Genomic DNA, 54,674 nt, shown 5'->3' with positions numbered 1-54,674 from the left:
CGGCGGTGCGCCGTTCTTGCCGCCGACCTCCCCCAACTCCGCCTCGATCCACAGCCCCCGGGCGTGCGCCCAGTCGGCGGCGGCCCGGGTCGCCGCGAGGTTCTCCGCGTACGGCAGCCGTGAGGCGTCGTACATCACGGAGCTGAATCCGGCGTCCTGGGCCTGGCGCAGCAGGCCGTCGCTCCGGACGTGGTCGAGGTGCAGGGCGACGGGCACGGCGGCTCCCTCGGCGGCGGCGACGGCCGCGCGGGCCAGCGGCAGCAGGCGGCCGTAGCGGTACTTGACGGCGTTCTCGCTGACCTGGAGGACGACGGGCGTGCGCACGGACTCGGCGCCCGCTATGACGGCCTCGACGTGCTCCAGGGTGATGACGTTGAAGGCGGCGACGGCGGAGCGCGCGGCTGCGGCGCGGGCCACCAGGTCGCCGGTCGTGGCGAGGGGCACGGTCTCTCTCTTTCCCGGGCGCCGGAGCGCGGGTGTCGGGGCGGGCGTCAGGGAGCGAGGATCACCGAGCGGGTGAGGTGACGGGGGCGGTCCGGGTCGAGGCCGCGGGCGGCGGCGACGGCGACGGCCAGGCGCTGGGCGCGGACCAGTTCGGCGAGCGGGTCGAGGTCGCCGGACACCCATGTCGCGCCGGTGTCCCGGACCTGGTCGGCGAGTCCGTCGGGGGCTTCGCCGAACATCCAGGTGGCCGTGCCCGCGGTGCTGATGCTGATGGGTCCGTGTCGGTACTCCATGGCCGGGTATGCCTCGGTCCAGGACAGGGAGGCCTCGCGCATCTTCAGGCCGGCCTCGTTGGCCAGTCCGACGGTCCAGCCCCGGCCGAGGAAGGTGAACTGGGTGCGCTCGACGAGCCCTTCGGGCAGGTCGGCCGCGAGCGCGGCGCGGGCGTCGGCGACGACCGCGTCGGTGTGCAGGCCCAGGTGGGCGCGGAGCAGGGTCAGGGCGGTGGTGGCGAACCGGGTCTGCACGACGGAGCGTTCGTCGGCGAAGTCCAGCACGACCACTTCGTCGGCGGCGGTCATGACGGGCGTCCCCGGGTCGGCCGTGAGCGCGACCGTGCGGGTGCGGCCCTTCAACCCGGCGAGCAGTTCCAGTACTTCGGTGGTGGTGCCGGAGCGGGTGAGGGCGACGACGCGGTCGTACGCGCGGCCCCGCGGGAACTCGGAGGCGGCGAACGCGTCGGTCTCGCCCCGGCCGGCCTCCTCGCGCAGCGCCGCGGCCGACTGGGCCATGAAGTACGAGGTTCCGCAGCCGACGATCGCCACCCGCTCCCCCGCCGTCGGGAGCACCGCCGCGTGCCGTGCCGCCTCGGCGGCGGCGCGTGTCCAGCACTCGGGCTGGCTGTTGAGCTCGTCCTCGACGTACGTCATGACGCACACTCCCCGATCACTGAGCGACCTGATTGTTCCTGCAAGGTATAGCCATCTTTCGAGCATAATCAAGCAACTCGAGGAAGAGTGCGGTGCGCTAGGGTCGGCGGGAGATCGAGGAACGGAGGCGCGGATGTCGCGCGACGCCCGCTGGAAGGCGCTGCTGGAGCTGCTCGTCGAGCGCGGCCGGCTGGACGTCGAGGAGGCGGCGGCGGAGCTGGAGGTCTCGGCCGCGACGATCCGCCGTGACTTCGACCGGCTCGCCGAGCAGCAGATGCTGGTGCGCACCCGCGGCGGCGCGGTCGTGCACGGGGTGTCGTACGAGCTGCCGCTGCGCTACAAGACGGCCCGTCACGCGTCACAGAAGCAGCGCGTCGCGCAGGCGGTCGCGGGCCTGGTGGCGCCGGGCGAGGCGGTGGGGCTGACCGGGGGCACGACCACGACCGAGGTGGCGCGCGCCTTGGCCGTGCGGGCCGACCTGGCTTCGGGGACGCCGGCGCTGACCGTGGTCACCAACGCGCTCAACATCGCCAACGAACTGGCCGTCCGGCCGCAGTTCAAGATCGTGGTCACGGGCGGGGTGGCCCGGGCGCAGTCGTACGAGCTGATCGGGCCGCTCGCGGACGGGGTGCTGGGGCAGGTGACGGTGGACGTGGCGGTGCTGGGCGTCGTCGCCTTCGACGTCGCGCACGGCGCCGCGGCCCACGACGAGGCGGAGGCCGCGATCAACCGGCTCCTGTGCGAGCGCGCCGAGCGCGTGGTCGTCGCCGCCGACTCCAGCAAACTGGGACGGCGGGCGTTCGCCCGGATCTGCGCGACCGAATCGGTGGACACGCTGGTCACGGACGGGGCGGCCGACCCGGACCTGGTGCGGCGTTTCGAGGAGGCCGGGGTACGGGTCGTCCTGGCCTGAGAGGCCGACGAGTTCCCGCGGGGATGTCGGCCGTCAGTGCCCGTGGCCGTCGGAGTGTTCCGTGGTGGCGTCCGGGGCCGGGTCCCGGTCCCCCGCGTCCGGTGCCGATCCGACCCGAACGGTGAACGCCGCGGTGTGGACCTCGCCCTGGTGCCGGAAGTCCAGGAAGAGGCGGTAGGTGCCGGCGCTGGGCGCGGTGGCCGTGAAGGAGATCTCCGGGCCGGGCCTGGTCGCGCCGTCGCCCGGTTCTCCGTTCGGGTGGACGTGGAGGTAGGCGAGGTCGCCGGAGCGCAGGGCGACCAGATGGCCGTAGGCACCGAGGTAGGGCTGGAGGTCGGTGACGGGTTCGCCGTCGCGGGAGACCTTCAGCTTGAGCTCTCCCGCCTTGCCCGGCCGCAGGGAGCCGGCGAGTTCGACCCGGTAGCCGTCGGTCGTGACCGCGCTGTCCGGGGCCGGGAGGCGCGCGGGCTCGTAGCGCCCGGAGGCGGCGAGGTCGGCGCCGAGGGTGAGGTTCTCCGCGCCCTTCGCCGCCGGGGTGAAGTCGGCGAAGACGCGGTAGCCGCCGGCGCTGGGCAGGTCGACGGGGGTGCTCCAGGTGCCGTCGGCGGCGCGGGTTGGGTGCAGGTGGCGGTAGGTGACCAGGTCGCGTGAGGCCACGATGAGGTGCAGTTCCTTGTCGTGTTCGCGCCGGTAGGACGTGACGGCGTCGCCGCTCGCGTCCCGGACGGTGAAGCGCAGCTCGGCCCGCTGACCGGCGGTGACGCGCGGGGTGGCGAGGTCCAGGGTGTAGCCCTTGTCGGAGATCTGCAGCCCGCCGGCCGGCGTGGCGCCGTGTCCTGCGTCGGGTTCGGGCGAGGGCCGGCGGTGCTCGTCGTGCGGCGCGGGCGCGCTCTCGGCGACGATCGGTTCGGCCATGCTGCCGACGCCGTACGCGGTGCCGAAGGCGGCGGCCAGCGCGGCGGCGAACGCGGTGATCCTCAGTCCGGTGTGCATGGTGGGTCGCTCCTCGAATCCCGGGGCCTCCGGATCGCGGGAGACCTCTTCATGCACTTCACAATACCCCTAGGGGGTACCTAGTCAAGAGATCGCGGCGCTTGCTTTCGGTACCCCCCAGGGGTATACATGACCTCGGCAGCGATACCCCCGGCAGGTATCGGCATCGGGATCCGCGTCAGGAGCAGCCATGACCACCAGTACGACCGGCGCACCGGCCGAGGTAGAACTCACCATCGGCGGCATGACCTGCGCCTCGTGTGCAGCCCGGATCGAGAAGAAGCTCAACCGGATGGACGGGGTCACCGCCACGGTCAACTACGCGACGGAGAAGGCCAAGGTCAGTTACGGCGATGGTGTGTCCGTACCGGCGCTGATCGCCACCGTCGAGGCGACCGGTTACACGGCCCGCGAGCCCGAGCCGGTGCGCGCCGATCCCACGCCCGGGCCGGAGAGCGAGGGGGCCGACGACGAGCTGCGGCCGCTGAGGGAACGGCTGGTCACCGCCGTGGTGCTGGCCGTCCCGGTCATCGCGATGGCGATGGTGCCGGCGTTGCAGTTCGAGTACTGGCAGTGGTTGTCGCTGACGCTGGCGGCGCCCGTCGTGACCTACGCCGCCTGGCCCTTCCACAAGGCCGCCGTCACCAACGCCCGGCACGGTGCGGCCACCATGGACACACTGATCTCGGTGGGCACGTCGGCGGCGTTCCTGTGGTCACTGTGGGCGCTCTTCTTCGGCACCGCCGGCACCCCCGGCATGACGCACCCCTTCGAACTGACCATCGCCCGCGCTGACGGTGCCGGGAACATCTACCTGGAGGCCGCCGCCGGCGTGACCGCCTTCATCCTGGCCGGCCGCTACTTCGAGGCCCGCTCCAAGCGCAGGGCGGGGGCCGCACTGAAGGCGCTGCTGGAGCTCGGCGCCAAGGACGTCACGGTGCTGCGGGACGGCCGCGAGGAGCTGACCCCGGTCGGTGAACTGAGGGTCGGGGACCGTTTCCTGGTCCGCCCGGGCGAGAAGATCGCGACCGACGGCACGGTGATCGAGGGCACTTCGGCGATCGACGCGTCGATGCTCACCGGTGAGTCGGTGCCGGCCGAGGTCGGCGTGGGCGACGTGGTCACCGGTGCGACCGTCAACGCGGGCGGGCGGCTGCTCGTCGAGGCCACCCGGGTCGGCGGTGACACGCAGCTCGCGCGGATGGCGAAGCTGGTGGAGGACGCGCAGAACGGCAAGGCCGCCGCGCAGCGTCTCGCCGACCGCGTCTCCGGTGTGTTCGTCCCCGTCGTCATCGCCCTCGCGCTGGCCACCCTCGGCTTCTGGATCGGCAACGGCGCCGGAATGACCGCCGCGTTCACAGCCGCCGTAGCGGTCCTGATCATCGCCTGCCCCTGCGCCCTGGGCCTGGCCACGCCGACCGCGCTGATGGTCGGCACCGGGCGCGGCGCCCAGCTCGGCATCCTCATCAAGGGCCCCGAGGTGCTGGAGTCCACCCGCGAGGTCGACACCATCGTCCTGGACAAGACCGGCACCGTCACCACCGGCCGCATGACGCTGCTCGCCGTGCACACCGCCGACGGCACCGAGGAGACCGAGGTACTTCGGCTGGCCGGCGCCCTGGAGCACGCGTCCGAGCACCCGATCGCCCGCGCGGTCGCCGACGGAGCGCTGCAGAAGCTGAGCGCGCTGCCCACTCCCGAGGACTTCGCCAACGTACCGGGGCTCGGTGTGCAGGGCGTCGTCGACGGCCACGCCGTCCTGGTGGGCCGCGAGAAGCTCCTCGCCGAGTGGGCCATGGAGCTGCCCGCCCCACTGGCGCGGGCCGAGGCCGGTGCCGAGGCCGCGGGCCGGACGGCGATCGCCGTCGCCTGGGACGGCGAGGCCAGAGCTGTCCTGGAGGTCGCCGACGCGGTCAAGGACACCAGCGCCGAAGCCATCGGCCGGCTGCGCGCCCTGGGCCTGACCCCGATGCTGCTCACCGGCGACAACAGGGCCGTCGCCGAGGCGGTGGCCGCCGAGGTCGGCATCGCTCCCGAGCACGTCGTCGCCGAGGTCATGCCCGAGGACAAGGTCGACGTCGTCAAGCGCCTCCAGGCCGAGGGCCGTTCGGTGGCGATGGTCGGCGACGGGGTCAACGACGCCGCCGCCCTGGCCCAGGCCGACCTGGGACTGGCCATGGGCACCGGCACCGACGCCGCCATCGAGGCCGGCGACCTGACCCTGGTCCGCGGTGACCTGCGCGCCGCCGCCGACGCGATCCGGCTGGCCCGCAAGACCCTGGGCACCATCAAGTCCAACCTCTTCTGGGCCTTCGCCTACAACGTCGCCGCCCTGCCGCTGGCCGCGGCCGGCCTCCTCAACCCGATGATCGCCGGAGCGGCCATGGCCTTCTCGTCGGTGTTCGTCGTGGGCAACTCACTGCGGCTGCGCGGTTTCGAGGCCGCGAGCTGACCGTCCCCACGCCCAGCCGTCGGTCGGCTCACCCGGGCCGGCCGACGGCCTGCGTGCCCCTCCTTCCTCACCTGGCGGGACACGGAGGACCGTGAGCGCCGCCGGACGACCGCCCGCAAGGGTCCGCGAGGTCCTGCGGCACGAAGGCCGCGCCGTCCCCCGTACGGGCGCCGCCGACGCGCCGTGCGCGCGGGGACGGAACAGGCTGGTACGCCGACGGACCCGGCGCCTTCGGCGCCGCCCGGCCCCCCCCATCGCCCCGCGGAGCAGGAGCCCATGACCGAACCGACCAACGCCGACGGGGACACCAGCGGCCCGCTCGCGCCGGCCCCGGCGCCGGGCCGTTCCCGCGGCCGGGCCCTCGACGCCGTACTCGGTGATCTGCGTGCCGTGGACGGGGCGCTGTACGCGGCGGTGGCCGCCACGTCCACGCCGACGCTGGACCGTGCGCTGCGCCGGCTGTCGCACGCGGCCGACCACTCGAAGATCTCACTCTCGATCGCCGCCGCGCTCGCGACGGCCGGCGCCCGGCCGCGACGGGCCGCCCTGGTCGGGCTCGGAGCGGTCGCCATGACGTCGGCCGCCTCCAACCTGCTGGGCAAGCGTCTCGTACGCAGGGCCCGGCCGGACCGTGAGGCGGCGCGGGTGACGGTCGACCGGTACGTGCCGATGCCGGCGTCGGCGTCGTTCCCGTCCGGGCACACCGCCTCCGCGGTCGCGTTCGCCACGGCGGTCGGCGTGGTCCTGCCCGGGGCGGCCGTGCCGCTCGGCGTGCTGGCGGGCGCGGTCGGCTACTCCCGGGTCCACACCGGTGTGCACTACCCCGGTGATGTCGCCGCGGGCGCCGTCCTGGGCATCGCGGGGGCGGCCGCCGCGCTGGCGGCAGCGGCGGCCTCCCCGGTGCCGGACCTGCGGTCGGTCTACTCCCCGCCGCGGGCACCGTACCGTGCGCGCATGTGGCGGCCTCGTCAGCCGAAGGCCTTCACGGCCTGGTAGTACGTCCACGCCGTGCTGTTGCAGGCGGTCTTCGTGGCGCCCGTGTACCGGGCGCAGACTCGCTTGAGGTCCTCGTGGAAGGCGCTGTCGAGACGGGACTTGTTGGCGCTGAACGTGCCGGCGTCCTTGTAGTTGCGGTAGCCGAAGTCGTGTCGCGCGCAGGAGTTGCTGAAGGGGAAGCCGAACGGGTTGTCCGGCGAGGAGGAGCAGTAGTCGGTGGTCCAGTCGAACCCGTAGGCGGCCCAGGCGGATTGGTTCGCCCGCGCGGCGGCCCAGGCGTTGTAGCTCGACGCGCTGGTCTGCGTCCAGCTCGCGAGTACCTGCGACTTGTCGGCGGGAGCGGCGTCGGCGGTCGCGGCGGTGGCGAAGACGGTGGTCACGGCCATGGCCGAGGCGGCGAGTCCGGTGGCGAGTCTGCGGTGCATTCCACACCTCCATGAGGCTGCGACCCGCCCCTCGGGCCGCAGGTTCATGCCAAGATGATGCGCATTCCGACCGCCCCTTCACACTTCCGCCGCCCCAATGATCCCTTAACTCTTCGGTCCGGCAAGGAATCGGTGGGTGAACACCCGCCGATGCCGTGCCGCCCGGCCCTCAACTCCCGTGTGTGCGACGCACGTCGACCGCCGTGAGCGCCAACGCCAGCGGCCCGGGGGCCAGGAACGCCAGCGGCACCAGCATCCAGGCGCACAGCGCCGCCGTCCCCACCGCGAGCAGCACCAGGGCGCTGCCGCCCGCGTCCCGTACGGAGTCACCGGCGGCGGCCCGCACGGCGGCCGGCCAGTCGAAGAGCGACTCGGGGCGGGCGCAGGCCCGCAGTCCCACCAGTGCGGCGCCCGCGCCGATCACGGCCGCCGTTCCCGCGAAGAGCCGCGCACCGGGCAGACCGGCCCCCGCGAGCGCCAGGTCGGCGGCGAACAGCAGCAGACCGGCCAGGAGGGCAGTCCCCGCCGCCAGGTCGCCGGCCCGCAACCGCCGCCGCAGCAGCGCGAAGTACGGCCCGGCACCGGCGGGCCGGTCCTCCCCCGCCCCCCGCAGCACCGCGCACGCCGTGGACAGCGCGGCGGGCGCGGTCAGCAGGGGGAGGCAGGACAGGGCGGTGGCGAGGCCGACGCCCAGCACGTCGGCGAACAGGGTCATCCGCGGGCCGAAGACCTCGCCGGGCTCCCGCGTACGCGTGCCGTTCACGCCGCTCACCCCTTGAGTCCGGAGCTGGCCATGCCCTCCACCAGGAACCGCTGGAAGGCGAGGAAGAACAGCACGATCGGCAGCAGCGCGATCACCGACATGGCGAACATCGGCCCGAATGCCGAGGTGCTGGAGGCGTCCACGAACGACCGCAGGGCGAGCGTCAGCGTGAACTTGTCCGGGTCGAAGAGGTAGATGAGCTGGGTGAAGAAGTCGTTCCAGGTCCAGATGAAGGTGAAGATGGCCGTGGTGATGAGGGCCGGCCGGGTCAGCGGCAGCACGACGCTGAAGAAGCTGCGGAAGGGGCCGCAGCCGTCGATGCGGGCCGCCTCCTCCAGCTCGCGCGGCAGTCCCCGCATGAACTGCACGATGAGGAAGACGAAGAACGCCTCCGTGGCGAGGAACTTGGGCAGGATCAGCGGCCAGTAGGTGTTCACCAGGCCGAGCTGGTTGAAGACGATGTACTGCGGGATCAGCACCGCGTGGTGCGGCAGCATGATCGTCGCGATCATGAACGCGAACAGCGGGCCGCGCAGCCGGAACCTGAGGCGTGCGAAGGCGTAGGCGGCGAGGGAACAGCTGAGGACGTTGCCGAGGACCGCGCCACCCGCGATCAGCAGCGAGTTGCCGAGCAGCCGCCACACCGACACGTCGTTGACGCCCTCCAGGGCGGTGGAGTAGTTGGACCACTCCAGACGGCTGGGCAGCAGGTTCAGGCTCGCGATGACCTCGTCGGCGGGCTTGAGCGAGGTGGCCAGCAGCCAGGCCAGCGGGTACAGCATGACCAGCAGGGCGGCCAGACAGCCTGCGTGCAGGGCGACCCGGCGCCACCGGACGGGCTTGCGAGCGACGGTGAGCGAGGTCATCGGTCCCCCTCGGAGGCGTAGAAGACCCAGGAGCGCGACGTGCGGAACAGCACCGCCGTGACGGCGCCGATGGCGAGCAGCAGCACCCAGGCCATGGCGGAGGCGTAGCCCATGTGGGAGGCGACGAAGCCGCGGTCGTAGAGGTAGAGGGTGTAGACGAGGGTGGAGTCGGCGGGGCCGCCCTTGCCCGCGCTGACGGCGAAGGCGGGGGTGAAGACCTGGAAGGCCTGGATGGTCTGGAGCACGAGGTTGAAGAAGAGCACCGGTGACAGCATCGGCAGCGTGACGGACACGAACTGCCGCCACTTGCCGGCGCCGTCCACGGCCGCCGCCTCGTACAGCTCGGGTGGGATCTGCTGGAGGCCGGCCAGGAAGATGACCATGGGCGCGCCGAACTGCCAGACCGTCAGCAGCGCGACGGCCAGCAGGGACCAGCCGGGACGGTTCACCCAGCCGCCGGTGCCGAGCAGGTTGTCCACCGTGCCGCCGTCGTTGAAGACCGCCCGCCAGACCAGGGCGATGGACATCGACGCGCCCAGCAGCGAGGGAGCGTAGAAGGCGGAGCGGTAGAAGCCCTTGCCGCGCTTGACGGACTTCAGCGCGAGGGCGACGAGGAGGGCGAGCGCGAGTTGCAGCGGCACGGCGAGGGCTACGTAGAGCAGGGTCGTGCGGACCGAGCGCCAGTAGCGCGGGTCCTCGGTGAACATCTGGGTGTAGTTGCGCAGGCCCACCCAGCGCGGCGGGTCGAAGAGGTTGTAGTCGGTGAAGGACAGGTACAGGGAGACCGCCATGGGCAGCAACGTGAGGACGGTCGCGCCGAGCACCCAGGGCGACAGGAACACCCAGGCGGCGCCCTCGCGCCGTCGGCGGGGACGGCGCTCGGTGGCGCCGCCCGGTGTGCGGGCCCGGCGGTCGGGGGCCGCGGGGACGTCGGTGGTGGTCATGACCTCAGCTCCGCCTTCGCCTCGGTGACGTAGTCCTCCGCCGCCTCGCGCGGCGACATGCGCTCGTAGGAGACCTGGTCGTAGTCCCGTGCGAACGTGGTCTGCAGGGCGTTGTCCCCCGAGGGCGGTGCCTGCGGCGGGTCCTCGAGCGCGCCTTCCAGGGAGTCCTGGAAGTCGGCGATCGTGCGGTCGAAGCCGGTCAGGAGGGGCTCGGTCCGCTTGCGGACGGTCTCGTTGACGGGGATGCCCCGGGTGGCGCCGAGGATGTCGCCCGCCAGGGCATCGTTGATCATGAAGTCCACCAGCCTGGCCGCCGCGTCGGCGTGCGGGGAGTCGGCGGAGACTCCGAGGAACATCGACGGCTTGAAGTACTGGCCGGGTGTACCGTCCGCGCCGGACGGCATCGGGCCGAGCGCGACGCCGCCCTCGATCAGCGCGGCGTAACCACTGGCCGGGGCGTCCCAGTTGAAGTCGGAGACGGCCGTGCCGCGCCCGAGCGGGGTGTTCTCGACGGAGCCGTCGAGCTGGGTGGTCTGCTCGGCGGGCGACACGGCGCCCTCGCGGCGCAGGACGTCGGTGAAGGTCCACCAGCGGGTCAGGTCGTCGACCGTGAAGCCCAGCCCGCCGTCCCCGGTGTAGAGGGACTTGCCCTGTCCGCGCAGCCACACCTCGAAGGCGTCCTCGCTCTGGCCCGGGTCGACGGAGCCGGGCCGGCCGGTCTTCCGGGCCAGTGCGCGCATGGCGTCGGCCCACTCGTCCCAGCTCCAGCCCTCGCGCGGCAGCGGCACCCCGGAGGCCTTCCACGCGGCGACGTCGTAGACGACCGTCTCGGTGCCACGGCCCTGCGGGACGGCGTACTGGGTACCGTCCACCCGGCCGGTGGCGAGCAGCCCCGGGTCGATGGCCGAGGTGCGCAGGGCGTCCCGCTGCTGAGCGAGGTCGAGCAGGACGCCGCCGGAGGCGTACTGGTCGATCTGGCGGTAGTCGAGCTGCATCACGTCGGGGGCGTCGCCGCCCGCGGCCTGGGTGGCGAGCTTCTGCTTGTAGGCGTCGTAGCCGGAGAACGAGGTGCGCACCTCAATGTCCGGGTGGCGTTCCTCGAACAGGGCGACGGCCCGCTCCGTGCGTTCGGCGCGGTCGGGGTTGCCCCACCACGTGTAGCGCAGCACGACCTTGCCGCCGTCGGCCGACTCGGCCGAGCCTGAGCAGCCGGCCAGCAGCGCGCACAGGGCGAGCGCCGCGGCCGACGTCCGGAATGTTTTCGTCCGGTGTCCGGGCATGCCGAGGTCACCTCTTCCTCTCCTCGGTCGGTTGCTTGCCTCCCCTGCCTTCCGGTGTGTGCTACTCCCCCCGGTACGGCAGCGTCGTCCCCGGCAGCGCGTACTCGTCCCGGCGACCGCACATGCCGTAGCCGCCGAGCCTGGTGGGTGCCGTCTCGTACGCGGTGGCGCCGGCGAGGTACGCCGGGTCGCCGTCGGCGAGCGCGTCGAGCTGGGCGCCGGTGCGCTCGGCGGCGGCCAACGCGCCGGTCCGCCACAGCTCGCGCCAGCCGGGCACCTTGTTTCGCACCAGGCGGGCGGCGGCACGCTGGAACTCCCGGTAGGGCCCGGCGTCCCCGGCGGCCAGCGCCTCGCGCAGCACCAGGTAGCCCTCGACGGCGAGGTCCCTGCGGCGCCGCGCCGCCGCCTCCGTCTCCGGTCCGGCGCCCGGCGGGAGCGTGGCCGCCGCGGCGTACGCCTCCGGGTCGGCCAGTACCTCGGGCGGGAAGGTGAAGACGGCGTCCCCGGCTTCGGGAAGGCCGCTGTTCTGCATCAGCACGGTGATGCGCAGGCCGCCGCCCTGCACCATGCGGTGCACGGTCCCCGGCGTGAACCAGGCGACCGAGCCGGGCTCCAACGGGATGTCCCGGTAGCCGTCGGGGCTCAGCGTCTGCACCGCGCCGCGTCCGCCGGTGACGACGTACGCCTCGGTGCAGACCAGGTGCAGGTGCGGGCTGCCGCCGCATACGCCGTCGGCCGCCTCCCAGTCGTAGGCGCTCAGGTGGGAGAGGCCGACGGCGCCGGGCAGGGGGTGGGGCAGCCCGGCCTCGAAACCGCTCACCACGGCAGTCCTTCCAGGTACGTTCCGACCCGGTCCCGGTCCCAGGCGCCGTCGGCGACCACGATGCGGTAGCGGTAGGCGAAGGACTCGCCCGGGGGCAGTTCGAACTCCTCGAAGAACGCCCAGGAGAACGCCACGGTCGGGATGGGCTCGGCGCGCACGAACCAGTGCGAGGGGTGGATCGCCCGCGTCTCGTCGAGGTTCTCGGGCGCGTGGGCGAAGACGAGCGTGGAGTGGGCGTCGACGTCGTCGTGCTCGGTGGTGAAGGCGAGCCAGGGGCCCTGGGCGCCCATCAGCTTCCCGGCGTCCGCGTCGGTGTCCGGGGCGAAGGCGGTGCCGCCGGTGGAGTCGCGGGGGCCGCGCCACTGGAGGCCCGTGTACCCGGCCAACTCCCGGCCCGCGGTGGTCGGGGAACCGAACGCCAGCGGTTCGGCGCGGGTGTTGGTGAGGCGGATCGACCAGTCAAGGGTCCAGGCGCCGGCCTCCTCGTCGACCGAGTGGAGGGTCAGGCCGCGCTCCTCGCGGGCCCACTCGGCGCCGCCGTTCTCGACCCAGGTGAGGTGCTCGGTGAGCGCGAGCCGGTCGTCCTCGACCGTGAAGTGGGGGAAGCCGTCGTGCCGCATCGAGCCGACGCGTTCGGGCAGCGGCAGGTAACCCTCGCCGTGCACGTAGGAGTTGCCGCCCCAGAAGTTCTGGCCGGAGAGGTGACTGGCCGTCATCTGCAGGCCCTTGTGCCAGCGGTGGTCGCTGGGACGGTAGCCGGTCACCGTGCGTCCGGCGAGGGTCCGCACCGGGTGGGCGTAGGGCTTGCGGGACTCGAAGGCGTCCGGGTCGGGACGGTAGACGTAGCGGAGGATCTCGGTGCCGCCGGCGGCGGTGACGGCGATGTGGTCGCCGTGGGTGTGGGTGACCGTCAGGTTGCTCATGCGCGCTCCTCGGGGGCCCAGTCGGGGTGGCCGCCGTGCATGGCGGTGTGGAAGGGGTCGCCGGACGCGATCTCGCCCGCGAGGACCGGCCGTCCGGTGAACGCCGCCTTGTAGAGGGCGGCGGCGAACTCCAGTGTGGCGCGGGCGTCCGGACCGCTGCCGGGTGGCCTCGCGCCCGCGTCCCAGGCGTCCAGCACGGCGCCGAGCTGGGCGGTGTGCGAGCTGGGCACGTCCGCCGCCGGGGTGCGCCAGGCGGCGGCGCGCTCGGGGGCGACGTGGCGGGCCGGGGTGTAGGTCCAGTCGTCGTTGCGGTGCCCGTACATGTGGGTCAGCTCGACCGTGGCGTCGGCGCAGTCGACGCGGACGCGGCTGACCTCGTCCGGGGACAGGACGCTGTTGACGACGGTGGCGAGAGCGCCGTTCTCGAACCGCACCAGGGCGGTGGAGACGTCCTCGCTCTCGGTGTCGTGGACCAGGCGCGAGGCCATGGCCCGCACTTCGGACCAGGGGCCGAGCAGGTGCAGCAGCAGGTCGTACTGGTGGATGCCGTGGCCCATGGTCGGGCCGCCGCCCTCGGTGGACCAGCGTCCGCGCCAGGGGACGGCGTAGTAGGCGGCGTCGCGGTGCCAGGTGGTCTGGCAGTGGGCGACCAGCGGGGCGCCCAGCTCGCCGCTCGCGAGCAGGTGACGGGCGTGCGCGGCACCCGAGCCGTACCGGTGCTGGAAGACGACGGACGCGTACGCCCCCGACGCCTCCTCGGCCGCCGCGATGTCGTCGTACTCGGCGAGGGAGAGGCACAGCGGCTTCTCGCACAGCACCCAGGCGCCCGCCTTGAGCGCGGCCACCGTCTGCTCCCGGTGCAGGGACGGCGGCGTGCCGATCAGGACGAGGTCTGGGCGTACGGCGTCCAGCATGTCACCCGTCGACGTGTATCCGGCGACGTCCGCGCCGGCCTCCGCGCGGAAGGCGTCGAGCCGTGCCGGGTCCACGTCCACGGCGGCGACCAGTTCCGTGCGGTCGGCGTGGGCTCTGAGGGCGGGCAGGTGGCTGCCGGTGACGATGGCACCGGTACCGACCACGGCGACGCGGCGGCGGGCGGGACGTGGGGACATGCGGTCCTCCTCGGACGCCGGCGCACGACGGGCACGCGCGCCGCTAGAAAGCGCTTGCACTGCTGGCCCTGCGGCAGACCCTAAGCGGAAGGCGAATGTCCGGACAACCCCCCGGCGTCGGCGGGCCCGCCGGACGGTGTCGAGGAGTACCGGCGACGCTGTCACGGCTGCTGGAGGCGCACGAGCTGATCCTGGCCGACTGCCACGACGCGGCCGCCCGCACCCAAGAGATGGGCGACGACGGCACCAACGACATCCTCGTCTCCGATGTCGTGCGCACCGACGAACTCCGGGCGTGGTTCGTGGCCGAGCACCTGGTGGACAGCCTCCGGTGCACGCCTGAGCCCGTTCCGCGCGACGCCGGCGGCCCCGTCGGGGACCGCCGTCACCCTCCGTACACCCCCGGGCGAGGGCCCTTCTGATGCCCTTTCGCCCCTTCTGTGGAAACGTCCGGCCCATGGCCCACATGTCCCACGGCGCCCATGCCCAGCCTCCGACGCGCGGGCAGCGGTGGTCCACGTTCCGGCAGTCGCCGTTCTGGCCGGCCACCGTGCTGGTGCTGATCCTCGCGGCCGCCGCGGGCCTCTTCGCGGGTTCGTACACCTACTCGATGGCGGACCCGACACCGCACTCGATCCCCACGGCGGTGGTGGGCTCGTACGAGGAGGCGCGCGGCCGGGACTTCCTGGACGGTCTGGAGACGGCACTGAACGCCTCGGTGAGGATGCGCCCCTACGACAGCGGCGCCGAGGCGCACGAGGCGATCGAGGACCAGGAGGTCTTCGGGCTCTTCGAGATCCGTGACGACGGACGGACGGCCGTGCTCAGCCTGTCCAGCGCGTCGGGCGCCTCGGTCGCCCAAGTGCTGGCCGACACGGCGCCGGCTGTGGGAAGGGAGACCGGCGTCCAGGTCACCGTGCGGGACATCAATCCCCTGCAGGAAGGTGACCCGCGCGGCCTGGCGATCTTCTACGTCTCACTGGCCGCCGTCATCATCGGCTTCGTCGGGGCGATGCAGCTGAGCGTGCACGCGCGGTCCCTGACCCCGTTCGAACGCATCCTCTTCACCGCCGCCTACGCGCTGCTCGGCGGGTTCGCCATCGCCGCGACGGTGGACTGGCTGCTGGACGCGCTCGACCTGCCCTTCGTCGAGTCGTGGATGATCCTGGCTCTCACCATGTTCGCGTCCGGCATGGTCTTCACCATGTTCAACACCCTGTTCGGACGCTGGGCGATGCTGCCGACCTGGGGCCTGATGGTGCTCCTGGGCAATCCCTCGTCCGGAGGCGCGGTGTCCTGGCCCCTGCTGCCCTCCCCGCTGGGGGCGATCGGCCAGTGGCTGCCGCCCGGCGCCTCGGTCAACGCCCAGCACACGGCGGTGTACTTCCAGGGGCATCAGCACCTCTTCCCGTTCCTGGTGCTGGGCGGATGGGCGCTGTTGTCCTGCGCGGTGTTCTGGATCTGGCGGCACCGTCATCCCGGTGGGCGCGAGAAGCAGCCGGCGCACGCCGCGGACTCCTGACCACTTGCCCTGTGCCGTCTTTCCCGATCTGCTCCCTGCTGCGATCATGAACCGGGACCACCCCGCCTTCGGTTGGAGTACACATGGCCCTGGACGTCGACGCCATCCGCGCGCGGATACCCGCCCTGAAGTCCGGCACCGCCCGCTTCGACGCCCCCGGCGGCACGCAGACCCCGCAGCCCGTCATCGACGCCGTCGCCGAGGCGCTGGCCAACCCGCTGGCCAACCGGGGCCGCACGACCGAGGGCGAGCGCAACGCGGACGACATCGTCGCGCAGGCCCGGTGCGCGCTGGCCGACCTACTGGGCGCCGACCCGCGCGGCATCGTGTTCGGCCGCAGCGCCACCCAGCTCGTCTACGATCTGTCCCGGACGCTCGCCAGAACGTGGGGGCCGGACGACGAGGTGGTCGTCACCCGTCTCGACCACGACTCCAACATCCGGCCCTGGGTGCAGGCGGCCGAGGCGGTCGGCGCGAGCGTGCGGTGGGCCGACTTCGACCCGGCCACCGGAGAGCTGCTCGCCGAGCACATCGAGGCGGTGCTCTCCCCGCGCACCCGGCTGGTCGCGGTGACCGCCGCGTCCAACCTGATCGGCACCGTGCCCGACCTGCCTGCCGTCGCCCGGCTCGCGCACGGTGTCGGCGCGCTGCTGCACGTCGACGCGGTGCACTACGCCTCGCACGCCGCGGTGGACCTCGCGGCGCTGGGCGCGGACACGCTGGTGTGCTCGCCGTACAAGTTCCTCGGTCCGCACCTGGGGGTACTGGCGGCGCGGCCCGAGTTCCTGGAAGGCCTGCGGCCGGACAAGCTGCTGCCCTCCAGTGACGCCGTCCCGGAGCGCTTCGAGCTGGGCACACTGCCGTACGAGTTGCTCGCCGGGGCCCGCGCCGCGGTCGACTTCCTGGCGGCTCTGGAACCGGATGCGCGCGGCAGCCGCCGGGACCGGCTGGTGGCCTCCTTCGCGGCGCTCGAAGCCCACGAGGAACCGCTGCGCGAGCGGATCGAGCGGGGTCTGGCGGACCTCGGCGGGATCACCGTCCACTCGAGGGCCTCCCGGCGCACGCCGACCCTGCTGTTCACCGTGGCGGGCCTGCGCCCCGCCGAGGTGTACCGGCAGCTCGCCGAGCGAGGGATCGACGCGCCCGCCGGTTCCTTCTACGCCCTGGAGGCCTCGCGCCGGCTGGGCCTGGGCGACGAGGGCGCCGTGCGCGTGGGACTCGCGCCGTACACCGACGCGGGCGACGTGGACCGCCTCCTCACCGCGCTGGGCGCCCTCACTCGCTGACCCGACGGCTCACCGCAGGGGAACCGTCACCTCACCGGTGCCCTCCGCACTCGCCCCGCCCGCGACCCGCGCGGTGAAGGGACGGTCGGTTCCGCTCGCGGTGACCCGCAGGACGTCTCCCTCCCGCCGCACCCGGAAGGTCGCCGCCGGTGTGCCCAGCAGGTCGGGCACGGTGACCTCAGCCGTGTAGTCGGGCCCGGCGGGCGGGTGGACCAGCAGGGTCGGGGCGTCCAGCCAGTCGCCGTCGGGGCGGCTGTCGTCGGCGGCCAGCGGAAGCACGGCGCCCTCACGGACGTACAGCGGCAGGCTGTCGTATCCGTGCCGTTCGGTGCGCCAGGCGGGGCCGGTGACGCGCTCGCCGGTCAGGAGGTGGGTCCAGGTGCCCTCGGGGAGGTAGACCTCGACCTCGCCGTCCTCGGCGAAGACCGGGGCGACCAGGAGGTCGCGGCCGAGCATGTACTGGCGGTCCAGCGTCCGGCAGCCCGGATCGTTCGGGTACTCCAGGACCATCGGCCGCATCATGGGCACGCCGGTACGATGGGCCTCGGCGGCGACGCCGTACAGGTAGGGCATCAGGCGGTGCTTGAGGAGGGTGAAGCGGCGGGCGACGTCGACCGCCTCCTCGCCGAACTCCCACGGCACCCGGTACGACGAGGAGCCGTGCAGCCGGCTGTGCGAGGAGAGCAGGCCGAAGGCCAGCCAGCGCTTGAAGACCGTCTCGTCGGGGGTGCCCTCGAAGCCGCCGATGTCGTGGCTCCAGAAGCCGAAACCGCTCAGGGACAGGGACAGGCCGCCCCGGAGCGACTCGGCCATCGCCTCGAAGGACGACCAGCAGTCGCCGCCCCAGTGGACGGGGTACTGCTGGCCGCCCGCGGTCGCGGAGCGGGCGAAGAGGACGGCCTCGCCCTGCCCGCGCTCCTTCTCGAGGAGTTCGAAGACGGTGCGGTTGAACAGGTGGGTGTAGTAGTTGTGCATCCGCTCCGGGTCGGAGCCGTCGTGCCAGGCGACGTCGGTGGGGACGCGTTCGCCGAAGTCGGTCTTGAAGCAGTCCACGCCCTGGTCGAGCAGCGGCTTGAGCTTCCCGGCGTACCAGTCGCGGGCCGCTGGGCTGGTGAAGTCGACGAGGCCCATGCCGGCCTGCCACAGGTCCCACTGCCAGACGTCGCCGTTCGGGCGCCGCACCAGGTGGCCGAGGGCGGCGGCCTCGTCGAAGAGGGGGGACTTCTGGGCGATGTAGGGGTTGATCCAGACGCTGATCCTCAGGCCTTTGGCCTTGAGCCGGGCCAGCATGCCGTCCGGGTCGGGGAAGACGTCCGGGTCCCACCGGAAGTCGCACCACTGGTACTCCCGCATCCAGAAGCAGTCGAAGTGGAAGACGGTCAGCGGGATGCCCCGCTCGGCCATGCCGTCGACGAACGACGTCACCGTGTGCTCGTCGTACGAGGTGGTGAAGGACGTGGTGAGCCAGAGGCCGAAGGACCAGGCGGGCGGCAGGGCGGGGCGGCCCGTGAGGGCCGTGTAGCGGGTGAGGACGTCCTTGGGGGTCGGGCCGGCGACGACGTAGTACTCCAGCGTCTGGTCCTCGACGCTGAACTGCACCTGCCCGACGGACTCGGAGCCGACCTCGTAGGAGACGGCGCCGGGGTGGTTGACGAAGACGCCGTAGCCCCGTGAGGAGAGGTAGAACGGGATGTTCTTGTAGGCCTGTTCGCTGCTGGTGCCGCCGTCGGCCTGCCACATGTCGACGACCTGGCCGTTCTTGATGAACGGGGTGAAGCGCTCCCCGAGGCCGTAGATCTGCTCGCCCACGCCGAGGGAGAGCCGGCTCAGCATGTGGTGGGCGCCGTCGCCTGTGGTGGCGAAGGCCGTGCTCTTGGCATCGGCACGGGTCAGTTCGCGTCCGTCGGCGTCGTGGAAGGTGAGGCCCCAGGGGCCCTCGCGGTCCAGGCGGAGGGTCAGCGGGCCGCTGGTCAGCTCGGTGACGGTGCCGTCCTGGCGCACCGTACCGACGCCGTCCGCCGCGGCGGTGAGGGCGAAGTCGGGGCCCGGCCGGCGCTTGCCGGCGTGGTGGGTGACGCGGACGCCGATGATGCCCTCGGTGGGTGAGAAGCATTCGACCGTGAGGAGCGGCGCGTTGAGCGTGTCCCCTCTCCGTGTCACCTTCTTCACGGCGGCATGGGTGGTGAAGCGCTTCGATTCAGTACGCACGTCGCGCACTTCGGTGGCGTACGAGATCTGTACGCCCTCGCGGATGAGCCAGAAGCCGTCGGTGAACTTCATGATCTTCCTCGGGTGGGACGGGAGCTGTCGGATGGGAGCACGGGGGCCGTCCCGCAGCGTTTTGATCGTACACAAAACAAATCCCGCCGCCGAGGACCCCGGACCGGCTTTACCGCTCTGATCAGGCACGATTACCGACAAGAACAGACTCTTCACGCCACGAAGTGGAGAGACCGGGGCCACTTTCCTCTAGCGCGACAGCGCGTCCTTGACGTATTAGTCATCACATCAAACAAAACGGTCCGGCGAGGAAGCCGGACGGTACGACAGCAAGGGCCGCACCATGTCGAAGCGCTTCACCTCGCTCGCCTTGACAGCTCACCCTCCTGCCGCCGGGCGACACGGGCGGGGACGCTCACGCAGAGTCGTCGCCCCGGTCGCCGCCGTCTGTGTCCTGGTAGCCGGGGCCGCGCTCACCGGCTGCGGACAGCAGCGGGACACCGACGTGTACACCGTGTTGAACTCCTCGACCGACGAGTCCTACCATCGCTGGGACGCGGAGGCGATGGCCCGGTGCGGCAAGCGGTTGGGCATCACCATCGAGCAGCAGAGCGTCCCGGCCGCGCAGGTGATGACGAAGGCGCTGCGCATGGCGTCGTCCAAGTCGCTGCCCGACATCGTGCAGTTCGACGCGTCCGAGATGCCGACCTTCGCCGACGCCGGCGGCCTGACCGACCTGAGGTCCCTCGGCCTGAGCACCGACGACATCCCCGACGGCATCGTCGACTTCGGCTCGTACCGAGGGACCTACTACGGCGCCGCCCGGTCGGTGAACACGCTCGCGCTCTTCTACAACAAGGACGTGCTCGACGAGGCCGGCGTCGAGGTGCCCACCACCTGGGCCGAGCTGAGGGAGACCGCGAAGGAGCTCACCCAGGGCAAGCGGTACGGCGTGGCGCTGAGCGCGGGCGGCGCGGAGGACGGCGTCTTCCAGTTCCTGCCGTTCATGTGGTCCAACGGCGGTGACGAGACCGACCTGGACAGTCCGCGAGTCGTGGAGGCGCTGGACTACTGGAAGGACCTGCTCGGGGACGGCTCGCTGTCGAAGTCGACGGTCAACTGGACGCAGGCGGATGTCAACGACCAGTTCATGGCCGGCAACGCGGCGATGATGATCAACGGTCCGTGGCAGGTGGAGACCCTCAACACCGACGAGTCGCTGCACTGGGGCATCGCGCCGATCCCGGTGCCCGAGGCCGGCGCGGACTCGGTGGGTCCGCTGGGCGGCGCGGTGCTCACCGTGCCCAACACCGGTGACGAGGCTCGGGAGCGGACGGCCGGGAAGATCGTCGCCTGTCTCTCGAGCGAGCGGGAGCAGCTGACCTACGCGCTCAACAGCTGGATGGTCCCGGCCAACGCCGAGGCCGCCGCCGTCTGGCGCGAGCGGGTGCCGGAGCTGGACTCCCTGGCCGACCAGGTGGCCGTCGCCCGGTCCCGGACGGGGAAGCTCGGCGCCGGCTGGTCGAGCGTGTCGCTCGCCCTGCAGAGCGCCTTCCAGTCCGCCCTGACCGGCCAGTCCAGCGATACCGCCCTGAAGCGCGCCCAGCAGCGGGCCACGAGCGGGAACTGAGGTACGCGCCCATGACCACGTCCACCGTCACCCCCCGGACGCCCGAGAAGGCGTCCACGCCGGCCGCGGCTCCCGACCCCGCCCGGATCGCGCGCCGGCGTCGGCTCGCCCAGTGGGGGTTCGTCGCCCCCGCCGTCGTCTTCATGCTGCTCTTCTTCGGCTACCCGCTGGTCCGCAACGTCGTGATGAGCTTCCAGCACTACACTCCGAAGACCTTCTTCACCGGTGAGGCGCCCTTCAGCGGCACCGACAACTGGTCGAACGTCTTCCAGGACGCCCTGTTCGGCAAAGCTCTGTGGCACACCCTCGTGTTCACCGCGGGATCACTGCTCGGGCAGTTCTGCATCGGCATGGCGCTCGCGGTCTTCTTCAGCCGCCGGTTCCCGCTGAACGGGGTGCTGCGCTCGCTGATCCTGCTGCCCTGGCTGGTGCCCATGGTGGTGTCCGGCATCGTCTGGCGGCGCATCCTCGACCAGGACACGGGTGTGCTGAACTCGTTCCTGGACACCATCGGCGTCGGCGGCCACACCCCCTGGCTGACCAGCCCCGAAATGGCCCTGCTGTCGGTGATCCTGGTGAACGTCTGGATCGGCATCCCGTTCAACATGGTCATCCTCTACGGCGGTCTCCAGGAAATCCCGAAGGAGCTGCACGAGGCCGCCGCGCTGGACGGCGCCTCGGCGTGGCGCACCTTCCGCTCGGTCACCCTGCCGGTGCTCAAGCCGGTCATCACGGTCGTGCTCGTGCTCGGCTTCATGTCGACGGTCAAGATCCTCGACCTGATCCTGGCCCTCACCGACGGCGGCCCGGCCGACGCCACCCAGACGCTGGGCACGCTCACCTACCAGAACTCCTTCGTCCAACTGGACTTCGGCGCGGGTGCCGTGGTCGGCAACGTGCTCATCCTGATCTCCGCCGTGTTCGCGGTGTTCTACCTGCGGGCCAACCGCACCGAGGGGAAGTGACCGACGATGGCCACCCACACGCCCACCGCGTCCCGGCGCCGCTGGGGCTCCACCGTCGCCGGTGTGCTCGTCCTCGCCGTGATGCTGTTCCCGCTGTACTGGATGCTCAACACCGCGCTCCAGCCCGAGTCGGGGCTGCTCCAGGTCGACCCGTTGCCGGGCAGCCTGGACCTGTCCGGTTTCTCCAAGGCCATCAGCGACCAGGGCGGGAACCTGCTGACCTCGTTGGCGGTGTCGCTCGGCGCGGTCGCGATCTGCCTGCTCGTCTCGGCGCCGGCGGCGTACGGGCTGGCGCGCTTCGGGCTGCGCGGCTCGCGCACCATCGTGTTCGGCACGCTGATCACCCAGATGGTGCCGGGCATCGTCATCGCCAACGCGCTCTACAACTCCTACGTCGACCTGGGCCTGGTCAACTCCTACTTCGGCCTGATGCTGGCGGACGCCTCCCTGGGCATCCCGTTCTCGATCGTGCTGATGCGCTCCTTCATGGTGTCGATCCCGGGCGAGGTGATCGAGGCCGCGCAGATCGACGGGGCCGGGCCGGTGCGGACGTTCGTGCGGGTGGTGCTGCCGATGAGCCGCAACTCGCTGATCACGTCGGGGCTGTTCGCGTTCCTGTTCTCGTGGAGCGACTTCATGTTCGCGCTCACCCTGAACACGACCGACGACGTGAAGCCCATCACGCTGGGTATCTACCAGTACATCGGCGCGCACGTCGGCGACTGGGGCTCGGTGATGGCCGCCTCCGTGCTCTCCGCGGTGCCGGCGGCGATCCTGCTCGTCCTCGCCCAGAGGTACATCGCCGCCGGGATCACCGGCGGTTCCGTCAAATAACCACCCTCGCACAGGAGTTGAACAGCACAGCATGAGTGAGTACCCCGGTTTCCCGCCCGGTTTCGTCTTCGGTGCCGCGACCGCCTCGTACCAGATCGAGGGCGCGGCCCGGGAGGACGGCCGCGGTCCGTCGATCTGGGACACCTACAGCCACACGCCCGGCCTGGTCGTGAACGGCGACACCGGTGACGTGGCCTGTGACCACTACCACCGCTACCGCCAGGACGTGGCGCTGCTGCGCGACCTGGGCGTGGACTCCTACCGCTTCTCGATCGCCTGGCCGCGCATCGTGCCGGACGGCTCGGGCGCGGTGAATCCGAAGGGCCTGGACTTCTACTCCCGTCTGGTCGACGAACTGCTCGCGGTGGGCATCGAGCCGGCCGCCACCCTCTACCACTGGGACCTGCCGCAGGCCCTGGAGGACCGGGGCGGCTGGCGGGTGCGGGAGACGGCGGAGCGGTTCGCCGAGTACACGGCCCAGGTCGCCGAGCACCTGGGCGACCGGGTGCCGCGCTGGATCACCCTCAACGAGCCGTGGTGCAGCGCCTTCCTCGGCTACTCGGTGGGCCGGCACGCGCCGGGCGCCAAGGAGGGCCGGCCCGCGCTGGCCGCCGCCCACCACCTGCTGGTCGGACACGGTCTGGCGGTGAAGGCGCTGCGTGCGGCCGGGGTGCGCGAGGTCGGCATCACGCTCAACCTCGACCGCAACCTCCCGGCCACCGACTCCCCCGCCGACCTGGCGGCGGTGGTCCGCGCGGACACCCAGCACAACCTGGTGTGGACCGAGCCGATCCTCGCGGGCCGTTACCCGGCCACCGAGGAGGAGACCTGGGGCGAGCTGATCACCGGGGCGGACTTCCGGCACGACGGCGACCTGGAGCTGATCTCCCAGCCGCTGGACTTCCTCGGCGTCAACTACTACCGGCCGATCGTGGTCGCCGACGCCCCGCACCGCGAGAGCGACCCGGCACGGCGGGTGGCGACCGACAACCGCTACGAGGAGGTCCGGCTGCCCGGCGTCCGTGAGACGGCGATGGGCTGGCCGGTCGTCCCGGACAGCTTCACGGAGCTGCTGGTGCGGCTGAAGAAGCAGTACGGCGACGCGCTGCCGCCCGTCCACATCACGGAGAACGGCTCGGCGGAGGACGACACCCCCGCCGCCGACGGCGCGGTCCACGACGCCGACCGCGTCGCCTACCTGCGCGACCACCTCACGGCGCTGCGGGCGGCGATCGACGCGGGCGTGGACGTGCGCGGGTACTACGTGTGGTCGCTGCTGGACAACTTCGAGTGGGCGTACGGCTACGACAAGCGCTTCGGCATCGTCCGCGTCGACTACGACACGCAGGAGCGCACACCGAAGGACAGCTACCGCTGGTACCGGGAGATGATCGCCGCGAACCGCGGGTGACGGTGGGCGCGGGGGGGCGCCGGCCCCCCCGCGTCAGCCCGCGTCCCGCTCGGCGTGTGCGGCCGGGTCGGCCAGCACCTCCCGGACGATCACGCCGGCCGCGCCCCGGGCCGCGTCGCCGAGTGACGAGGAGGCCCGCAGCCGCTTCCCGTCCTCGCTCCACAGCCCGGAGACGACACGGCGGGCGAGTTCGCGGTCGACGGCGGGGGCCAGCCAGTCCATCAGCTCGCGGTAGACGCCGCCGAGCATCACGGCGTCGGGGTCGAAGAGGTTCACGGCTCCCGACACGACGACGCCCAGGTGCCGCCCGGCCCGCTCGATCGCCGACCGGGCGGCCGACTCGCCCCGCCGGGCGCGGCGTTCGAGTTCGGCGACGCCCTGCATGCCCGTGCCCGCGTCGATACCGGCCGCCTCGAGGAGCGCGGACTGTCCGGCATACTGCTCCAGGCAGCCGCGGGCCCCGCACCGGCACAGGGGCCCGTCCGGGTCGACGACCATGTGGCCGATCTCCCCGGCGAAGCCGTGCGCACCCCGCAGCAACTCCCCCCTGAGCACCAGGGCACCGCCGATGCCGATCTCTCCGGTCAGGTAGAGGAAGCTGCGCACGCCCTCGGTGCCGGCGCCGTACCAGAGCTCGGCCAGGGCGGCGGCGTTGGCCTCGTTGTCGGAACTGACCGGCAGCGGGCGGTGGAGCGGGCGCAGGGCGAGCAGCGCCTGGGCGAACAAGCCCTCGACCGCGACGCGTTGCCACCCCAGGTTGGGCGCCTGGCGGACCGTGCCGCCGGTCACCAGGCCGGGCAGGGCGACGTGGACGCCGACCGGCACGAGGTCCTGCTCGGCCGCCGAGCCGACGGCGCGCGCCGCCAGCCGGGCCGCGCGCGCCAGCACCTCGGAGGGCTGGACCCCGCGGTTGTCGACGTGCTCGACGAGCCGGACCCGGTCGGTGCCGGCTAGGTCGACGACGCACACGGTGACGTAGTCGATGTTGATCTCGACACCGAGCCCCGCCGGGCCCGATCTGGACACCCTGAGGACCGTGCCGGGCCGTCCCGCCTGACCGCTGCTCGTCTTTCCGCCCTCGGAGACGAAGCCGTACTCCAGCAACTGCTCGACCAGGGACGACACCGCCGCGCGGGTCAGTCCGACGTGCGTGGCGACACCGGCCCGGGTCGCCTCCCCCGCGTCGTGCACGGCCCTCAGGACGAGGCTGAGGTTGTGCCGTCTGACCGTGGCCTTGTCGGCCTTCGGCTCCAGGGGGGTGAGGTTGTTCTTCATGGTGGTGACGAGCGTATGCGACGTCGAGCGCTCCGACCTGCGCCGCTGTCTCCGCGAACGGTCTCTTGCCCGCCTCCGGCCCCGCCTCTAGCCTGACTTTGTGCCGCAAATAAACAAATCCCGTTCGCACAGCGCCGTGCCGGGCTCCCGCAGCGACCTCGCCCGTCTACGTGCCGCCCTGACCGCCTTCTTCGCCCTCGACGGCTTCGTCTTCGCCGGCTGGGTGGTACGCATCCCCGCCATCAAGGAACAGACCGGCGCCTCGGCCGGCGCCCTGGGCATGGCGCTGCTCGGCGTCTCCGCCGGTGCCGTCGTCACCATGACGCTCACCGGACGGCTGTGCCGCCGTTACGGCAACCACCCCGTCACCGTCGCCTGCGCGGTCCTGCTCTGCCTCAGTGTCGCTCTGCCCCCGCTCACCCACTCCGCGCTCGCGCTCGGCCTGGTGCTGCTGGTCTTCGGCAGCGCCTACGGAGGGATCAACGTCGCCTTCAACAGCGCCGCCGTCGACCTGGTGGCCGCACTGCGGCGCCCCGTCATGCCCAGTTTCCACGCGGCGTTCAGTCTCGGCGGCATGGTCGGCGCGGGGCTCGGCGGGCTGGTCGCCGGGCCCCTGTCGCCGACGCGGCACCTGCTCTCCCTCACCGTGGTCGGCCTGCTGGTCACCCTGTTCGCGGGCCGTGCCCTGCTGCGCTGCGCACCCGCCGTGCCACCGGACGGCGCCGCCCGGGACAGGGGTGCCCCGCGCCGGCTCGACCGCCGGACCCGCCGTCCGGTCATCACCTTGGGTGTGATCGCCCTGTGCACGGCGTACGGCGAGGGCGCCATGGCCGACTGGGGCGCGCTGCACCTGGAACAGGACCTCGACGCCTCACCGGGCCTCGCGGCGGCCGGTTACTCCTGCTTCGCGCTCGCCATGACCGTCGGCAGGCTGAGCGGCACCACCCTGCTGGAGCGCCTGGGCCGGACCACCACGGTGGTGGCCGGCGGCACGACCGCCGTGGCCGGCATGCTCCTGGGCTCGCTCGCCCCCTCGGTGTGGGCGGCGCTGTTCGGCTTCGCGATCACCGGCCTCGGGCTCGCCAACATCTTCCCGGTCGCGGTCGAACGGGCCGGCGCGCTGGGCGGACCCGCCGGCGTCGCCACCGCCTCGACCCTGGGCTACGGCGGCATGCTGCTCGGACCGCCCGCGATCGGCTTCATGGCCGAATGGTTCTCCCTGCCGGCCGCGCTCACGAGCGTGGCGGCGCTCGCGGCGGTGGCGGTCCTCGTCGCGGTCGCCACCCGGCGCGCGGCGGCACCGGACTGAGCCGAACGCCTCCTGGCGCGAGATGCCACACACAGCCGTGAAACGGGCGCAATCCCCCTTGATGGAAATCGAGTAACCCGGGGTGACCGCCGCGCAGTACGACGCAGTCCGGCGCACCGCCGGCCCTCGTTCCGAACACACGGCGGAAATCCTGCTCGGCCACGTGGCCCTCGTCACGGACGAGGGCTTGCGCGTGGTGGACGTGCACACCTCCAGGCACGCCCTGGAGGCGTACTTGCCGGTCATCGTCCCGGCCACGAAGGCGGCCGGGTTCCCCGCGCCGCGCCCAGGCTGACCGACGTCCACAACGTACTCATCGCGGGCTGACTGCGGGACCGTTCGGGCGCCGCCCCGCCCGGGCCGGTGCGCACGCCGGCATGTGAACACGGGCGGCATCGAGTCCACTCCATCCGGCACACTCACCGCCATGGAGACTTCCGCGTACGTCGATGTCCTGGCCCGCGAGGGCGCGTTGCTCGCCACGTCCGCCGAGTCGGCGGGCACCGACGCCGAGGTGCCGACCTGCCCCGGCTGGCAGGTGCGGGACCTGCTGCGGCACACGGGCACGGTGCACCGCTGGGCCGAGACGATCGTCGCCGAGAGGCATGCCGGCCCCCTGCCCGACGGCGGCCTGCCCGACCTCGACGGCGGCGACCTGCTGGCCTGGTTCCGGGAGGGACACATGCGGTTGGTCGACACTCTCACCGGTGCCGCACCCGACGTGCGCTGCTGGCACTTCCTGCCCGCGCCGTCCCCGCTGGCGTTCTGGGCGCGACGGCAAGCGCACGAGACGACCGTGCACCGCATCGACGCGGAGTCGGCCCGGGGCGGCGGGCCCACCGCCGTCGGAGCGGACTTCGCGGTGGACGGCATAGACGAGTTGCTGTGCGCCTTCCACGCCCGCCCGAAGAGCGCGGTCCGCAGCGCGGAGCCCCGCACGCTGCGGGTGCGGGCGACGGACGTGCCCGGCGCGGTGTGGACCGTACGGCTGTCGGCCGAGCCGCCCGTGACCGAGCGGACGGGCGACGGTGACGCCGACTGCGAGCTCGCGGGACCCGCCGCGCTGCTCTACCCGGCTCTGTGGAACCGCCGGCCGTTCCCCGAGGTGTCCGGCGACGCCTCGCTCGCCGCCCTGTGGCGCGAGAAGTCGGGCATCACCTGGAAGTGAACCGGTCGCGCCGCGGAGCAGGGGCGGGCCGGCCGATCTGGGAGACTCGCCCCTATGACGACCTACGGGGGACGGCGTGCGCAGGGCGAGCGGGACGCGATCACGGTGGAGATCGGCTACGCACTGTGCAGCGGGGTGTTCGCGGCGGCCGTACTGTTCGGGGCCGTGGCCGGCCCCGCCTACCTCTTCGGGCTGTCCGGCGGCGTGCTCGTCCGAGCGGGTGCGGTGCTGGCCGTCGTCGTGTTCTTCGTGCGGGTGGGAAGCGTACTGCTCCGCTTCGGGCGCGGCGGTCAGCCCAGCCAGCCCGGCCGCACCAGTCCTGACTCGTAGGCCAGTACGACCAGTTGGGCCCGATCGCGGGCGCCCAGCTTCACCATGGTGCGGCTGACGTGGGTCTTGGCGGTGAGCGGGCTGACGACCAGGCGCCGGGCGATCTCCTCGTTGGACAGACCGATGCCGACCAGGGCCATCACCTCCCGCTCCCTCTCGGTGAGCCCGGCCAGCTGCCCGGCCGCCGCGGGTTCCTTGGAGCGGGCCGCGAACTCGGCGATCAGGCGGCGCGTCACCCCCGGCGAGAGCAGTGCGTCACCGGCGACCACCGCCCGCACGGCGCGCAGCAGTTCCTCGGGCTCGGTGTCCTTGACCAGGAAACCCGAGAACCGGAGCGGATCGCCTCGAAGACGTACTCGTCGAGTTCGAAGGTGGTGAGCATGACCACCTTCACGTCCCGCAGGGCGTCGTCACCGGTGATCCTGCGGGTCGCGGACAGGCCGTCCAGCAGGGGCATGCGGATGTCCATCAGGACGACGTCGGGGCGCAGTTCGCTGATCACGCGCACCGCCTCCTCGCCGTCCGCGGCCTCCGCGGCCACCTCGATGTCCGGCTGCGCGTCCAGCAGCGCCCGGAAGCCGGCCCGTACCAGTGACTGGTCGTCGGCGAGCAGTACGCGGATCACCGGTCCTCCTGCGTGTCGCGGGCGTTCTCGACGTCCTTGGCATGCGTGACGCGCTCGGCGCCGATGGGCAGGGTCGCGCGTACCCGGAAACCGCCGTCGGGGCGCGGACCCGCCTCGATGGTGCCACCGAGCGCCGCCGCCCGCTCCCGCATTCCGGCCAGCCCGTTGCCGCTGCCCCCGGCCTCGGCGCCGGTCGCGGGTCCGTCGTCGTCGATGCGCAGCCGCAGCGCGCCGCCCTCCCGGGCGAGGCACACGCGTGCGTGCCGCGAACCGGAGTGGCGTACGACGTTGGTGAGTGCCTCCTGCACGATGCGGAACGCGGCGAGGTCGGTACCGGGCGTCAGCGCCGGCGGCTTGCCCTCGACCTCGACGGTGAGGCCCGCGCTCGCCGCCTGCTCCACCAGTTCGGACAGCCTGTCGAGCCCGGGGGCGGGAGTGCGAGGCGCGTCGCCGGGGGCGCGCAGGGTGTCGAGGACCTGGCGCACCTCGCCGAGCGCCTCCTTGCTCTTGGCCTTGATGGTGGTGAGCGCGGTGCGCGCCTGCTCCGGATCGGTGTCGAGGAGCGCGAGTCCGACGCCCGCCTGGACGTTGATGACGGAGATGCTGTGCGCGAGGACGTCGTGCAGCTCGCGGGCGATCCGCAGCCGTTCCTCGTCCGCGCGCCGCCGGGCCGCCTGCGCCCGCTCGGCCCGCTCCTTCGCCCACTGCTCGCGCCGGGTCCGGGCAAGCTCCGACACCGCCACGATCGCCACCACTCAGAGGGCGATGACGATCTCCCCGCCCCAGGAGGCGGCGGAGTCCGACGACGGCGGCAGCCAGCGGTACAGCCAGTGCACCAGCAGGACGTGTCCCGCCCACAGCGCCGCCAGGGCCGACCACGCGGCCCTGCGGTGCCCGGAGACGACGGCGCTGAAGCAAGCCAGCGCCACGGCCAGGAGGACCGGACCGTACGGGTATCCGGCAGCCAGGTAGACCAGGGTGGTGGCCGACGTGCCGAACACGACCGCCACCGGGTACCGCTGCCGCCACAGGAGCGCCGCGCCCGTCAGGAACAGGAGCACGCGCGCGAAGGGGTCCAGCGCGGCGCGCTCGCCCTCCTGGGAATGGGCGGCGAAGTTGGAACCGGCCAGCACGAACGCCGTGAGCAGTGCCGTGGAGCGCCAGGGCCACCGGTGGCGGTGCTCCTCGTCGACCCGCCGATGCCACCACGGGGGCCCGTGCCGCCACCACTGCGGCGGCCCGCCCGCGTGTCCACGCTGTCCGTCCATGACCGCCACGCTAGACGCCGCACGGCGGGAGTGACGTCACTCGCGCGTGGTGATCGCGCGTACTCCCGGGGAAGTACGCCCCGGCCGCTCCCAGGCCTGCGCGGCCTGCGTGAGCGGTGCCCGTCAGGACGAGGCGGCGCTCAGGTCCCGGCCTCGTCATCCGCGGGGCGCGCACCTCCCGCGTCCGGTGTGCCCGCACCCGTCTGCGCTCCCGCAGCGCCCGTCGGCTCCGCCGTGCCCGCGGGCCGGCGGTCCATCGCCGCCAGCGCGCGCTGGGCCAGCGGGTGGGCACGGACCAGCTCGCCCAGCGAGGTCGAGCCCTGCGTGATGTCCTTGAACGCCTTCCAGGCCGGGCGGAACCCGGTCAGGGCCGCGTGGAAGATTCCCGGACGACGCTCGAAGATCGCCAGCATCCGCTTGCCGACGCTCATCTCGACGCCGAGCCCCGCCTTGATGGCGAAGGCGTAGTTCAGGGCCTGCTTGCGCGCGTCCACGGCGTCGTGCGCCTCCGCGATCCGCACCGCCCACTCCCCCGCGAGCCGTCCTGAGCGCAACGCGAAGGAGATGCCCTCGCGAGTCCACGGCTCCAGGAGCCCCGCCGCGTCCCCGCAGACCAGGACCCGCCCGCGGGAGAGCGGCGAGTCGTCGGTGCGGCAGCGCGTCAGATGGCCCGAGGAGATGCTCGGTTCGAAGCCGGCGAGGCCAAGCCGGCCGACGAAGTCCTCCAGGTACCGCTTGGTCGCCGCGCCCTCGCCGCGCGCCGAGATCACACCGACAGTCAGCGTGTCGCCCTTGGGGAAGACCCAGCCGTAACTGCCCGGCATCGGCCCCCAGTCGATGAGGACCCGTCCCTTCCAGTCCTCGGCGACCGTGTCCGGCACCGGGATCTCCGCCTCCAGGCCGAGGTCGACCTGGTCTAGCTTCACCCCGACGTGCGCGCCTATCCGGCTGGCGCTGCCGTCCGCGCCGACGACCGCCCGGGCCAGCAGCGTCTCGCCGCCCTGGAGGACGACGGCGACCGTGCGCCGGTCCGGCACCGCCGACCCGTGCTGCTCCACCCGCGTCACGGTGGCCCCGGTGCGCAGCTCGGCACCCGCCTTCTGGGCGTGCTCGACGATCTGCTGGTCGAACTCGGGCCGGTTGATCAGCCCGAACAGCATCTGACGGGAGCGCCGGGTCCGGGTGAAGCGCCCGTTGTTCGAGAACGTCACCGCGTGCACGCGGTCCCGGAAGGGCAGCTCGAAGCCGGGCGGGAGGGTGTCGCGCGAGGGACCGATGATGCCGCCGCCGCACGTCTTGTAGCGGGGCAGCTCCGCCTTCTCCAGCAACAGCACGCGCCGCCCCGCGACCGCCGCCGCGTAGGCGGCCGAGGCTCCCGCCGGTCCCGCGCCCACCACGACCACGTCCCAGACCTGACGCGTGTCGTCCGCCGAAGAGTTCTCGCTGCTCACGATGGTCTACTGCTCCCAACAAACCGCATGCCGCACCTGACCCCCGCATCCTACGGCGGGCATCGCCGCAGGCCACTGTGGGAGGATCGGCCCACCAATCCCAGTACTCATCGGTACAACGTCGCACCTACAAGGAGCGTGCCCATGTCGTCGAATCCGGTCGCCGAGACCGTCTCCTCGCTGATGCCCAGGGCGAAGGAGGAGCTCACCGCGCTGGTGGCCTTCAAATCGGTGGCGGACTTCGACCAGTTCCCGCGCAGCGAGAGCGTGGGCGCCGCCAACTGGATCGCCGCCGCGCTGCGCGCCGAGGGCTTCCAGGACGTGGACCTGCTGGACACCCCGGACGGCACGCAGTCCGTGTACGGGTACCTTCCCGGGCCCGAGGGCGCCAGGACCGTCCTGCTCTACGCACACTACGACGTGCAGCCGCCGCTCGACGAGGCCGGTTGGGCGACCCCGCCGTTCGAGCTGACCGAGCGCGACGGCCGCTGGTACGGGCGCGGCGCCGCCGACTGCAAGGGCGGTGTGCTGATGCACCTGCTCGCGCTGCGCGCGCTGAAAGCGAACGGCGGCGTGCCGGTGCACGTCAAGTTCATCGCCGAGGGCTCGGAGGAGCAGGGCACGGGCGGTCTCGAGCGGTACGCCGAACAGCACCCCGAGTTGCTGGCCGCGGACACCGTCGTCATCGGCGACGCGGGCAACTTCCGGGCCGGGCTGCCGACGGTCACCTCGACGCTGCGCGGCATGACCCTGGTCCGCGTGAAGGTCGACACGCTCGAAGGGAACCTCCACTCCGGCCAGTTCGGCGGCGCGGCGCCCGACGCGCTGGCGGCCCTGATCCGCGTACTGGACTCGCTGCGCGCCGAGGACGGTTCGACGACCGTCGACGGCCTGGCGGCGGACAGCGCCTGGGAGGGCCTGGTTTACGACGAAGAACAGTTCCGCCGGGACGCGCGGGTGCTGGACGGCGTGGAACTGATCGGTTCGGGTGCGGTCGCCGACCGGATCTGGGCGCGTCCGGCCGTCACGGTGCTCGGCATCGACTGCCCGCCGGTCGTCGGCGCCACCCCGTCCGTGCAGGCGAGCGCCCGCGCGCTGATCAGCCTGCGGGTGCCGCCGGGTGTGGACGCCGCCGAGGCCACCAAGCTGCTCCAGGCCCACCTGGAGTCGCGCACACCGTGGGGTGCGCGGGTCGCCGTCGAGCAGATCGGCCAGGGCCAGGCCTTCCGCGCCGACACCGGCAGCCCGGCCTACCGGGCCATGGCTGACGCGATGGCGGTGGCGTACCCGGGCCAGGAGATGCAGTACGCCGGTCAGGGCGGCTCCATCCCGCTGTGCAACACCCTGGCGGCGCTGTACCCGCGGGCGGAGATCCTGCTGATCGGCCTGAGCGAGCCGGAGGCGCAGATCCACGCCGTCAACGAGAGCGTGTCCCCCGAGGAGCTGGAGCGGCTGTCGGTCGCGGAAGCGCTGTTCCTGCGCAACTACGCGGCGAGTTGAGCCGTCCGGCCCCGTTCGCGCTCTGCCGTCGGCGAAGGGGCCTCGCCACCGCGCGGGGCCCTGCCTACGGTCGTGCCATGGACGTCATCGAACTGCTCCCCCGCCTGCACCTGCTGCGCTTCCCGGTTGGGCCAGGCCTATCTGTGGCGCGACGGCGACGACCTGACGCTGATCGACGCCGGACCGGCCGGGTCCGGCGCGCGCATCGCCGCGTCGGCCGGTGCCGTCGGACGTGTACGGCGTGTCGTCCTCACCCACTTCCACGAGGACCACGTGGGCGGGGCGCGCGAGGTCGCCGCGCTCACCGGGGCGGCGGTGGTGGCGCACGCCGTGGAGGCGCCGGTCGTGCGGGGTGAGGTCGCGGGCCCGCAGCCCGTGTTCGAGCACTGGGAGCGGCCCCTGCACGAGAACGCCGTGCGGCTGCTTCCACAGGGCGGCTTCGACCGGCCGGAGCGGGTGACCGAGGTGTCGGACGGCGACGTCCTGGACTTCGGCGGCGGGGCGCGTGTGGTCCATGCACCGGGGCACACCGACGGAAGTATCGCGGTGCACCTCCCGCGACACGGGGTGCTGTTCACTGGGGACGCGGTCGCCGCGTCACCGGTCGACGGCGGTGTGATGCTCGGCGTGTTCAACGTCGACCGGGACCGGGCCGTCGATTCCTTCCGGCGCTTGGCGGACATCGACGCGGAGGTCGCCTGTTTCGGGCACGGGGACCCGGTGACCGGCGGGGCGGCACGCGCGCTGCGGGCCTCGGCGCGCACGTACGGGACGGTCGGCTGAGGTCAGCCGACCGGGGTGCCGGCCTCCAGATAGAGGGCCGCCCCGCGTTCCCGGGCCCGCAGCGCCCAGCGCAGCCGCTCGTACCGGACGGGGGGCAGCAGCCCGGCCGCCTCGTCCTCGGTGACGAAGCGCCAGCCGCGCAGTTCCGGGCCGGGCAGCAGGACCCGGTCGGCGACGCCGGAGTCGAGCCGGCCGCCGTCGAAGAGCAGCCGCAGGCCGCCGTAGCCGGGTGGCGCGGGCCGTTCCCAGTCGACGACGAGCAGCGCGGGTACGTCGTCGAGACTGATGCCGGTCTCCTCGGCGACCTCGCGCATCCCGGCACGGGCGGGTGCCTCGCCGGGTTCGACGACACCGCCGGGAAACTCCCAGCCGGGCTTGTAGGTGGGATCGACGAGCAGGACGCGGTCCTGCTCGTCGAAGAGCAGCACGCCGGCCGCGAGGGTCTCGGCGGTGGGTTCCGGCGTCTGCACGATGTCGCAGGCCGGAACGGAGCCGGTGCCGACGGCCTCGGCGATCCGGGCGGCGGCCTCGTACGGGGTGAGGGCGCCCGTGTCGACCGGGTGGGCGTCGGCGGTCAGCCAGGAGGCGAGGGCGGCCCGGTACGGCTCGATGTGGTCGTACGACCACTGCCGTACGCGCATCTCGCCGTCGGGCAGGCCCTCGGGTATGTCGCGGCCCGCTATCCGCTCGCGCAGGATCGTTTCCGCCGGGGCGAGCAGGATGTGCCGGACCGTGATCCGGCGGGCGGCGAGACCGCCGAAGATCTCGTCCCGGTACTCCTGACGCAACAGCGTCATGGGAACCACGAGGGTCCCGCCGAGCTCGGCGAGCATCGCGGCCGCCGTGTCGATGACCAGGCGGCGCCAGATCGGCAGGTCCTGGAAGTCGCCGACCTCGGCGAGACGTTTGGGCGGCAGCAGGTGTGCGAGTGCCCCGCCGACGACCTCGGGGTCGAAGAGTGTGCTGTTCGGGATCAGGTCGATCAGTTCCCGTGCGGTGGCGGTCTTTCCCGCACCGAACGCGCCGTTGATCCAGACGACGGTCACAGGTCCCCCTCTTCTTTGGCCCCCTGTGGCTTGCCCGCTCCACCCTGCCACGGAAACCAGGCCCAGTTGAGGGCGTACGACAGCGGCGCCGGCGCCCCCGGAGGGGCACCGGCGCCGTGTGTTCCGGGTGAGGCGTCTCAGCGGCCCGGCTGCCCGAGCGTGTCCTCGGCCACGGGCAGGTTGTCGACGGCGACGGTGTCCTCGACTGTGCTGACGGTGTCCTCCACGTCGAGTCCGAGGGGGAGTTCGGCCGGGGCGCCGTGGGACGGGCTGACGGCCGCCACGACGAATCCGGTGGCCAGGGATGCGATGGCGAGCATGCTGCGCTTCTTCATGCCTGCTTCAACTGCGCCGGGGCTCGGGGGTCACGGGTATGGAGCGGCGAACCGGCCGTGCCCGGACCGACCGGCCCCGGGGCACCGGAACTCAGGACCGGGACCGTACGGGCCAGGACCCGACCTCGCGCCTCGCCGGCGCCTGCGCCCAGGGGGCCGACGCGTGCTGCTCGGGACCGGATCGGCGGCAACGACCGGGCCGGGGCAGTCCACGCAGCACCGGCGTACGGTACGACCGGCCCGGGGCCGCGCACGGCTCAAACCCGTGCCGGGCTCGCGTCCGCGGTCCTGAAGAGGGCCGCCGCGGCCGCGCCCACCAGGCCCGCGTCCGTCCCCATCTGGGCGGGCACGACCGCCAGGCGCCGCACGAAGGACAGGGTCGCGTAGTCGGTCAGCGCCTTGCGCAGCGGGGCGAAGAGCACGTCACCCGCCTTGCCCACTCCCCCGCCGACCACGGCGATGTCGATCTCGACGAGGGTCGCGGTGGCGGCGATCCCGGCGGCCAGCGCCTGCGCGGCCCGTTCGAAGGAGGCCGCGGCGACGGGGTCACCCCGGCGCGCCGCGGCGGCCACCGAGGCGGCGGAGGTGTCGCCGTCCGGGCCCGGCCGCCAGCCCGCGTCGAGGGCGCGCCGCGCGATGTTGGGACCGCTCGCTATGCGTTCCACGCAGCCGCGCGCACCGCACGGGCAGGGATCGCCGTCCAGATCCACGCTGATGTGCCCGATGTGACCGGCGTTGCCGGTCGGGCCGGGGTGCGGCCGTCCGTTCAGGACGAGACCGCCGCCCACACCGGTGGAGACCACCATGCACAGCGCGTTGTCGTGCCCCCGCGCGGCGCCCTGCCAGTGCTCCGCCGCCGTGATCGCCACCCCGTCGCCGATCAGCTCGACGGGCAGGTCACCGACGGCCTCGCGGACCCGCCGGACGAGCGGGTACTCGCGCCAGCCCGGCACGTTCACCGGACTGACCGTGCCGGCGGAGGCGTCCACCGGGCCCGCGCTCCCGATGCCGACGGCTGTGGCCCGCCCCCACAGCGGCGACGCCGTCAACTCCCCGAGCACGGCCTCCACGGCCCCCATCACGGTGTCGCCGTCCTCCCGGGCGGGCGTGGCACGCTGCGCACGTGCCTGGATGCGGCCGTGGCCGTCCACCAACGCTCCGGCGATCTTGGTGCCGCCGATGTCCAGCGCTGCCACGAGGTTGGTGTGCATCAGAGTCGGATCTCCCCGTTGGACCGAAAAAGAATGAAAGAGCACGAACACGAGAGCGCACAGCAGACCGGTCCCCCGGTGGGGACGAGGACCGAAGAGTGCGTTGGACAGTGTCTCCCGCTTCTGACAACGTTGTCCAGGCTCTATGCTCGACGCCACATCCTCATACAAACGCACGACCGGTACATCCCCCGTGACACCGTGAGCACCGTGGCCACGGGTGGCGGACCGGGATCCCCGTGGACGACAGGAGCCGACGCTTTCCCGTGGACGACAGGACAGGACACCGCATCGTGCCCGACACGCCCCGCCGCGCAGACCGCATCCCCGGGAACCGCTACGGCAATCGCCCGACCATGAAGGACGTCGCCGCGCGGGCCGGGGTCGGCCTCAAGACCGTCTCCCGGGTGGTCAACGGGGAGGCGGGCGTCACCCCGGAGACCGAGCGGCGTGTCCAGGAGGCCATCGACGCGCTCGGCTTCCGGCGCAACGACAGCGCGCGGGTGCTCCGCAAGGGGCGTACCGCCAGCATCGGTCTGGTTCTGGAGGACCTGGCCGACCCCTTCTACGGGCCGCTCAGCCGTGCCGTGGAGGAGGTGGCCCGCGCCCACGGCGCCCTGCTGATCAACGGGTCCAGCGCCGAGGACCCGGACCGCGAGCAGGAACTGGTGCTGGCCCTGTGCGCACGGCGCGTCGACGGGCTGGTGGTGATCCCCGCCGGGGACGACCACCGCTACCTGGAGCCCGAACTCAAGGCCGGCGTCGCCACGGTGTTCGTGGACCGTCCGCCGGGGCGGATCGACGCGGACGTGGTGCTGTCCGACAACTACGGCGGCGCCCGCGACGGAGTGGCCCACCTCATCGCGCACGGTCACCGCAGGATCGGCTTCATCGGCGACATGCCCCGCATCCACACGGCCGCCGAGCGGCTGCGCGGCTACCAGGCGGCGATGGAGGACGCCGGGATACCGGTCAAGGACTCGTGGATGTCGCTGGGCGTCACCGACCCCGAGCGGGTGCGCCGGGCGGCCGAGGAGATGCTCGCCGACCCGCATCCGGTCACCGCGATCTTCACGGGCAACAACCGGGTGACGGTCACCGTGATCCGTGTCCTCGCCCAGCACGACCGCGGTGTTGCCCTCGTGGGCTTCGACGACATCGAGCTGGCCGACCTGCTCCAGCCGGGCGTCACCGTGGTCGCCCAGGACGCCGCGGCCCTCGGCCGTACCGCCGCCGAAAGGCTGTTCCGGCAGCTGGACGGCACCCTCCTCGCGCCCGAGCGCATCGAACTGCCGACCAGGCTGGTCACCCGGGGCTCGGGCGAGGTGCCGCCGGCGGACTGAGCGGCCGTGGCGGACGACCGTACGGACGCCGCGGACACGGACGCGTCGGCGTCCGGCGTGCCCGCGGGGACGGGCACCGGCGGCGAGGACCTGACGCTGCGGGTGCTCGGGCTGGACGGGGTGCCGCGCGAGCCGCTGACGTATCCGGGCGCGTGGCCACAGGAGTCCGAGGTGGAGGGGGACCGGCTGTCGTTACGAGGATCGGGTGCCCGTTTCGGCGATCGGAGCCTAACGGCAGTCCGGCCGGCTGCGGCACAAGGTGGCGGAGTTCGGCGTCGACTCCCCGATCCCGATGGTCAGGGCCCACGTCACCGGCCGGGACATCGGCGTCTCCGCCCATGTCAGCCGCATGGGCTGCCTGTCCGCCTCGCCGGTGCGCGTCCCGGGCGTCGTGCGGGAGCTGTTCGTGCTCTGGCTCGGCGCCGAGCGGCTCGCCGCGTTCGACGCGAGCGAGGGCGTGTCGATGGCATCCGGCAACCTCGACCGCGCTGGTTGCCCTCGCCCGACGTGCGCGTCGAGCCGGGCGACGGTGCTGCGCGGCGCGTACGCCTACGTCGACCACCACGGGGTCCTGCACGACGGCACCGGGACCCCGCGACGGCACCCGGGGCGAGCAGCGGCCGCCGAGCACCGACCTGCTGCGCGGATCGGCCCGGCTGCGGGAGCTGTTCGGGGTGACGCCCGAGGAGTTCTGCGCGCGGGCGCGGGCCGACCGGCGGTTGTGCGAGCGGGGGACGCGGCTGTTCGCCGAGGAGGAGCGGGTGACGGCGTCCGGCCTGGAACGCTACGTGGGCTCCGACCGGACGCCGGACGATGCGCTTTGGCCGCCTACTGCGCCGATGCCGTCAGGTCACCGCGCCGCGGGGCCGAGAAGACCTCCAGATCGGCGCGGGTCAGGCCGGTCAGCCGGGCGACCTCGCCGATGTCGAGGGCGCCGCAGTCCAGCCCGCGCAGCAGGTAGCCGCTGAGGGCCTTGGCGGTGGCGGGCTCGTCCATCACGTCGCCGCCGGTGCGGTTGGCGTACCGGGCCAGACGCGCGGCGGCCTGCTCGAAGCCCTCGCGGTAGAAGGCGAAGACGGCCGCGTACCGGGTCGGGATGTGACCGGGGTGCATGTCCCAGCCCTGGTAGTAGGCGCGGGCGAGGGCGCGGCGGGTGAGGCCGAAGTGCAGGCGCCAGGCGTCGTGGACCTTCTCGGTCGGGCCGACCGGCAGGACGTTGGTGGAGCCGTCGGAGACACGTACGCCGGTGCCGGCGGCGGCGACCTGCATGACGGCCTTGGCGTGGTCGGCGGCCGGGTGGTCGCTGGCCTGGTACGCCGCGGAGACGCCGAGGCAGGCGCTGTAGTCGAAGGTGCCGTAGTGCAGGCCGGTGGCGCGGCTCTCGGCGGCCTGGATCATGCGGGCGACGGCGGCCGTGCCGTCGGCGGCCAGGATGGACTGGCTGGTCTCGATCTGGATCTCGAAGCCGATCCGGCCGGGCTCCAGGCCGCGCGCCTTTTCGAAGGCCTCCAGGAGCCGGACCATGGCTGTGACCTGCTCGGGATACGTCACCTTGGGAAGGGTGAGGACCAGTCCGTCGGGCAGGCCGCCGGCCTCCATCAGGCCGCTGAGGAAGACGTCGAGGGTGCGGATGCCCCGGGCGCGCACGGGGGCCTCCATGCACTTCATGCGGATGCCCATGTACGGGGCGGCGGTGCCTTGTCGGTACGCCTCGGCGATCAGCCGGGCCGCGCGGGCCGCCGCCTCGTCCTCCTCGGCGTCGGAGCGGTTGCCGTAGCCGTCCTCGAAGTCGACGCGGAGGTCTTCGATCGGCTCGCGCTCCAGCTTGGCGCGCACGCGGCTGTACACCGGCTCGGCGAGGTCGTCGGTGAGCCCGAGGACGGCGGCGAAGGACGCGGCGTCGGGGGCGTGTTCGTCGAGGGCGGCGAGCGCGCGGTCGCCCCAGGAGCGGACGGTGTCGGCGGCGAAGACGTCGCCGGGGACGTAGACGGTGTGCACGGGCTGGCGGGTGCCCGGGTCTCCGGGGTAGCGGCGCTCCAGCTCCGCGTCGACCGGCGCGAGGGAGGCGCTGATCTCCTCGCCGACGGCGCCCGCGAGGCTCGTTGCCACCTTCTCCTGCTGACCCATCCCACACCCTCCTGAGTTCCATTTTTCCGCTGAACGGAATCGATAATCCGCACAGCGAAGTTATCTGTCGGCCTCCCACCGGTCAACACCATCCTGCGCAGACGCCGAGGCCCCCGCGACCACGGAGGGTCGCGGGGGCCTCGGCCGGGATTCCGACGGGGAAGCTCAGCCCTTGCGGGACTTGACTTCCTCGGTGAGCTGCGGGACGACGTCGAAGAGGTCGCCGACGACGCCGTAGTCGACCAGCTCGAAGATCGGGGCCTCGGCGTCCTTGTTGATCGCCACGATCGTCTTCGAGGTCTGCATGCCCGCGCGGTGCTGGATCGCGCCCGAGATGCCGGAGGCGATGTACAGCTGCGGCGAGACGGACTTGCCGGTCTGGCCGACCTGGTTGGTGTGCGGGTACCAGCCGGCGTCCACCGCGGCACGCGAGGCACCGACGGCCGCGCCGAGCGAGTCGGCGAGGGCCTCGATGATCGCGAAGTTCTCCGCGCCGTTGACGCCACGGCCGCCGGAGACCACGATCGCGGCCTCGGTCAGCTCCGGACGCCCGGTCGACTCGCGCGGCGTGCGCGCGGTGACCTTGGTGCCGGTCGCGGCGGCGGAGAAGGACACCGACAGGGCCTCGACCGCACCGGCGGCCGGGGCCGGCTCGACGGCCGCGCTGTTCGGCTTGACCGTGATGACCGGGGTGCCCTTGGCAACGCGGGACTTGGTGGTGAAGGCGGCGGCGAACACCGACTGCGTGGCCACCGGGCCTTCGTCACCGGCCTCCAGGTCGACGGCGTCGGTGATGATGCCCGAGCCCAGGCGCAGCGCCAGGCGGGCGGCGATCTCCTTGCCCTCGGCGGAGGACGGGACCAGCACGGCGGCCGGGGAGACGGCCTCGACGGCGGCCTGGAGGGCGTCCACCTTCGGCACGACCAGGTAGTCGGCGTACTCGGCGGCCTCGTGGGTCAGGACCTTCACCGCGCCGTGCTCGGCGAGGGCGGCGGCGGTGTCGGCGGCACCGGCACCCAGGGCGACGGCGACGGGCTCGCCGACTCGGCGGGCGAGGGTCAGCAGCTCCAGGGTGGGCTTGCGGACGGCACCGTCCACGTGGTCGACGTAGACGAGAACTTCAGCCATGGGACTTCTTCTCTCCTGCTTGCGAGATGTGAGGGGCGGTCGGCGAATCCGGAGCTCAGATGAACTTCTGGCCCGCGAGGAAGTCGGCGAGCTGCTTGCCGCCCTCGCCCTCGTCCTTGACGATGGTGCCCGCGGTGCGCGCCGGGCGCTCGGTCGCGGACTCGACCGTGGTGTACGCGTTCTCCAGACCGACCTCGTCCTCGTCGATGTCGAGGTCGGAGAGGTCCCAGGACTGAACCGGCTTCTTCTTGGCCGCCATGATGCCCTTGAAAGACGGGTAACGGGCCTCGCCGGACTGGTCGGTGACCGACACGACCGCCGGCAGGGAGGCCTCCAGCTGCTCGGTGGCGGCGTCGCCGTCGCGGCGCCCCTTCACGATGCCGCCCTCGACCGAGACCTCGGACAGCAGCGTCGCCTGCGGCACACCCAGGCGCTCCGCGAGCAGCGCCGGAACGACGCCCATGGTGCCGTCGGTGGAGGCCATGCCGGAGATCACCAGGTCGTAGCCGGCCTTCTCGACCGCCTTGGCCAGGACCAGGGAGGTGCCGATGGCGTCGGTGCCGTGCAGGTCGTCGTCCTCGACGTGGATCGCCTTGTCCGCGCCCATGGACAGCGCCTTGCGCAGCGCGTCCTTCGCGTCCTCCGGGCCCACCGTCAGTACGGTGATCTCCACGTCGTCGTCGGAGTTCTCCGAAATCTGCAGCGCCTGCTCGACCGCGTACTCGTCCAGCTCGGAGAGCAGACCGTCGACGTCGTCGCGGTCGACGGTCAGGTCATCGGCGAAGTGCCGGTCGCCAGTGGCGTCGGGCACGTACTTCACAGTGACAACGATCCTCAAGCTCACGCCGGCTCTCCTACTGCGTCGACATTTCAGTGCTGCCTCTTGCAGGCAGCATAGGCGCCCCAAGCGGCCGATCCCGGGCGGGGCGACCTGCGCTCCGCCCCGAGATATTACTCGTCAGTACACCCAGTTCATGCCCACTGAGCAAGCGCTTTGAACTGTGACCTTCGCAACGCAGCGTAACCGGAACTCGACCGCTTCGCAGAAGCCGTCCCGCTGAGCGGTCAGTCGCGCAGGCCGCTGTAACGCCCCTGGTGGTACAGCAGCGGGCGGCCCGCGCCCGTGGGGTCGCCGAGCAGCACCTCGGCCAGCACGACGCGGTGGTCGCCCGCGGGCACGCGGGCGACCACCCGGCACACGAGCCAGGCGAGGACGTCGTCCAGTACCGGAACGCCCTCGGGGCCCTCACGCCAGGCCGTGGGCGCCGCGAAGCGGTCCGCGCCGCTGCGGGCGAAGGTGGCGGCCAGGTCCTCCTGGTGCTCGCCGAGCACGTGGACGCCGACGTACTCGGCCTCGGACACCGTCGGCCAGCTGGAGGAGCCGGTACCGATGCCGAAGGAGAGCAGCGGCGGCTCGGTGGAGACGGAGGTGAGGGAGGTGGCGGTGAAGCCGGCCGGGCCGGTGTCCCCGCGCGCGGTGATCACCGCGACGCCCGCCGCGTGCCGCCGGAAGACGGACCGCAGCAGGTCGGCGGTGGCGAGCGGCGACGCGGTGAGGCCGGGTGTGGCCGACATGGGGGAAGTCCTTCTGCGTTGCACCTCGGTCCGCGGAGCGGGGAGCGAGGCCCTGTGGGCAGGCTGACGACGGGTGGCACACACAGTCAAATACGTCCCGGGATGTCGAAGCTGTGGAGAACGCCTCATGGTCGGCATGACGGTCGTCACACCGCTTCGCCCAGCGCGGCGATCACATCCGCCTTGCGTGGCTGCCCGACGGCACGCCGTACGACACGGCCGTCGGCGTCGAGGACCAGCACGGTCGGGGTCTTGAGCACACCGAGCGCGCGGACCAGTTCCAGGCGGGCCTCGGCGTCGATCTCGACGTGAGCGACACCGGGGACCATGCGGGCCACCTCGCCCAGAACCCGCCGGGTGGCACGGCAGGGGGCACAGAAGGCGGTGGAGAACTGCACGAGCGTGGCGCGCGCGCCCAGGTCCACGCCCAGCTCGGCAGCGTCGAGCCGTCGGCCGGGCACGCCGCCTCGCGGGTCGGACCCGCCGGGCCGCGGGCCGGGAGGGGGGTCGAAACTCCTGTCGTCCTGCCCGTGCACCCGCGCCCTCGTTCCGCCGCCAGAGGGCGGCACTCATGGGCACGCCTCACACGTGCCACCTGTTCCGTTCGTCCAGCGTTTCAGCGCTCAAGGGCCGATGGAGATTCCCGGTCCACCGTCGCGTTTCGGCCACACAACGGCCGGTGACGTGATGAGGATCTCGCCACGGACGGGCACCAAGGCTGGTACACCGGCCGTTCTTGGGGCACGATCTGCGACGAAGCCGTAAACCTACGGCTGCGTAACTTTCGACTGGGAGCCCGCTTCCCAGGCCGACAAGGAAGGGTTCGACCCGCCCATGGCAGAACTCGTCTACCGCCCGGTGATCGGTCTCGCCCGCACCCTGTTCAAGGTGTGGGATCTCAAGATCGACTGCCAGGGATCGGAGAACATCCCGCGCTCGGGCGGCGCCGTGCTGGTGAGCAACCACATCAGCTACCTGGACTTCATCTTCGACGGCCTGGCGGCGCTGCCGCAGAAGCGGCTCGTGCGGTTCATGGCGAAGGAGTCGGTGTTCCGCCACCGGGTCTCGGGGCCGCTGATGCGCGGCATGAAGCACATCCCGGTCGACCGCAAGCAGGGCGAGGCCGCGTACGCGCACGCCCTGGACTCGCTGCGGTCCGGTGAGATCGTCGGGGTCTTCCCGGAGGCCACGATCTCCGAGTCGTTCACGCTGAAGAGCTTCAAGTCGGGCGCCGCCCGGCTGGCGCAGGAGGCCGGTGTCCCGCTGGTCCCGATGGCCGTGTGGGGTACGCAGCGACTGTGGACCAAGGGACACCCGCGCAACTTCAAGCGCAGCCACATTCCGATCACGATCCGGGTCGGCGAGGCGATCGAGGCCTCCCGTGAGCAGTATGCGGGCGCCATCACCCGCCGGCTGCGCGAGCGGGTGCAGGAGCTGCTGGAGGCTGCCCAGCGCGCCTACCCGGTACGCCCGAAGGGCGCGGACGACACCTGGTGGATGCCGGCCCACCTAGGCGGCACCGCCCCCACGCCGGAGCAGGTGCGCACCGCCGAGGCGCACTGATCCCGCGCCTCAGAGCGCGGCCGGGAGCGTCGCCCACAGGTGCGGGCGGTCGACGGCCGCCTTCAAGACCTCCAGCACGGCCGGATGCGGCGCGGCGTACAGCTCCGGACAGTCCGTCTCGCCCGCCTCGCGGTCCGGCGTGAAGGCCAGCCGCTCCCGTCCCAGGGAGAACTGCGCGTCCACGCCGGGCTTGTTGCCGCGCGGGTCCTGCCGGTGCCACGCCCCGTCGAACCGTACGGCGACCAGCCCGTGCACCACGTCGAAGCGCTGGTAACACAGGGCTGTCGGAATGTCCTCGGCCCGCAGCAGCGCGGTCAGCGCGTGGGCCTTGGCGTAGCAGATGCCGGTGCGCTGCTCCAGGACGTCGGAGGCCCGCCAGGTGACGCGCGGATCGCCGGAGTCCTGCGAGTGCGGGATGGTGTCGCGCACGAGCTCGAAGGCCAGCCGCGCATAGGCATACGAATCCTCCGCCTCCCTGGCGAGCCTTGCGGCCACTTCCCGCACCCGCGGATGGTCATGGTCGATGGCCTCGTCGACCGCCAGGTAGGCGGAGAGGTCAGGGGTCTTCTGGATCAGCTCCATGATCGCAGAGCATAGGAAAGCGAACACCCGAGCGTCAATACTTTTTCGATTGATTGCATACTTATGCAGTTAGCAAGCCGCTTCCGCGGGCGACCGGCCTGAACCGCAGCTCGATCTACTCCTCGCGCGGCGACAAGGACACGCTGCTCCCGCTTGCTGCCTGGACCGCTACACCGCGTGCTACGGCGGCAAGAACGGCCGCTGCGTCGTGCATCGCCGATCCCGGGCTGCCCGACGGATGCCTGATCGCCCAGTCGGCCATGGCGATTCCGGCACTGAGCCCGGCCGTCGCGGAGCACGCCAGGCAGGCGCTCGGCCTCCAGCGCATGCGGCTGCGCGAACGCCCGCTCGTGTCCGCCGCGACTTTCGGCACATCCGCCCGACAGCCGCCTGCCCCGCCGCAGCACCGAAACCCACCCGCCCCGGGCCCGGACGTCCTCCCGGACGAGAGGACACCCGGCCCACCGGCGCCATGACGTCCGCACGCCCGCAGAACGGGCAGCACCACGTCCCGGAACAAGAAGGCGACCAACCCACGACCCCGCCGCACAGGTAAGAGGTCAGGTCAGGTACGGAGCAGTGAGGCATGGATGCGGGTGATGGCCCGCAGCACCTCGTCACGGTTCTTGGCCTGCTGCATCCATGAGGTGCTCCCCCAGCATCCCCCTAGCGCGCCATCTCCTCCTTGAGGGCGGCGACGAACGCGTCGACGTCGTCCGCGGTGGTGTCGAAGGCGCACATCCAGCGCACGTCGCCCGCGGCCTCGTCCCAGAAGTAGAAGCGGAACCGCTTCTGCAGGCGCTCGCTCACCTCGTGCGGCAGCCGGGCGAAGACGGCGTTGGCCTGCACCGGGTACAGGATCTCCACGCCGTGCACGGCGCGCACGCCCTCGGCCAGGCGCTGGGCCATCTCGTTGGAGTGCCGGGCGTTGCGCAGCCACAGGTCCTTGGCGAGCAGCGCCTCCAGCTGCACCGACACGAAACGCATCTTCGAGGCGAGCTGCATGGACAGCTTGCGCAGGTGCTTCATGTGGCGCACCGCGTCCTGGTTGAGGACCACGACCGCCTCGCCGAACAGGGCGCCGTTCTTGGTGCCGCCGAAGGAGAGGAGGTCCACGCCGACCGCGTTGGTGAACGTCCGCATGGGCACGTCCAGGGATGCGGCGGCGTTGGCTATCCGGGAGCCGTCCAGGTGCACTTTCATGCCGTGCGCGTGGGCGTGCTCGCAGATGGCACGGATCTCGTCCGGCGTGTAGAGGGTGCCGAGCTCCGTGCTCTGGGTGATCGAGACGACCTGCGGCATCGCGCGGTGCTCGTCGTCCCAGCCGTACGCCTGCCGGTCGATCAGGTCCGGCGTGAGCTTGCCGTCCGGGGTGGGGACGGTGAGCAGCTTCAGGCCGCCCACGCGCTCGGGTGCGCCGCCCTCGTCGACGTTGATGTGCGCGCTCTCGGCGCAGATCACCGCGCCCCAGCGGTCGGTGACCGCCTGGAGCGCGACGACGTTGGCGCCGGTGCCGTTGAAGACCGGGAACGCCTCGGCGCCCGAGCCGAAGTGGCTGCGGATCACACGCTGGAGGTTCTCGGTGTACTCGTCCTCGCCGTACGCGACCTGATGCCCGCCGTTGGCCAGGGCCAGGGCGGCGAGCACCTCGGGGTGCGCGCCGGCGTAGTTGTCACTGGCGAAACCGCGGACATCGGGGTCGTGGTGGCGACGCGCGTCGGTCTTCCGGGGGTTCACGGCTTCTCGGTCAGCCACAGACGGTTTCCGTTCACTTCAGCGGCGGGCTTCTCCCAGACTCCGGCGACCGCCTCGGCCAGGTCCTTGACGTCCGTGAAGCCCGCGAACTTCGCGTTGGGGCGCTCGGCGCGCATCGCGTCGTGCACCAACGCCTTGACCACCAGGATCGCAGCCGCCGACGTCGGCCCCTGCTCGCCCCCCGCCTTGCGGAAGTAGTCCGCCATGGCCAGCGTCCACGCCTCGGATGCGGCCTTGGCCGCGGAGTAGGCGGCGTTGCCCGCGGTGGGCTTGGACGCGCCGGCTGCGCTGATCAGGACGTAGCGGCCGCGGTCGCTGCGCTGGAGCGCCTCGTGGAAGGCGAGGGAGGTGTGCTGCACGGTGCGGATCAGCAGCTTCTCCAGGAGGTCCCAGTCGCCCAAATCGGTCTTGGTGAAGGTCTGGCTGCCGCGCCAGCCGCCGACGAGGTGGACCAGGCCGTCGACCCGGCCGTAGTCCTTCTCGATGCGGTCGGCCCAGGCGCGGGTGGAGTCGAGGTCGAGCAGGTCGACCTTCTCCCCGGTGACGGTGGCGCCGCCGTGGGCGTAGCGCGCCGCGTCGACCGCCTCCGCCAGCCGCTCCGGGTCGTTGTCCGAGCCGACGACCGTCGCACCCGCCTCGGCGAGCCGCAGCAGCGCGGCCCGTCCGGCGGGTCCGCCCGCCCCTGCCACCGCGATCACCGCGCCGTCGAGCGCCCCGTTCCCCATGGTCCTCGCCTCCCGAGCCTGTTGCCGTGCCTGTTCCTGCCCGCCGGTGCCGTCGCTCACGCGGCGACCCGCTCGGCGTCGTCCGCCGAGGCCGTGATGCCCTTGGTGGAGGCGATCACGTTCTTCAGCTTCTTGGACAGGGCCTCATAGAACATGCTCAGCGGAAACTCGTCCGGGAGCACGTCGTCGACGAGTTTGCGCGGCGGCAGGGTCAGGTCCAGGGCGTCGGGGCCCTTGGCCCACTTCGAGCCCGGGTGCGGGGCGAGGTAGGTGGAGACCAGCTCGTAGCCGGCGAACCAGTGGACGAGCTTGGGGCGGTCGATGCCGTCCCGGTAGAGCGTCTCGATCTCGGCGCACAGCTGGTTGGTGACCTGCGGGGCACGCTGCCAGTCGATGAAGAGCTTGTTGTCGGTCCAGCGCACGACGTCGTGCTTGTGCAGGTACGCGAAGAGGAGCTGTCCGCCCAGACCGTCGTAGTTGCGCACGCGCTCGCCGGTGACCGGGAAGCGGAACATCCGGTCGAAGAGGACCGCGTACTGCACGTCGCGGGCCTGCGGGACGCCGTCGGCCTCCAGCTTCACGGCCTCCTTGAAGGCGGTGAGGTCGCAGCGCAGCTCCTCCAGGCCGTACATCCAGAACGGCTGGCGCTGCTTGATCATGAACGGGTCGAAGGGCAGGTCGCCGTGGCTGTGGGTGCGGTCGTGGACCATGTCCCACAGGACGAAGGCCTCTTCGCAGCGCTTCTGGTCGTGGACCATCGCGGCGACGTCCTCGGGCAGTTCCAGGCCCAGGATACCGACGGCGGCGTCGGTGACGCGTCGGAAGCGGGCGGCCTCGCGGTCGCAGAAGATGCCGCCCCAGGAGAAGCGCTCGGGTGCCTCGCGCACGGCGATGGTCTCCGGGAAGAGGACGGCGGAGTTGGTGTCGTAGCCGGCCGTGAAGTCCTCGAAGGTGATGCCGCAGAAGAGCGGGTTGTCGTAGCGGGTGCGCTCCAGCTCGGCCAGCCAGTCGGGCCAGACCATGCGCAGGACGACCGCCTCGAGGTTGCGGTCCGGATTGCCGTTCTGCGTGTACATCGGGAAGACGACCAGGTGCTGGAGACCGTCCGCGCGGTTCGCGGCGGGCTGGAAGGCCAGCAGCGAGTCGAGGAAGTCGGGCACCTGGAAGCCGCCGTCGGCCCAGCGGCCGAGGTCCCGCACCAGTGCCTCGTGGTAGGCGCGGTCGTGCGGGAGCAGCGGGGACAGCTCCTCGACGGCACCGGCGACGCGGCGTACGGCGTCCTCGGCGACGGTCCGCTCGGGGGCGCCCTCGGCGTCGAAGTCGATCGACCCGTCCTTGCACTGCCAGGGCCGGATGCGTTCCACGGCATCCTTGAGCACGGGCCACGCCGGGTGCTCAACCACCCTGCTCACCGGAGGAACCTTCCCCTCCGCACCCACCTGCACAAGAATTTCCGTCATGTCCCATCCTTCACTGGAGAAGCTTGCGTCGGGACACCGTAGGCATACGAGGTTTCCCCGTTCAAGGGGAGTCTCCGTAAATTATCCTGCCGCACCCCACGGTTCACCGCACTTTTTCCTGTGGGACGCCGGATTCCGGATACCCAGCGCGGCAGAGGGGAAACGGTCCCGCAGGGCCGTTAGGCTGCGCCCTGCCATCGCCGCCGTCTACGGAAGCGAGTCGAGCCTTGAACTTCCTCACCATCGGTCACCGCGGAGCGATGGGTGTCGAACCCGAGAACACCCTGCGTTCCTTCGTCGCCGCCGAGCAGGCCGGCCTCGACGTCGTCGAACTGGACCTGCACCTGAGCAAGGACGGTGCGCTCGTGGTCATGCACGACGCGGACGTGGACCGCACCACGGACGGCACGGGCGCGATCGCCGACAAGACCCTGGAGGAGCTGCGGTCGCTGGACGCCGGCCGCGGGGAGCGGATCCCGGTCTTCGAGGAGGTTCTGGACGCGATCTCGGCGCCGTTGCAGGCCGAGATCAAGGACGTGGCGGCCGCTCGCACGCTCGCCGAGGTGATGCTGCGGCGGGACCTGGTGGACCGGGTGGAGGTCATCTCGTTCCACGACGAGGCGATCGTCGAGATCGCGCGGCTGGTGCCGGGGGTGCGGACCGCGCTGGTCGCGCAGTACTACGGTCCCGAGGTCGTGGACCGGGCCGTGGCGGCCGGTGCCGGGGCCCTGTGCCTGGACATCAACCGGATCACACTGGAGATCGTCGAGAAGGCCCGCAAGTCGGGCCTGAGGGTCTTCTCCTGGACTGTGAACACCCAGGACCAGCTGCGCCTGGTGCGCGCCCTGGGTCTCGACGGCGCGACGACCGACTTCCCCGAGATCAAGCGCACCGGCCGCTTCACGGCCTGAGCGGCCAGGACCGCTCCACGGCCTACGGCCTGTGCGGCCAGGTCCAGCCGCACGGTCCGCGAGCGGCCGGGCGCGCGTCACACCAGCGGCTTGACCAGCAGCTCGAACTGCAGGTCGTCCCGCTGCGGAATCCCGAAGCGCTCGTCGCCGTACGGGAACGGGCTCATCTCTCCCGTACGGCGGTAACCGCGGCGCTCGTACCAGGCGATGAGGTCCTCGCGCACGGAGATCACGGTCATGTGCATCTCCGTGACGTCCCACGCCTCGCGGGACCGCCGCTCCGCCTCCGCGATGATCGCCTTGCCCAGGCCCGCGCCCTGGAGCGCCGGGCTGACGGCGAACATCCCGAAGTAGGCGTGCGCACCACGGTGCTCGAGCTGGCAGCAAGCCACGACCACGCCGTCCCGCTCGACCGTCAGCAGGCAACCGTCCGGTGACTTGATCACCTCCAGGACGCCTTCCGGGTCCGTGCGCTGTCCCTGGAGGATGTCCGCCTCGGTGGTCCACCCGGCCCGGCTGGCGTCGCCCCGGTACGCGGACTCTATGAGCGCCACGATCTCGTCCACGTCGGCGTCGGTGGCGTCGCGGTAGGTCAGTCGGCCGGTGGTGGTGTCCATGGGGGCGTCTCCGGTTCGTGCTCGGGCGCGGCGGGGGTACCGAAGAGAGTAACGCTGCCGCTAACCTCGGTCCGCATGGTGCATGTACTCAGCAGCCGGACCCTGCTCCGTCCCACCGACCCCGACCGCTCCCGGGCCTTCTACGGCGGACAGCTCGGCCTGGCCGTCCACCGGGAGTTCGGCACCGGGCCGGAGCGGGGGACCGTGTACTTCCTCGGCGGCGGTTTCCTGGAGGTCTCCGGCCGGGCCGAGGCTCCCCTGACACCGGCCCTCAAGCTGTGGCTCCAGGTCGAGGACGCTGCCGCGGCCCACGAGGAGCTGCGCGCGAAGGGCGTCGACATCGTACGGCCGCCGGTCCAGGAGCCGTGGGGGCTGGTGGAGATGTGGATCGCGGACCCGGACGGCACACAGATCGTGCTGGTGGAGATTCCGGCGGGCCATCCGCTGCGCTACCGGCCGGGAATCTGAGCCACCGGGGCGGTACCGGCGGCCACCGGGGCGGTGCCGCCCGGATGGCCGCGGTCCGGACCCGGCCTTAGCGTGCTGGAGGAGGACGAGGTCCCGGCCGAGCGGAAGGACGCCCCACGCGATGAAGCTCCACGAACCGGTGCCCGGCGGTCCCTGCTGGGCCGAGCTGGGAACCAGTGACCTGGAAGCGGCGAAGCGGTTCTACACCAAGCTGTTCGGCTGGCGTCCCGAGACGGACTCCCGGCAGCAGGCGGGCGGCTACACGATCGCCCGTCTCGGCGATGCGGCGGTCGCCGCACTGACGCCGCTGTACCAGCAGGCGCAGCCGGTCGCCTGGAACGTTTCCTTCGCGGTCCGTGACGCGGACGCCGCCGTGCGGCAGGTGACGGCGGCCGGCGGGTCGGTCCTGCAGGGTCCCACGGACGTCTTCGACTCCGGCCGGTTCGCGGTGGCCGCCGATCCGGGCGGTGCGGTGTTCCAGCTGTGGCAGGGGCGGTCGTTCCCGGGCGCCGGCCTGTTCAACGCGCCCGGCGCGCTCGGCTGGGTGGAGCTGCTGACCCGGGAGCCGGACCGTGCCGCCGACTTCTACACCACGGTGTTCGGCTGGACCGTGACCGCGTCGGACCGCTACCCGCAGTGGGGGATCGACGGCGCGGACTTCGGCGGCATGGTGACGATGGACGACAAGTTCCCGCACGAGGTGCCGTCCCACTGGCTGCCGTACTTCGCCGTGGCGGACGTGGACACCGCCGCCGTCGACACGACCGACAGCGACGGCACCGTGCTCATGGAGCCCACCTCGCCCCCCGACGAACCGCGCATCGCGGTGCTGCGGGATCCCCAAGGAGCGATGTTCGGCGTGTACCACGCGGGCGACGAGCGCTGACGGGAGGACACAGCGGTACGGCTCGCACTCCCGGCGGCCCCGGAGGGCGTCAGACCCGCAGTGCCTGCGGACGGCTCTCGAGCCGGGCCAGCAGCGTCCCCAGGAGCGCCGCCAGCTCCTCCTGGTCGGGTCCGTCGACGCCGGACAGGACGGCGGACTCGTAGGCGAGCTGTTCGGGCAGGATACCGTCGACGAGGTCGCGGCCGGCGTCCGTGAGGCGGACGTGGGCGACCCTGCGGTCGCGGGTGTCGCCGCGCCGCTCCACCAGTGCGCGTTCGGTGAGCTGCTTGAGGCGTTTGGTGACCGCGGCGCCCGAGGAGAAGGTCTCGCGGGCCAGATCGCCGGGGGTGAGCTCGTGTCCGGTGCGGCGCAGGGCGCCGAGCAGGTCGAACTCGGCGCGGCTGAGCCCGGCCCGGCGCAGGGGGGCGTCCTCGGCCTGCTGGAGGAGGGCGGCGCAGCGGTTGATGCGGCCGATGATCTCCATCGGCCCGGTGTCGAGGTCGGGGTGCACGGCCCGCCACTGCCGTACGACCGCGGCGACGGTGTCCCCGCCCGGTCGGCCCCTCGCGTCGCTCCCGGTCGCCGATCCCCCGTCGGTTGCGGTCATGGCCGTACGTCCTCCGTTCTCGTGCCCGTTTCCCGGTCCGGACGCGCTGCCTGGCGTCGCACCGTTGCGGCGAGCGTACGGTGTCCGGACTGCTCGGCGAGCACGACCCTCTCCTGGGGCAGCGCGCGCCCCCACCATTCGCCGGCCGCGGCGTCGACGGTGGCCCGCAGGTCGGTGAGCGCGGCGGCCAGGCCCCGGCGGGCGGCCTCCAGGGCACCGGGGGCGGGGTCGGGCTCCGCCAGGAGACGGGCGGCGTGCTCCCGGGCACGGTCGGCCGCGGTCACCGCCTGCCCGACACGGCTTTCGGCACGCCGGTTGGTGACGGCCACGGCGGCCAGGAAGCCGACCAGGGCTCCGACGAGGGTGTCGGCCACGCGCTCGGTGATCAGATCGCCGGGCTGCTGGTAGCCGGCGTACTCGGTGATGAGCAGTGCCATGGGGGTCACGCAGACGCTGCCGAGCCAGTAGTTGCGGGTGATGAGCGCCTCGGCGCCGAAGTTGAGGGCGAGGCAGAACAGGACCAGGAGGGCCTGTCCGAGGTGGGCGAGCGGGGCGATGGCGGCGAACAGGAGCACCCCGGCGATGTTGCCCACGACGCGCTGGACGGCCCGGCTCCAGGTCAGGGTCATGTTGGCCTGGTAGAGGGCGGCGGCGGTGACCAGCGCCCAGTACGGGCGGCCGATACCGAGGGCGAGGGAGGCGTAGCCGGCCAGGGCGCAGCCGAGGGCGGTGCGCAGGGCGATCGGGCCCAGGGGGCCCAGTCGTCGCCACAGGGGCGCGGACGGCGCGGCGAGCTCGGTGGCAACGCCGAGGAGTTCGTCGGTGGCGGCCGGGGTGGCGCCGGTGCGCGGGATCCGGCCGGTGCCGCGCAGGGCGCGGGCCCAGTCGCGCAGCCGCTCCGGGTCCGAGTCGGCGGGCGCTGCGAGCGCGACCTCGGCTCGGACGACGAGGTGTTCCAGTGCGCGCCGGGTGGTGGCGCGGGTACCCGTCGCCGGGAGGGCCAGCAGCGTCTGCCAGGCGGCCTGCACGGCGGCGTACCCGGCGGCGCGCGCCGCGGTGTGGCCGTCGCCGGCGCCGCGGGTGTCGGCGTACGCGGCCGCGGCGTTCAGTGCCTGGGCGGTCGCCCGGCGTTCCGGGCCGTGCGGGCGGACGAGGGCGGGTGCCATGCCGACGGTCCAGGCCCAGGCGCCCGCGGCGGCGCCCAGGGCCAGATGGACGGGGATCTGCCCGAAGGTCTGCGGGACGAACAGAGCGGCGGAGCTGGTGAAGGTCGGGATCACGTTCCCCGGCGGGCCGACGCGGGTGGCGTCGCACAGGACCTTCTGGACGGCGGCCAGCAGGGCGCCGACGGTGACCAGGACGACGGCGTTGCGGGTGAGTGAGGCGGCGACCAGGGCGACGGCGACGCCACCGAGCATGCCGAGCACCACCCAGGCCAGCACGCGGGCTCGGGCGGCGTAGGGGCGGTTGTGCGCGTAGAGGGCACACAGGGATCCGGCCATGGTGTACATCGCCAGGTCGAGGCGGCCGAGGGCCAGCAGGATCAGGTTGGGCGGGGCGACCGCGGCGACCGAACTCAGTGCGGGCTTGAACCAGATCTCGGAGGGACGGCGCAGGCACAGCACGCCGGTCAGGGACAGGCGGCGGCCGAGTGAGGTTCCGGGGGTTGGGGTCGCACTGCTCATGAGAAAAGATTAACAGGTGTTTTACCTGTAAATAAATGCAGGGCGGTGTCGGCGGTCCCGACACGACCAGCAGCGATCGACCGCGCTCCCTCGAATACACCCCGTGTACACCCTTGCGCTCGCGTGCGCGCCGCACGGCCCGGGCAGTCCTTGACCGACCGTCGGGCATCGGCCGTCGGACTGCGAGCGGGGGAGGCACGTGTGCACGGACCGGCGTCGTCCGGGTGGCTGCTGGTCGCGCTCTGCGCGGCGACCGGCGCGTACTGCCTGCTGCGGATGCGCAGCGGCGTCGAGGAGCAGCGCCGTGCCGCGGGCGACGAGGCGCTCATGGGCTTCGGCATGGCCGCCATGGCCGTGCCCGCGGCGGTGTTCACCCCGCCTCCCTGGGCGTGGCCCGCCTACGCGGTGGTGTTCGGCGCCGCCGGGCTGCGCGCCCTGTGGGCGGCCCGGTCGGGACGTCATCACCTGCACCATCTGGTCGGGGACGCGGCCATGGTCTACATGGCGCTGGTGATGGCCGGCTCCCCCGCCCACGGTCACGGCCCGTCCGGAGTTCCGTTGCTCACCGGGGTGCTGCTGCTGTACTTCGCCGGGTACGTGCTGCTGGCCGGCGTACGTCTGCTGCCGGTGGCCGTCGTGGCCGGGGGCGGTGCGGCTTCCGGGAGCGGCTCGGAAGCCGGGGGAGGCGCGACGGGCGGCTGGGGCGACCGGCCGGAGCTGGCGCGGGCGTGCCGGCTCTCCATGGGCATCGCGATGCTGGCCATGCTGCTGACCATGTGACGGCCGGCGGCCGTGCCCCGTACTGCCCCGCCCGCAACCGTTGCCTGCGTCACTTCGCCCCACGGGCCGCACCGCTTCCGGTACGGCGCTCATAGGCTGACCCCATGATTCTCCCCGCGGCACTGCTGCTGCTCGGCGCCCTGACCGCCGTCCTCGCCCCGAGGCTGCTCGCCCGCGCCGACTGGCCGGACCGCGAACCGGTGGTCGCCCTGTGGGTGTGGCAGTGCGTGGTGGCCGCCGTGCTCGTGTGCTGCGCCCTGTCGATGACGTTCAGCGCGGCGGCGGCCTGGCACGCGGTGGGCGGTCATGTCTTCGCGACGGCGCCGCGTCCGGTGGTGGAGGCGTACGCGCTCGGCACGTCCGGGCTCTGGGCGGACACGACCGCGGTCACCCTTGCCTGCGGCGGGTTGTGGAGTGCCGCGATGCTGGC

51 protein-coding genes and 6 pseudogenes (2 of these 57 running past the window's edge) are annotated in these 54,674 nt (G+C 72.4%); 26 read left to right on the top strand and 31 right to left on the bottom strand.

The features are described from left to right. On the bottom strand, positions 1-444 hold the 5' portion of the coding sequence (locus IE142_RS16415; RefSeq protein WP_191886457.1) for a class II fructose-bisphosphate aldolase. Its footprint begins 417 nt before the window's first position; the window shows 444 of its 861 coding nt (coding positions 1-444); it begins with the start codon at positions 442-444; its stop codon lies off the left edge, out of view. A gap of 47 nt (positions 445-491) precedes the next feature. Further along, on the bottom strand, positions 492-1,373 hold the full coding sequence (locus tag IE142_RS16410; RefSeq protein WP_191886456.1) for an SIS domain-containing protein: 882 nt from the start codon (positions 1,371-1,373) through the stop codon (positions 492-494). 133 nt (positions 1,374-1,506) lie between these two features. On the opposite strand from IE142_RS16410, the gene IE142_RS16405 reads away from it, so the two are divergent. Next, positions 1,507-2,286, top strand: coding sequence for a DeoR/GlpR family DNA-binding transcription regulator (locus IE142_RS16405; RefSeq protein WP_191886455.1), 780 nt, complete (start codon positions 1,507-1,509; stop codon positions 2,284-2,286). A 33-nt stretch (positions 2,287-2,319) separates the two neighbouring features. Here the strand turns inward: IE142_RS16405 and IE142_RS16400 are convergent, their stop codons facing one another. Further along, the gene (locus IE142_RS16400; RefSeq protein WP_191886454.1) at positions 2,320-3,279 is read right to left on the bottom strand and encodes a DUF8832 domain-containing protein; all 960 of its coding nucleotides are present in this window, start codon (positions 3,277-3,279) and stop codon (positions 2,320-2,322) included. A 190-nt stretch (positions 3,280-3,469) separates the two neighbouring features. Between IE142_RS16400 and IE142_RS16395 the strand changes: the two genes are divergently transcribed. Further along, positions 3,470-5,731, top strand: coding sequence for a heavy metal translocating P-type ATPase (locus tag IE142_RS16395; protein ID WP_191886453.1), 2,262 nt, complete (start codon positions 3,470-3,472; stop codon positions 5,729-5,731). 276 nt (positions 5,732-6,007) lie between these two features. Further along, positions 6,008-6,727, top strand: coding sequence for a phosphatase PAP2 family protein (locus IE142_RS16390; RefSeq protein ID WP_229830549.1), 720 nt, complete (start codon positions 6,008-6,010; stop codon positions 6,725-6,727). Here the strand turns inward: IE142_RS16390 and IE142_RS16385 are convergent. From IE142_RS16385 to IE142_RS16350, 8 genes are all read right to left on the bottom strand, one after another. Continuing rightward, a complete protein-coding gene (locus IE142_RS16385) occupies positions 6,700-7,152 on the bottom strand; it encodes a phospholipase (protein ID WP_191886452.1) in 453 nt (150 codons plus the stop codon). The two genes, IE142_RS16390 and IE142_RS16385, sit on opposite strands and share 28 nt — an antisense overlap. Positions 7,153-7,321: 169 nt before the next feature. Then, the gene (locus IE142_RS16380) at positions 7,322-7,915 is read right to left on the bottom strand and encodes a hypothetical protein (protein WP_229830547.1); all 594 of its coding nucleotides are present in this window, start codon (positions 7,913-7,915) and stop codon (positions 7,322-7,324) included. A gap of 5 nt (positions 7,916-7,920) precedes the next feature. Further along, positions 7,921-8,781 (bottom strand): carbohydrate ABC transporter permease, encoded by an 861-nt coding sequence (locus IE142_RS16375; RefSeq protein ID WP_043375829.1) that lies wholly within the window; start codon positions 8,779-8,781, stop codon positions 7,921-7,923. Beyond that, on the bottom strand, positions 8,778-9,725 hold the full coding sequence (locus tag IE142_RS16370; protein WP_191886451.1) for a carbohydrate ABC transporter permease: 948 nt from the start codon (positions 9,723-9,725) through the stop codon (positions 8,778-8,780). The genes IE142_RS16375 and IE142_RS16370 overlap by 4 nt, the downstream gene beginning before the upstream one ends. Then, a complete protein-coding gene (locus IE142_RS16365) occupies positions 9,722-11,005 on the bottom strand; it encodes an ABC transporter substrate-binding protein (RefSeq protein WP_191886450.1) in 1,284 nt (427 codons plus the stop codon). The genes IE142_RS16370 and IE142_RS16365 overlap by 4 nt, the downstream gene beginning before the upstream one ends. 61 nt (positions 11,006-11,066) lie before the next feature. Beyond that, on the bottom strand, positions 11,067-11,828 hold the full coding sequence (locus IE142_RS16360) for a cupin domain-containing protein (RefSeq protein WP_191886449.1): 762 nt from the start codon (positions 11,826-11,828) through the stop codon (positions 11,067-11,069). Continuing rightward, positions 11,822-12,751: a DUF6807 domain-containing protein gene (locus tag IE142_RS16355; RefSeq protein WP_191886448.1), complete on the bottom strand. Its 930-nt coding sequence runs from the start codon at positions 12,749-12,751 to the stop codon at positions 11,822-11,824. Before IE142_RS16355 ends, IE142_RS16360 begins: the two co-directional genes overlap by 7 nt. Continuing rightward, the gene (locus IE142_RS16350; RefSeq protein ID WP_191886447.1) at positions 12,748-13,863 is read right to left on the bottom strand and encodes a Gfo/Idh/MocA family protein; all 1,116 of its coding nucleotides are present in this window, start codon (positions 13,861-13,863) and stop codon (positions 12,748-12,750) included. The genes IE142_RS16355 and IE142_RS16350 overlap by 4 nt, the downstream gene beginning before the upstream one ends. Before the next feature lie 95 nt (positions 13,864-13,958). On the opposite strand from IE142_RS16350, the gene IE142_RS38765 reads away from it, so the two are divergent. The 3 genes from IE142_RS38765 (at position 13,959) to IE142_RS16335 (ending at position 16,671) form a co-directional block, all read left to right on the top strand. Next, positions 13,959-14,285 (top strand): ferritin-like domain-containing protein, encoded by a 327-nt coding sequence (locus tag IE142_RS38765; protein ID WP_370466357.1) that lies wholly within the window; start codon positions 13,959-13,961, stop codon positions 14,283-14,285. A 35-nt stretch (positions 14,286-14,320) separates the two neighbouring features. Continuing rightward, positions 14,321-15,385: an ABC-2 transporter permease gene (locus IE142_RS16340; protein WP_191886446.1), complete on the top strand. Its 1,065-nt coding sequence runs from the start codon at positions 14,321-14,323 to the stop codon at positions 15,383-15,385. An 83-nt stretch (positions 15,386-15,468) separates the two neighbouring features. Continuing rightward, positions 15,469-16,671, top strand: a complete 1,203-nt coding sequence (locus tag IE142_RS16335) for a cysteine desulfurase-like protein (protein WP_191886445.1) — start codon at positions 15,469-15,471, stop codon at positions 16,669-16,671. Positions 16,672-16,680: 9 nt separating this feature from the next. On the opposite strand, the gene yicI is transcribed toward IE142_RS16335, so the two are convergent. Continuing rightward, a complete protein-coding gene (yicI, locus tag IE142_RS16330) occupies positions 16,681-18,951 on the bottom strand; it encodes an alpha-xylosidase (RefSeq protein ID WP_191886444.1) in 2,271 nt (756 codons plus the stop codon). 283 nt (positions 18,952-19,234) lie between these two features. On the opposite strand from yicI, the gene IE142_RS16325 reads away from it, so the two are divergent. From IE142_RS16325 to IE142_RS16310, 4 genes are read left to right on the top strand one after another with little or no spacing between them, the layout of a single operon-like run. Continuing rightward, positions 19,235-20,521, top strand: a complete 1,287-nt coding sequence (locus tag IE142_RS16325) for an ABC transporter substrate-binding protein (protein ID WP_191886443.1) — start codon at positions 19,235-19,237, stop codon at positions 20,519-20,521. A gap of 11 nt (positions 20,522-20,532) precedes the next feature. Next, positions 20,533-21,486, top strand: coding sequence for a carbohydrate ABC transporter permease (locus tag IE142_RS16320; RefSeq protein WP_191886442.1), 954 nt, complete (start codon positions 20,533-20,535; stop codon positions 21,484-21,486). 6 nt (positions 21,487-21,492) lie between these two features. Continuing rightward, positions 21,493-22,320, top strand: coding sequence for a carbohydrate ABC transporter permease (locus tag IE142_RS16315; protein ID WP_191886441.1), 828 nt, complete (start codon positions 21,493-21,495; stop codon positions 22,318-22,320). 31 nt (positions 22,321-22,351) lie between these two features. Further along, positions 22,352-23,731, top strand: coding sequence for a GH1 family beta-glucosidase (locus tag IE142_RS16310; RefSeq protein ID WP_191886440.1), 1,380 nt, complete (start codon positions 22,352-22,354; stop codon positions 23,729-23,731). Positions 23,732-23,764: 33 nt separating this feature from the next. Here IE142_RS16310 and IE142_RS16305 read toward each other — a convergent pair whose 3' ends face one another. After that, a complete protein-coding gene (locus tag IE142_RS16305) occupies positions 23,765-25,006 on the bottom strand; it encodes an ROK family protein (protein ID WP_191886439.1) in 1,242 nt (413 codons plus the stop codon). Positions 25,007-25,142: 136 nt separating this feature from the next. Here IE142_RS16305 and IE142_RS16300 point away from each other — a divergent pair, with 136 nt between their 5' ends. The 4 genes from IE142_RS16300 (at position 25,143) to IE142_RS16285 (ending at position 27,813) form a co-directional block, all read left to right on the top strand. Next, entirely contained in the window at positions 25,143-26,315 is a 1,173-nt protein-coding gene (locus IE142_RS16300; protein ID WP_191886487.1) for an MFS transporter, read from the top strand. Positions 26,316-26,397: 82 nt separating this feature from the next. Further along, positions 26,398-26,610 carry a hypothetical protein gene (locus IE142_RS16295; protein WP_191886438.1) on the top strand — a complete coding sequence of 71 codons (213 nt, stop codon included), beginning with the start codon at positions 26,398-26,400 and terminating at the stop codon, positions 26,608-26,610. 132 nt (positions 26,611-26,742) lie between these two features. Next, the gene (locus tag IE142_RS16290) at positions 26,743-27,483 is read left to right on the top strand and encodes a maleylpyruvate isomerase family mycothiol-dependent enzyme (RefSeq protein ID WP_191886437.1); all 741 of its coding nucleotides are present in this window, start codon (positions 26,743-26,745) and stop codon (positions 27,481-27,483) included. Between the two features lie 54 nt (positions 27,484-27,537). Next, positions 27,538-27,813 (top strand): DUF6332 family protein, encoded by a 276-nt coding sequence (locus IE142_RS16285; RefSeq protein ID WP_191886436.1) that lies wholly within the window; start codon positions 27,538-27,540, stop codon positions 27,811-27,813. On the opposite strand, the pseudogene IE142_RS16280 reads toward IE142_RS16285, so the two are convergent. The 3 genes and pseudogenes from IE142_RS16280 to IE142_RS16270 form a co-directional block, all read right to left on the bottom strand. Next, positions 27,774-28,438 (bottom strand): annotated as a pseudogene (locus IE142_RS16280) (response regulator). The gene IE142_RS16285 and the pseudogene IE142_RS16280 sit on opposite strands and share 40 nt — an antisense overlap. Then, a pseudogene (locus IE142_RS16275) lies at positions 28,435-29,706 on the bottom strand (sensor histidine kinase). Before IE142_RS16275 ends, IE142_RS16280 begins: the two co-directional pseudogenes overlap by 4 nt. Before the next feature lie 140 nt (positions 29,707-29,846). Then, positions 29,847-31,157: a geranylgeranyl reductase family protein gene (locus tag IE142_RS16270; RefSeq protein ID WP_191886435.1), complete on the bottom strand. Its 1,311-nt coding sequence runs from the start codon at positions 31,155-31,157 to the stop codon at positions 29,847-29,849. Positions 31,158-31,301: 144 nt separating this feature from the next. Here IE142_RS16270 and IE142_RS16265 point away from each other — a divergent pair, with 144 nt between their 5' ends. Further along, positions 31,302-32,657, top strand: a complete 1,356-nt coding sequence (locus IE142_RS16265) for a dipeptidase (protein ID WP_191886434.1) — start codon at positions 31,302-31,304, stop codon at positions 32,655-32,657. A 77-nt stretch (positions 32,658-32,734) separates the two neighbouring features. After that, positions 32,735-33,440, top strand: a pseudogene (locus IE142_RS16260) (MBL fold metallo-hydrolase). 2 nt (positions 33,441-33,442) lie between these two features. On the opposite strand, the gene IE142_RS16255 reads toward IE142_RS16260, so the two are convergent. The 3 genes from IE142_RS16255 to IE142_RS16245 all read right to left on the bottom strand — a co-directional run bounded on the left by IE142_RS16255 (position 33,443) and on the right by IE142_RS16245 (position 36,032). Beyond that, positions 33,443-34,486, bottom strand: a complete 1,044-nt coding sequence (locus tag IE142_RS16255) for an NUDIX hydrolase (protein ID WP_191886433.1) — start codon at positions 34,484-34,486, stop codon at positions 33,443-33,445. A 137-nt stretch (positions 34,487-34,623) separates the two neighbouring features. Then, entirely contained in the window at positions 34,624-34,821 is a 198-nt protein-coding gene (locus IE142_RS16250; RefSeq protein ID WP_191886432.1) for a hypothetical protein, read from the bottom strand. Positions 34,822-35,078: 257 nt separating this feature from the next. Beyond that, positions 35,079-36,032: an ROK family protein gene (locus tag IE142_RS16245; protein WP_191886431.1), complete on the bottom strand. Its 954-nt coding sequence runs from the start codon at positions 36,030-36,032 to the stop codon at positions 35,079-35,081. 266 nt (positions 36,033-36,298) lie between these two features. Between IE142_RS16245 and IE142_RS16240 the strand changes: the two genes are divergently transcribed. Further along, positions 36,299-37,375: a LacI family DNA-binding transcriptional regulator gene (locus IE142_RS16240; protein WP_191886430.1), complete on the top strand. Its 1,077-nt coding sequence runs from the start codon at positions 36,299-36,301 to the stop codon at positions 37,373-37,375. 90 nt (positions 37,376-37,465) lie between these two features. After that, a pseudogene (locus IE142_RS38760) lies at positions 37,466-38,220 on the top strand (hypothetical protein); the annotation flags it as partial. Here the strand turns inward: IE142_RS38760 and IE142_RS16235 are convergent. From IE142_RS16235 to IE142_RS16215, 5 genes are all read right to left on the bottom strand, one after another. Then, on the bottom strand, positions 38,204-39,502 hold the full coding sequence (locus IE142_RS16235) for a DUF6986 family protein (RefSeq protein WP_191886429.1): 1,299 nt from the start codon (positions 39,500-39,502) through the stop codon (positions 38,204-38,206). The pseudogene IE142_RS38760 and the gene IE142_RS16235 overlap by 17 nt on opposite strands. A gap of 165 nt (positions 39,503-39,667) precedes the next feature. After that, entirely contained in the window at positions 39,668-40,630 is a 963-nt protein-coding gene (locus IE142_RS16230; RefSeq protein ID WP_191886428.1) for an electron transfer flavoprotein subunit alpha/FixB family protein, read from the bottom strand. 55 nt (positions 40,631-40,685) lie between these two features. Beyond that, entirely contained in the window at positions 40,686-41,474 is a 789-nt protein-coding gene (locus tag IE142_RS16225; protein ID WP_191886427.1) for an electron transfer flavoprotein subunit beta/FixA family protein, read from the bottom strand. 221 nt (positions 41,475-41,695) lie between these two features. Next, positions 41,696-42,205, bottom strand: a complete 510-nt coding sequence (locus tag IE142_RS16220; RefSeq protein WP_191886426.1) for a flavin reductase family protein — start codon at positions 42,203-42,205, stop codon at positions 41,696-41,698. Positions 42,206-42,351: 146 nt separating this feature from the next. Beyond that, complete coding sequence (locus IE142_RS16215; protein WP_043375774.1) at positions 42,352-42,666, bottom strand: TlpA family protein disulfide reductase; 315 nt, start codon at positions 42,664-42,666, stop codon at positions 42,352-42,354. 373 nt (positions 42,667-43,039) lie between these two features. On the opposite strand from IE142_RS16215, the gene IE142_RS16210 reads away from it, so the two are divergent. Further along, complete coding sequence (locus tag IE142_RS16210) at positions 43,040-43,768, top strand: lysophospholipid acyltransferase family protein (protein WP_191886425.1); 729 nt, start codon at positions 43,040-43,042, stop codon at positions 43,766-43,768. A gap of 9 nt (positions 43,769-43,777) precedes the next feature. Here IE142_RS16210 and IE142_RS16205 read toward each other — a convergent pair whose 3' ends face one another. After that, complete coding sequence (locus IE142_RS16205; RefSeq protein ID WP_191886424.1) at positions 43,778-44,350, bottom strand: transglutaminase-like domain-containing protein; 573 nt, start codon at positions 44,348-44,350, stop codon at positions 43,778-43,780. An 80-nt stretch (positions 44,351-44,430) separates the two neighbouring features. Here IE142_RS16205 and IE142_RS36675 point away from each other — a divergent pair. Beyond that, positions 44,431-44,688 (top strand): annotated as a pseudogene (locus IE142_RS36675) (TetR/AcrR family transcriptional regulator); the annotation flags it as partial. Between the two features lie 2 nt (positions 44,689-44,690). After that, a pseudogene (locus IE142_RS38755) lies at positions 44,691-44,904 on the top strand (NF041680 family putative transposase); the annotation flags it as partial. A gap of 112 nt (positions 44,905-45,016) precedes the next feature. Here the strand turns inward: IE142_RS38755 and IE142_RS16200 are convergent. The 3 genes from IE142_RS16200 to IE142_RS16190 are packed head-to-tail and all read right to left on the bottom strand — an operon-like array spanning position 45,017 to position 48,290. Next, positions 45,017-46,087 (bottom strand): threonine aldolase family protein, encoded by a 1,071-nt coding sequence (locus IE142_RS16200; RefSeq protein ID WP_191886486.1) that lies wholly within the window; start codon positions 46,085-46,087, stop codon positions 45,017-45,019. After that, the gene (locus tag IE142_RS16195; protein ID WP_100049481.1) at positions 46,084-46,830 is read right to left on the bottom strand and encodes an SDR family NAD(P)-dependent oxidoreductase; all 747 of its coding nucleotides are present in this window, start codon (positions 46,828-46,830) and stop codon (positions 46,084-46,086) included. The genes IE142_RS16200 and IE142_RS16195 overlap by 4 nt, the downstream gene beginning before the upstream one ends. A gap of 56 nt (positions 46,831-46,886) precedes the next feature. Beyond that, positions 46,887-48,290 (bottom strand): DUF6421 family protein, encoded by a 1,404-nt coding sequence (locus IE142_RS16190; protein WP_191886423.1) that lies wholly within the window; start codon positions 48,288-48,290, stop codon positions 46,887-46,889. Positions 48,291-48,517: 227 nt separating this feature from the next. Between IE142_RS16190 and IE142_RS16185 the strand changes: the two genes are divergently transcribed. After that, a complete protein-coding gene (locus IE142_RS16185) occupies positions 48,518-49,201 on the top strand; it encodes a glycerophosphodiester phosphodiesterase (RefSeq protein WP_191886422.1) in 684 nt (227 codons plus the stop codon). 77 nt (positions 49,202-49,278) lie between these two features. Here IE142_RS16185 and IE142_RS16180 read toward each other — a convergent pair whose 3' ends face one another. Then, positions 49,279-49,818, bottom strand: coding sequence for a GNAT family N-acetyltransferase (locus IE142_RS16180; protein WP_191886421.1), 540 nt, complete (start codon positions 49,816-49,818; stop codon positions 49,279-49,281). Between the two features lie 75 nt (positions 49,819-49,893). Here IE142_RS16180 and IE142_RS16175 point away from each other — a divergent pair, with 75 nt between their 5' ends. Further along, on the top strand, positions 49,894-50,286 hold the full coding sequence (locus IE142_RS16175) for a VOC family protein (RefSeq protein WP_191886420.1): 393 nt from the start codon (positions 49,894-49,896) through the stop codon (positions 50,284-50,286). A 121-nt stretch (positions 50,287-50,407) separates the two neighbouring features. Continuing rightward, on the top strand, positions 50,408-51,172 hold the full coding sequence (locus IE142_RS16170; RefSeq protein ID WP_191886419.1) for a VOC family protein: 765 nt from the start codon (positions 50,408-50,410) through the stop codon (positions 51,170-51,172). Between the two features lie 49 nt (positions 51,173-51,221). Here the strand turns inward: IE142_RS16170 and IE142_RS16165 are convergent, their stop codons facing one another. Beyond that, positions 51,222-51,779, bottom strand: coding sequence for a MarR family winged helix-turn-helix transcriptional regulator (locus tag IE142_RS16165; protein ID WP_043375754.1), 558 nt, complete (start codon positions 51,777-51,779; stop codon positions 51,222-51,224). Then, positions 51,776-53,464, bottom strand: a complete 1,689-nt coding sequence (locus IE142_RS16160; protein WP_191886418.1) for an FUSC family protein — start codon at positions 53,462-53,464, stop codon at positions 51,776-51,778. The genes IE142_RS16165 and IE142_RS16160 overlap by 4 nt, the downstream gene beginning before the upstream one ends. A 201-nt stretch (positions 53,465-53,665) precedes the next feature. Here IE142_RS16160 and IE142_RS16155 point away from each other — a divergent pair, with 201 nt between their 5' ends. Together IE142_RS16155 and IE142_RS16150 are read left to right on the top strand one after the other, a co-directional pair. Next, positions 53,666-54,244: a DUF5134 domain-containing protein gene (locus IE142_RS16155; RefSeq protein ID WP_191886417.1), complete on the top strand. Its 579-nt coding sequence runs from the start codon at positions 53,666-53,668 to the stop codon at positions 54,242-54,244. Between the two features lie 104 nt (positions 54,245-54,348). Next, on the top strand, positions 54,349-54,674 hold the 5' portion of the coding sequence (locus IE142_RS16150) for a M56 family metallopeptidase (RefSeq protein ID WP_191886416.1). Its footprint extends 610 nt past the window's final position; the window shows 326 of its 936 coding nt (coding positions 1-326); the start codon lies at positions 54,349-54,351; its stop codon lies off the right edge, out of view.

This window comes from Streptomyces mutabilis (assembly GCF_014649815.1).
GTDB classification, from domain to species: Bacteria; Actinomycetota; Actinomycetes; order Streptomycetales; family Streptomycetaceae; genus Streptomyces; species Streptomyces mutabilis.
The sequence above is the reverse complement of the archived record's forward strand: the minus strand, read 5'-3'. Positions and strand labels throughout refer to the sequence as shown.

What these genes read in the sequence shown, in the direction of transcription:
- IE142_RS16410 (WP_191886456.1), bottom strand. Translation starts at nt 1,373, where the DNA reads ATGACGTACGTCGAGGACGAGCTCAACAGCCAGCCCGAGTGCTGGACA.
- IE142_RS16405 (WP_191886455.1), top strand. Translation starts at nt 1,507, where the DNA reads ATGTCGCGCGACGCCCGCTGGAAGGCGCTGCTGGAGCTGCTCGTCGAG.
- IE142_RS16400 (WP_191886454.1), bottom strand. Translation starts at nt 3,279, where the DNA reads ATGCACACCGGACTGAGGATCACCGCGTTCGCCGCCGCGCTGGCCGCC.
- IE142_RS16395 (WP_191886453.1), top strand. Translation starts at nt 3,470, where the DNA reads ATGACCACCAGTACGACCGGCGCACCGGCCGAGGTAGAACTCACCATC.
- IE142_RS16390 (WP_229830549.1), top strand. Translation starts at nt 6,008, where the DNA reads ATGACCGAACCGACCAACGCCGACGGGGACACCAGCGGCCCGCTCGCG.
- IE142_RS16385 (WP_191886452.1), bottom strand. Translation starts at nt 7,152, where the DNA reads ATGCACCGCAGACTCGCCACCGGACTCGCCGCCTCGGCCATGGCCGTG.
- IE142_RS16375 (WP_043375829.1), bottom strand. Translation starts at nt 8,781, where the DNA reads ATGACCTCGCTCACCGTCGCTCGCAAGCCCGTCCGGTGGCGCCGGGTC.
- IE142_RS16370 (WP_191886451.1), bottom strand. Translation starts at nt 9,725, where the DNA reads ATGACCACCACCGACGTCCCCGCGGCCCCCGACCGCCGGGCCCGCACA.
- IE142_RS16365 (WP_191886450.1), bottom strand. Translation starts at nt 11,005, where the DNA reads ATGCCCGGACACCGGACGAAAACATTCCGGACGTCGGCCGCGGCGCTC.
- IE142_RS16355 (WP_191886448.1), bottom strand. Translation starts at nt 12,751, where the DNA reads ATGAGCAACCTGACGGTCACCCACACCCACGGCGACCACATCGCCGTC.
- IE142_RS16350 (WP_191886447.1), bottom strand. Translation starts at nt 13,863, where the DNA reads ATGTCCCCACGTCCCGCCCGCCGCCGCGTCGCCGTGGTCGGTACCGGT.
- IE142_RS38765 (WP_370466357.1), top strand. Translation starts at nt 13,959, where the DNA reads ATGTCCGGACAACCCCCCGGCGTCGGCGGGCCCGCCGGACGGTGTCGA.
- IE142_RS16340 (WP_191886446.1), top strand. Translation starts at nt 14,321, where the DNA reads ATGGCCCACATGTCCCACGGCGCCCATGCCCAGCCTCCGACGCGCGGG.
- IE142_RS16335 (WP_191886445.1), top strand. Translation starts at nt 15,469, where the DNA reads ATGGCCCTGGACGTCGACGCCATCCGCGCGCGGATACCCGCCCTGAAG.
- yicI (WP_191886444.1), bottom strand. Translation starts at nt 18,951, where the DNA reads ATGAAGTTCACCGACGGCTTCTGGCTCATCCGCGAGGGCGTACAGATC.
- IE142_RS16325 (WP_191886443.1), top strand. Translation starts at nt 19,235, where the DNA reads ATGTCGAAGCGCTTCACCTCGCTCGCCTTGACAGCTCACCCTCCTGCC.
- IE142_RS16320 (WP_191886442.1), top strand. Translation starts at nt 20,533, where the DNA reads ATGACCACGTCCACCGTCACCCCCCGGACGCCCGAGAAGGCGTCCACG.
- IE142_RS16315 (WP_191886441.1), top strand. Translation starts at nt 21,493, where the DNA reads ATGGCCACCCACACGCCCACCGCGTCCCGGCGCCGCTGGGGCTCCACC.
- IE142_RS16310 (WP_191886440.1), top strand. Translation starts at nt 22,352, where the DNA reads ATGAGTGAGTACCCCGGTTTCCCGCCCGGTTTCGTCTTCGGTGCCGCG.
- IE142_RS16305 (WP_191886439.1), bottom strand. Translation starts at nt 25,006, where the DNA reads ATGAAGAACAACCTCACCCCCCTGGAGCCGAAGGCCGACAAGGCCACG.
- IE142_RS16290 (WP_191886437.1), top strand. Translation starts at nt 26,743, where the DNA reads ATGGAGACTTCCGCGTACGTCGATGTCCTGGCCCGCGAGGGCGCGTTG.
- IE142_RS16285 (WP_191886436.1), top strand. Translation starts at nt 27,538, where the DNA reads ATGACGACCTACGGGGGACGGCGTGCGCAGGGCGAGCGGGACGCGATC.
- IE142_RS16265 (WP_191886434.1), top strand. Translation starts at nt 31,302, where the DNA reads ATGTCGTCGAATCCGGTCGCCGAGACCGTCTCCTCGCTGATGCCCAGG.
- IE142_RS16250 (WP_191886432.1), bottom strand. Translation starts at nt 34,821, where the DNA reads ATGAAGAAGCGCAGCATGCTCGCCATCGCATCCCTGGCCACCGGATTC.
- IE142_RS16245 (WP_191886431.1), bottom strand. Translation starts at nt 36,032, where the DNA reads ATGCACACCAACCTCGTGGCAGCGCTGGACATCGGCGGCACCAAGATC.
- IE142_RS16235 (WP_191886429.1), bottom strand. Translation starts at nt 39,502, where the DNA reads ATGGGTCAGCAGGAGAAGGTGGCAACGAGCCTCGCGGGCGCCGTCGGC.
- IE142_RS16230 (WP_191886428.1), bottom strand. Translation starts at nt 40,630, where the DNA reads ATGGCTGAAGTTCTCGTCTACGTCGACCACGTGGACGGTGCCGTCCGC.
- IE142_RS16220 (WP_191886426.1), bottom strand. Translation starts at nt 42,205, where the DNA reads ATGTCGGCCACACCCGGCCTCACCGCGTCGCCGCTCGCCACCGCCGAC.
- IE142_RS16210 (WP_191886425.1), top strand. Translation starts at nt 43,040, where the DNA reads ATGGCAGAACTCGTCTACCGCCCGGTGATCGGTCTCGCCCGCACCCTG.
- IE142_RS16205 (WP_191886424.1), bottom strand. Translation starts at nt 44,350, where the DNA reads ATGGAGCTGATCCAGAAGACCCCTGACCTCTCCGCCTACCTGGCGGTC.
- IE142_RS16195 (WP_100049481.1), bottom strand. Translation starts at nt 46,830, where the DNA reads ATGGGGAACGGGGCGCTCGACGGCGCGGTGATCGCGGTGGCAGGGGCG.
- IE142_RS16190 (WP_191886423.1), bottom strand. Translation starts at nt 48,290, where the DNA reads ATGACGGAAATTCTTGTGCAGGTGGGTGCGGAGGGGAAGGTTCCTCCG.
- IE142_RS16180 (WP_191886421.1), bottom strand. Translation starts at nt 49,818, where the DNA reads ATGGACACCACCACCGGCCGACTGACCTACCGCGACGCCACCGACGCC.
- IE142_RS16175 (WP_191886420.1), top strand. Translation starts at nt 49,894, where the DNA reads ATGGTGCATGTACTCAGCAGCCGGACCCTGCTCCGTCCCACCGACCCC.
- IE142_RS16170 (WP_191886419.1), top strand. Translation starts at nt 50,408, where the DNA reads ATGAAGCTCCACGAACCGGTGCCCGGCGGTCCCTGCTGGGCCGAGCTG.
- IE142_RS16165 (WP_043375754.1), bottom strand. Translation starts at nt 51,779, where the DNA reads ATGACCGCAACCGACGGGGGATCGGCGACCGGGAGCGACGCGAGGGGC.
- IE142_RS16160 (WP_191886418.1), bottom strand. Translation starts at nt 53,464, where the DNA reads ATGAGCAGTGCGACCCCAACCCCCGGAACCTCACTCGGCCGCCGCCTG.